The 57671-nt window shown below is 42.9% G+C and carries 51 protein-coding genes and 1 tRNA gene (2 of these 52 cut by a window edge); 23 read left to right on the plus strand and 29 right to left on the minus strand.

The features are described from left to right. The 8 genes from ABKW31_RS15165 to ABKW31_RS15200 form a co-directional block, all read right to left on the minus strand. A protein-coding gene (locus ABKW31_RS15165) for an aldo/keto reductase (protein ID WP_348617400.1) crosses the window boundary here: on the minus strand, positions 1-230 show its 5' end (the start). 766 nt of this gene lie to the left of the window's left edge; the window shows 230 of its 996 coding nt (coding positions 1-230); its start codon is at positions 228-230; its stop codon lies off the left edge, out of view. A gap of 729 nt (positions 231-959) precedes the next feature. Then, on the minus strand, positions 960-1691 hold the full coding sequence (locus tag ABKW31_RS15170) for a HipA domain-containing protein (RefSeq protein WP_348617401.1): 732 nt from the start codon (positions 1689-1691) through the stop codon (positions 960-962). Further along, positions 1672-2271 (minus strand): HipA N-terminal domain-containing protein, encoded by a 600-nt coding sequence (locus tag ABKW31_RS15175; RefSeq protein WP_348617402.1) that lies wholly within the window; start codon positions 2269-2271, stop codon positions 1672-1674. Before ABKW31_RS15175 ends, ABKW31_RS15170 begins: the two co-directional genes overlap by 20 nt. Continuing rightward, positions 2271-2519 (minus strand): helix-turn-helix domain-containing protein, encoded by a 249-nt coding sequence (locus tag ABKW31_RS15180; RefSeq protein ID WP_348617403.1) that lies wholly within the window; start codon positions 2517-2519, stop codon positions 2271-2273. Before ABKW31_RS15180 ends, ABKW31_RS15175 begins: the two co-directional genes overlap by 1 nt. Positions 2520-2639: 120 nt before the next feature. After that, the gene (locus ABKW31_RS15185) at positions 2640-3656 is read right to left on the minus strand and encodes a HipA domain-containing protein (protein WP_348617404.1); all 1017 of its coding nucleotides are present in this window, start codon (positions 3654-3656) and stop codon (positions 2640-2642) included. Beyond that, positions 3653-4009, minus strand: a complete 357-nt coding sequence (locus ABKW31_RS15190; protein ID WP_348617405.1) for a HipA N-terminal domain-containing protein — start codon at positions 4007-4009, stop codon at positions 3653-3655. Before ABKW31_RS15190 ends, ABKW31_RS15185 begins: the two co-directional genes overlap by 4 nt. After that, positions 4002-4331 (minus strand): hypothetical protein, encoded by a 330-nt coding sequence (locus ABKW31_RS15195; RefSeq protein ID WP_348617406.1) that lies wholly within the window; start codon positions 4329-4331, stop codon positions 4002-4004. The genes ABKW31_RS15190 and ABKW31_RS15195 overlap by 8 nt, the downstream gene beginning before the upstream one ends. A gap of 402 nt (positions 4332-4733) precedes the next feature. Next, positions 4734-4810 (minus strand) — tRNA-Arg (locus tag ABKW31_RS15200). A 311-nt stretch (positions 4811-5121) separates the two neighbouring features. Between ABKW31_RS15200 and ABKW31_RS15205 the strand changes: the two genes are divergently transcribed. Continuing rightward, the gene (locus ABKW31_RS15205; protein ID WP_348617408.1) at positions 5122-6489 is read left to right on the plus strand and encodes an alkaline phosphatase PhoX; all 1368 of its coding nucleotides are present in this window, start codon (positions 5122-5124) and stop codon (positions 6487-6489) included. Positions 6490-6554: 65 nt separating this feature from the next. Here ABKW31_RS15205 and ABKW31_RS15210 read toward each other — a convergent pair whose 3' ends face one another. The 11 genes from ABKW31_RS15210 to cyaY form a co-directional block, all read right to left on the minus strand. Beyond that, positions 6555-7586, minus strand: a complete 1032-nt coding sequence (locus ABKW31_RS15210) for a 3',5'-cyclic-nucleotide phosphodiesterase (protein ID WP_348617409.1) — start codon at positions 7584-7586, stop codon at positions 6555-6557. A gap of 16 nt (positions 7587-7602) precedes the next feature. Beyond that, entirely contained in the window at positions 7603-8778 is a 1176-nt protein-coding gene (locus ABKW31_RS15215) for a heme biosynthesis HemY N-terminal domain-containing protein (protein ID WP_348617410.1), read from the minus strand. 1 nt (position 8779) lies between these two features. Continuing rightward, positions 8780-10075 (minus strand): uroporphyrinogen-III C-methyltransferase, encoded by a 1296-nt coding sequence (locus tag ABKW31_RS15220; protein WP_348617411.1) that lies wholly within the window; start codon positions 10073-10075, stop codon positions 8780-8782. Positions 10076-10103: 28 nt separating this feature from the next. Next, a complete protein-coding gene (locus ABKW31_RS15225; RefSeq protein WP_348617412.1) occupies positions 10104-10829 on the minus strand; it encodes a uroporphyrinogen-III synthase in 726 nt (241 codons plus the stop codon). 2 nt (positions 10830-10831) lie between these two features. Next, complete coding sequence (hemC, locus tag ABKW31_RS15230; RefSeq protein WP_348617413.1) at positions 10832-11764, minus strand: hydroxymethylbilane synthase; 933 nt, start codon at positions 11762-11764, stop codon at positions 10832-10834. A gap of 137 nt (positions 11765-11901) precedes the next feature. After that, positions 11902-12642, minus strand: coding sequence for a hypothetical protein (locus ABKW31_RS15235; RefSeq protein WP_348617414.1), 741 nt, complete (start codon positions 12640-12642; stop codon positions 11902-11904). A 145-nt stretch (positions 12643-12787) separates the two neighbouring features. Further along, positions 12788-13267 (minus strand): GNAT family N-acetyltransferase, encoded by a 480-nt coding sequence (locus ABKW31_RS15240; RefSeq protein WP_348617415.1) that lies wholly within the window; start codon positions 13265-13267, stop codon positions 12788-12790. 3 nt (positions 13268-13270) lie between these two features. After that, positions 13271-13666 (minus strand): DUF2914 domain-containing protein, encoded by a 396-nt coding sequence (locus ABKW31_RS15245; protein WP_348617416.1) that lies wholly within the window; start codon positions 13664-13666, stop codon positions 13271-13273. Positions 13667-13808: 142 nt separating this feature from the next. After that, positions 13809-14291 carry a YHS domain-containing (seleno)protein gene (locus ABKW31_RS15250; protein WP_348617417.1) on the minus strand — a complete coding sequence of 161 codons (483 nt, stop codon included), beginning with the start codon at positions 14289-14291 and terminating at the stop codon, positions 13809-13811. 78 nt (positions 14292-14369) lie between these two features. Then, positions 14370-15041, minus strand: coding sequence for a dienelactone hydrolase family protein (locus tag ABKW31_RS15255; RefSeq protein WP_348617418.1), 672 nt, complete (start codon positions 15039-15041; stop codon positions 14370-14372). A 12-nt stretch (positions 15042-15053) separates the two neighbouring features. Beyond that, positions 15054-15374 (minus strand): iron donor protein CyaY, encoded by a 321-nt coding sequence (gene cyaY, locus ABKW31_RS15260; RefSeq protein ID WP_348617419.1) that lies wholly within the window; start codon positions 15372-15374, stop codon positions 15054-15056. A gap of 125 nt (positions 15375-15499) precedes the next feature. Between cyaY and gmk the strand changes: the two genes are divergently transcribed. From gmk to ABKW31_RS15320, 12 genes are all read left to right on the plus strand, one after another. After that, the gene (gene gmk, locus ABKW31_RS15265; RefSeq protein ID WP_348617420.1) at positions 15500-16144 is read left to right on the plus strand and encodes a guanylate kinase; all 645 of its coding nucleotides are present in this window, start codon (positions 15500-15502) and stop codon (positions 16142-16144) included. Positions 16145-16236: 92 nt separating this feature from the next. Continuing rightward, a complete protein-coding gene (gene rpoZ, locus ABKW31_RS15270) occupies positions 16237-16509 on the plus strand; it encodes a DNA-directed RNA polymerase subunit omega (protein WP_348617421.1) in 273 nt (90 codons plus the stop codon). A 107-nt stretch (positions 16510-16616) separates the two neighbouring features. Further along, positions 16617-18746: a bifunctional GTP diphosphokinase/guanosine-3',5'-bis pyrophosphate 3'-pyrophosphohydrolase gene (gene spoT / locus ABKW31_RS15275; RefSeq protein ID WP_348617422.1), complete on the plus strand. Its 2130-nt coding sequence runs from the start codon at positions 16617-16619 to the stop codon at positions 18744-18746. 16 nt (positions 18747-18762) lie between these two features. Next, a complete protein-coding gene (locus ABKW31_RS15280) occupies positions 18763-19149 on the plus strand; it encodes a RidA family protein (protein WP_348617423.1) in 387 nt (128 codons plus the stop codon). A 48-nt stretch (positions 19150-19197) separates the two neighbouring features. Continuing rightward, the gene (trmH, locus tag ABKW31_RS15285) at positions 19198-19881 is read left to right on the plus strand and encodes a tRNA (guanosine(18)-2'-O)-methyltransferase TrmH (RefSeq protein ID WP_348617458.1); all 684 of its coding nucleotides are present in this window, start codon (positions 19198-19200) and stop codon (positions 19879-19881) included. Positions 19882-20160: 279 nt separating this feature from the next. Beyond that, a complete protein-coding gene (locus ABKW31_RS15290; protein ID WP_348617424.1) occupies positions 20161-20664 on the plus strand; it encodes a fasciclin domain-containing protein in 504 nt (167 codons plus the stop codon). Between the two features lie 178 nt (positions 20665-20842). Continuing rightward, positions 20843-21481, plus strand: coding sequence for a peroxiredoxin-like family protein (locus ABKW31_RS15295; RefSeq protein WP_348617425.1), 639 nt, complete (start codon positions 20843-20845; stop codon positions 21479-21481). Positions 21482-21565: 84 nt separating this feature from the next. Further along, positions 21566-22207 carry a peroxiredoxin-like family protein gene (locus ABKW31_RS15300; protein ID WP_348617426.1) on the plus strand — a complete coding sequence of 214 codons (642 nt, stop codon included), beginning with the start codon at positions 21566-21568 and terminating at the stop codon, positions 22205-22207. A 36-nt stretch (positions 22208-22243) separates the two neighbouring features. After that, entirely contained in the window at positions 22244-24319 is a 2076-nt protein-coding gene (recG, locus tag ABKW31_RS15305) for an ATP-dependent DNA helicase RecG (protein ID WP_348617427.1), read from the plus strand. Continuing rightward, positions 24306-25103, plus strand: coding sequence for a class I SAM-dependent methyltransferase (locus ABKW31_RS15310; protein WP_348617428.1), 798 nt, complete (start codon positions 24306-24308; stop codon positions 25101-25103). Before recG ends, ABKW31_RS15310 begins: the two co-directional genes overlap by 14 nt. Before the next feature lie 16 nt (positions 25104-25119). Further along, positions 25120-25542, plus strand: a complete 423-nt coding sequence (locus ABKW31_RS15315) for a VOC family protein (RefSeq protein ID WP_348617429.1) — start codon at positions 25120-25122, stop codon at positions 25540-25542. A 26-nt stretch (positions 25543-25568) separates the two neighbouring features. Continuing rightward, a complete protein-coding gene (locus ABKW31_RS15320; RefSeq protein WP_348617430.1) occupies positions 25569-26042 on the plus strand; it encodes a peroxiredoxin in 474 nt (157 codons plus the stop codon). A gap of 64 nt (positions 26043-26106) precedes the next feature. Here ABKW31_RS15320 and ABKW31_RS15325 read toward each other — a convergent pair whose 3' ends face one another. The 3 genes from ABKW31_RS15325 to ABKW31_RS15335 all read right to left on the minus strand — a co-directional run bounded on the left by ABKW31_RS15325 (position 26107) and on the right by ABKW31_RS15335 (position 32384). Continuing rightward, positions 26107-30159 (minus strand): hypothetical protein, encoded by a 4053-nt coding sequence (locus ABKW31_RS15325; RefSeq protein WP_348617431.1) that lies wholly within the window; start codon positions 30157-30159, stop codon positions 26107-26109. A gap of 135 nt (positions 30160-30294) precedes the next feature. Next, positions 30295-31437 carry a sigma-70 family RNA polymerase sigma factor gene (locus tag ABKW31_RS15330; RefSeq protein WP_348617432.1) on the minus strand — a complete coding sequence of 381 codons (1143 nt, stop codon included), beginning with the start codon at positions 31435-31437 and terminating at the stop codon, positions 30295-30297. Further along, positions 31434-32384 carry an alpha/beta hydrolase gene (locus ABKW31_RS15335; protein ID WP_348617433.1) on the minus strand — a complete coding sequence of 317 codons (951 nt, stop codon included), beginning with the start codon at positions 32382-32384 and terminating at the stop codon, positions 31434-31436. The genes ABKW31_RS15330 and ABKW31_RS15335 overlap by 4 nt, the downstream gene beginning before the upstream one ends. Positions 32385-33413: 1029 nt before the next feature. Here ABKW31_RS15335 and ABKW31_RS15340 point away from each other — a divergent pair. The 7 genes from ABKW31_RS15340 (at position 33414) to ABKW31_RS15370 (ending at position 39786) form a co-directional block, all read left to right on the plus strand. Further along, positions 33414-33692, plus strand: a complete 279-nt coding sequence (locus ABKW31_RS15340; protein WP_348617434.1) for a hypothetical protein — start codon at positions 33414-33416, stop codon at positions 33690-33692. An 86-nt stretch (positions 33693-33778) separates the two neighbouring features. Next, entirely contained in the window at positions 33779-34651 is an 873-nt protein-coding gene (gene htpX / locus ABKW31_RS15345) for a protease HtpX (protein WP_348617435.1), read from the plus strand. Between the two features lie 347 nt (positions 34652-34998). Next, positions 34999-35973: an ABC transporter ATP-binding protein gene (locus ABKW31_RS15350; RefSeq protein WP_348617436.1), complete on the plus strand. Its 975-nt coding sequence runs from the start codon at positions 34999-35001 to the stop codon at positions 35971-35973. Continuing rightward, entirely contained in the window at positions 35960-36760 is an 801-nt protein-coding gene (locus tag ABKW31_RS15355) for an ABC transporter permease (protein WP_348617437.1), read from the plus strand. Before ABKW31_RS15350 ends, ABKW31_RS15355 begins: the two co-directional genes overlap by 14 nt. A gap of 21 nt (positions 36761-36781) precedes the next feature. Then, a complete protein-coding gene (locus ABKW31_RS15360; protein ID WP_348617438.1) occupies positions 36782-37939 on the plus strand; it encodes a histidine kinase in 1158 nt (385 codons plus the stop codon). Between the two features lie 9 nt (positions 37940-37948). Next, entirely contained in the window at positions 37949-38566 is a 618-nt protein-coding gene (locus tag ABKW31_RS15365) for a response regulator transcription factor (protein WP_348617439.1), read from the plus strand. A gap of 32 nt (positions 38567-38598) precedes the next feature. Beyond that, entirely contained in the window at positions 38599-39786 is a 1188-nt protein-coding gene (locus ABKW31_RS15370; protein WP_348617459.1) for an NAD(P)/FAD-dependent oxidoreductase, read from the plus strand. Here ABKW31_RS15370 and ABKW31_RS15375 read toward each other — a convergent pair. Further along, a complete protein-coding gene (locus tag ABKW31_RS15375) occupies positions 39783-40085 on the minus strand; it encodes a hypothetical protein (protein ID WP_348617440.1) in 303 nt (100 codons plus the stop codon). The genes ABKW31_RS15370 and ABKW31_RS15375 overlap by 4 nt on opposite strands. A gap of 404 nt (positions 40086-40489) precedes the next feature. Beyond that, entirely contained in the window at positions 40490-41965 is a 1476-nt protein-coding gene (locus ABKW31_RS15380) for a S41 family peptidase (RefSeq protein ID WP_348617441.1), read from the minus strand. A 253-nt stretch (positions 41966-42218) separates the two neighbouring features. Between ABKW31_RS15380 and ABKW31_RS15385 the strand changes: the two genes are divergently transcribed. From ABKW31_RS15385 to ABKW31_RS15395, 3 genes are all read left to right on the plus strand, one after another. Beyond that, positions 42219-43286: a helix-turn-helix domain-containing protein gene (locus ABKW31_RS15385; RefSeq protein ID WP_348617442.1), complete on the plus strand. Its 1068-nt coding sequence runs from the start codon at positions 42219-42221 to the stop codon at positions 43284-43286. Positions 43287-43545: 259 nt separating this feature from the next. Beyond that, positions 43546-47328: a hypothetical protein gene (locus tag ABKW31_RS15390; protein WP_348617443.1), complete on the plus strand. Its 3783-nt coding sequence runs from the start codon at positions 43546-43548 to the stop codon at positions 47326-47328. Further along, the gene (locus ABKW31_RS15395) at positions 47328-51662 is read left to right on the plus strand and encodes a hypothetical protein (protein WP_348617444.1); all 4335 of its coding nucleotides are present in this window, start codon (positions 47328-47330) and stop codon (positions 51660-51662) included. The genes ABKW31_RS15390 and ABKW31_RS15395 overlap by 1 nt, the downstream gene beginning before the upstream one ends. Before the next feature lie 105 nt (positions 51663-51767). Here ABKW31_RS15395 and ABKW31_RS15400 read toward each other — a convergent pair whose 3' ends face one another. The 5 genes from ABKW31_RS15400 to ABKW31_RS15420 form a co-directional block, all read right to left on the minus strand. Next, positions 51768-51977, minus strand: a complete 210-nt coding sequence (locus ABKW31_RS15400) for a hypothetical protein (protein WP_348617445.1) — start codon at positions 51975-51977, stop codon at positions 51768-51770. 66 nt (positions 51978-52043) lie between these two features. Then, positions 52044-53363, minus strand: a complete 1320-nt coding sequence (locus tag ABKW31_RS15405) for a YhjD/YihY/BrkB family envelope integrity protein (RefSeq protein WP_348617446.1) — start codon at positions 53361-53363, stop codon at positions 52044-52046. A gap of 316 nt (positions 53364-53679) precedes the next feature. Further along, complete coding sequence (locus tag ABKW31_RS15410) at positions 53680-54432, minus strand: ABC transporter substrate-binding protein (RefSeq protein ID WP_348617447.1); 753 nt, start codon at positions 54430-54432, stop codon at positions 53680-53682. A gap of 166 nt (positions 54433-54598) precedes the next feature. Continuing rightward, entirely contained in the window at positions 54599-55798 is a 1200-nt protein-coding gene (locus tag ABKW31_RS15415; RefSeq protein ID WP_348617448.1) for a hypothetical protein, read from the minus strand. 133 nt (positions 55799-55931) lie between these two features. Then, on the minus strand, positions 55932-57671 hold the final stretch of the coding sequence (locus tag ABKW31_RS15420) for a biotin carboxylase N-terminal domain-containing protein (protein WP_348617449.1). 2814 nt of this gene lie beyond the right edge of the window; 1740 of the gene's 4554 nt are visible here — the last part of the coding sequence; its start codon lies beyond the right edge, outside the window; it ends in the stop codon at positions 55932-55934.

The raw sequence follows: 57671 nt of genomic DNA on the forward strand, positions 1-57671 counted from the left end.
TAAGTATCGCGGGCTAAACCCAAAGCAGAAATGGCATCACCCATTATTTTTTCAGACTCGCCAGCTTCATAACCTTCAGCATTATCAAAAAAGTTAATACCGCCATCGTATGCGGTTTTTAATAATGTCTTGGCATCGTTCATATCAACTTGCTTACCAAACGTTACCCAAGACCCGAGTGACAATGCCGACACTTTGAGTCCGGCTTTACCTAAACGACGATATTCCATTTTTTTACCTCTATATAATCTGTTGACCAAGGCAGTAAATGCTGGCCTTGATCGGTGAATGATGAGCAACAGGATACAATGTAGTTTTGTTTCAGGCTTTATTTTCTGCCCGACTATTCGAAGGCTATTGATTCATTGCTCTTCAGAATGCGCCCCTTTAGGACTAAACCACAGTGTCATAGTTCAGAAAAAAAGTGAATGTCTATTGATGACGTGATGGCAAGGGTTTGACGAGCAGTAACTTTTCAGCAAAATCTGAATTAAGTCAATCCAGTTCGATTTCAGTGCTCACTAGGCTCGTCATTTTGCTTCAATGAGCTAGCACGATAATGGCTAACCCGGCGAGATTCGAATTCACGACCTCTGCCTCCGAAGTGATAAGAAAAACAATGTATATTAAATGTGTTTATACGCGTTAGGTCTTTCAGTATCCGTTAATACTTCAATTAACTAACTGTTTCATATGAGGATTAACAATCCCAGTTTTGTGCCATTTCATATCGTGTAGACAAGTCGCAATTTTGAAAGGTAAGGACTTTCACCCACAATTTTAAATCGTTAATCAGCATGTTTGTCACGGTGTGGTCATATAAATCTTAGCAAAACACAAATATTTGCAACCGCTAAATTCATTTTGGAGAAACACTTTCCGGTAAAATACGAGTGGTATGTTATGACTATTTAACGTTCTGATTTGCCGTAATCTGACCTCATGCATAGATAATATAATTAGCGTAGTTTGTCCAAACATTGGCGCGTTTGCTCCGCGATGGTAGTGCCAATTTGTTGATTAAACTCTTGCGGTGCAAGATTAAAGGTGTCGCTCAAAGCTTTTTCTGTTTTAGCAAGCAGGTGGTCAAATATAGACTGAATTGCATCCTCAGGTATACCTAGATACTTGCCATGAGCCAACCAATGACGCTTCTGAATATTATACCAATGATAGTGATGGTTTTTACTGTGGACTTTCATCGCCATTTTGATTTTTTTTTTCTGCAGACTTTTATGAAGTGGGCCTTGTCCAAAATAAGGGTAGGCACTCATTACATCGTAAAAGGGCGTTAGGCGATAACCATCCGCTTTTAAAAATAGACTGAATTTTTTTGCGTGGCCATCAACTGCCCCGAGCAGCCAAAAAACAATTTGGCTCATCAGGAAATTGTATCGGTCTTGTATTGCTGAGCTAGAAAATTTGAGTAAGTCCATGATAGCTAGTGCTCCCGGCCCGCCTTTTTCTTCATATTTACTGCCACTGACCCTACCTAATGCTTGGCACATATCTTCTTGAGGAAGTCTGACTATTTGGCTATCTGTAATACGTCTGTCAAAGCGTTCAACGACCAGCACTCTTTGATCTTCAAAGCTTTGAATAGCTACTTTTGCAACAGGCAATCCTAGATTAGCCAAAAAGGTCAGGCAGAACCATTCATTATCAACACTGCTAGATAGGTCTATATTCATTTGTTGATGGTGAAATATGGGGGGGGTTAAAAATGTGGGTCGTTGCCGTCTGACCTTGTGGCTTATGCCATTGACCTTTCCACAGAGTTAAGGCGGTTTTTTCTTGGGCACCGGCTAACGAAATACGAAAATCATCATCAATGTGCATGCCCAGTACATTGTCTACTCGAGTGTCTCGAATCGTCTGGGCAATATCTGCTTCGTTTATTGGTTTGAGTGAAATGGCTGGCAAGGCCTCAAGTGGTGGTTCGTTGGTTAAAGATATTGCGCCGATGCAATCACCGCCCACTGTCGCGAGTAAATCAAAGGGAGATGTACTTTGAGCTCCTAAGCGGTCAACCATGTGTTTACGGACAACATCATTGTCGGGTAGTAAATTATCAAAATAGGCATGAACTGCATCAGATTTAATTTCACTCGATTGCAGTGGGAGGCTGAGCGATAGCGCTCGGGTGCCTATGGCAGTTAACCATTGCGGATCATACTGAAAACTCATCCGGCCTTTATTCAGTTTAAGCGTTCCAACAAGAACATTATTCATAGAGCAATAAAGCTGTTTGGTATGAGATTTACGTCCCATCAGAAATCCAGCACCTTGCGCAGAGTTAGGTCACTTTTATTATTTGCTGTGGCTGACAATTTAATATCGAGCGCACTGCAAACGCTCAATAGGGTGATTAAACTGACCTTGTCAGGAGTTGTTTCAATACGAGAAATATCTTTTTGAAATAGTCCTACATTTTTTGCTAGCTTAGCCTGCGTCCAACCCTTAGCTTTGCGTGCATCACGTATTATCGGACTGATATCAGCAGGAGTGTTTACTTTCATAAGGTTACTCTCATACTCAAATTGGTATAATGCTAAAATATACCCTTTTTAGTATAAATAAATTTTATACTAAATATGGTTTAAAGTATCTGGAATAAGGTCGATAAGTTGACACTACTCCTATACCGCTTTGACAGGGTATGGGCGTGTTAACCGACCAAGCTTATCTTTTATATGTGATTTCAACACGCGTTTCATATCATCAGGGCATTGAGACGCATTGATGATATATTCATACGCAATTTTTACGTCATTACTAAGCTGTTTAATTATTTTTTTGGCTGCTGAATTAGACAGTCCAATTTGCTGACCAAATTTAATAAAGTCATAGCCAGTATAGTAACCGTATTGTTTGTATGCCTCAGAAAATTCAGCCTCCAATTCACTATTAAGTAAACTTAATGACAGGTCATCACCAAAATACATAGGGTAGGGGGCGACTGATAACACATCGTAAATAGGCGTAAAATTCGTCATGAAACGCGACTGTGAATTTGGTTGTCTAAATAAAGACAGGTTTTTTAGGTGTAAATCATTGTTGCCCACGATATAGGCGAATAATATTTGTTTAAAGCCATTCAATGTCACGCCTCGATTTTGACCACTAACGGTGAACAATGTATTGAGCGTATCTTCATAAGACAATGCATCACTGCCTTTATTGGCAGGGGCAACCAAACATAGACTGGCCGCATCTTCTATGAACAGGCGCTCTGAGTTTTTTAGTATGTCAAAGCGCTTGGTTAAATAAGCCAACTCACCATTTTCAAAGGGCACAAGCGCATTTTGCGCAACATCAAAGCCAACAGCTTTGGCAAGCTGCATAATACAATGTTCGTTTTCGGGCAGATGGGGAAATTTGTCTGGTGCAGGTTTGACAATGAATTGGCCGTTTTTCTTAACTGGTACTAAAAAGCCATTTACCAGAGACATTAATAATTTTTTTTGAGCACCGGACACCGAATTTCCTTCTGTGTATTCAGGCGCTAAATCATTAAATGTTTTTGAGTCACCTTTCACTCGAAGGCCATTCTTAGGAAGCTGGCTAATACCAAACATGCTTTTTAGGAAGTAACTACTATATGGCGACTCATTTCCTTTTGGGCTTAAAGATATTGTACCCAGTCGCTGACTCATTCCTTAATATCCTTGTTTTCAGGTTGGACTGATATTGCGCCAATTAAATCGCCACCGTTGGCCAGTAGCAATCCAAAATCATCGCGTTTATCTAATCTTGCTTTGCTTGCTTGGAAGACTCTTACCCAGCCCTCAGAGGCTAGGTTGGTGAAAAATGGGTGTAGCACATCATACAAATAAGGTTCAGCCTTTAATGGGAAGTGATAGCCTATAGGCGTACCCCCCTGAATGATGTAATCACGGTCATACTCAAACGAATACATCTGTGCGCCGGTTGTTTCTTTGTATTCAGTTAACAGACCTGCCAGCTTACCATTGGTATATACACGACCTTGACGGCTTATTTCACTCATCAGTAGATTTACGTGAAATAGTCAACGTCATACCCATAGCATCTAGTAGTGCAAGCACAGTGGACACCTTTGAGTTAGTTGGGTCGCTGGTCATGGTTGATATCGTATTGGAAGTTACGCCACTAAGTAAGGCTAGCGTCTCATTGCTCGATTTATTAGTTTGTTTGTATTGTTTAACTATTTTACCGAACTGGTGGATATCACCTAAGGTATCACGCTGCTCCATTGCTAAAATTAGCTTACGCTGAAGCTCATACAAGGCGCTAATGGTTCGCGCCTCATGGTTTTTTAGCAAGACTTCAACATTGTTATCGGTTGACATAATTCACCCTGCGCTTGGTAAAAATATTTTAAAAGATAATAATAACCAAATATATTGGGTCTTACAATAGTTAAAAGCAAGTGCGTTTGTTAATTGTTGTACATTGTCCTGCAAAAACAACCTGTGCTTGGTTGTTGGGCGCTTCAAACGCTATTCTTCGGTGTTACTTTCTTTGCTCGGAGCCTTAGCGTTGTGCTTTAGGCCTTTTAGTTTGTATAAATATAGACTCGATACAAATTATCCCTTACATAACTCGATCTGGTGGCCAGAAGAAAAGCCATTAGGCTAAATGGAAGTGTAATCAGGGGGAATTTTGCTACATAACCTGAAATCGTTTGGTCACAATCAGGTCACAGAGTGATTGTTTGTTAGTAATTACTATCGGCATATGTCATGCGTAGATGGCGCACCCGGCGAGATTCGAACTCACGACCTCTGCCTCCGGAGGGCAGCGCTCTATCCGGCTGAGCTACGGGTGCATTTTGATTTTCGGCTTAAATCACTGGGGATTTGAGCGAGGGCTGATTCTAAAGAAATATGTCACATTTTCCAGTGTTATTTGGTTTTATTCTTGTAGATTCTTTTTTGTTTGTCGTTTTAGGTCTTTCCTGTTAGATAAGTCCGCCATCTGCGTGTCATGTTTACCTGCTATTTTTGATGCGGTTGAGCAGCACGTGTCGGGCATTGACTGTATTACGTTGACCGCTGATCGAACTTTTCGTCATGTGATATTGTCGCATTTACCGACTTAGATATTATTTCACAATACCTTAATTCACTAGGATAGCTTATGGTTACCAGAAGACAGTTTACGCTTGGGGCGAGCGCGTTGGCGTTTGGTGGTTTAACAGCAAGTTTTTTTGGTAAGGTGAATGCTACTGCATTTCAGCAAGCTATTGAGGCTTATGGCCCTTTACTGGCCGATGCAAACAAGCTGTTAGATTTACCGGCAGGATTTAGCTACCAGATTATTTCTCAGTTAGGGGATGAGATGGCTGATGGCTTTTCAGTGCCAGATAATGCTGATGGCATGGGTTGTTTTGCTCTGGATGATGAGCGTGTGGTGCTTATGCGCAATCATGAGTTAGTGCCGAAATATTTAGATGAGGCCGCTGCTAGTATCAAACAACATAAAAGCGTCTTGGCCTATGATCATACAAGTGCAGGAGTTGCTCTGCCTGGTGGCACCAGTAAGTTGGTTTACAACCTTAATACACAACAACTTGAAACGCAGTTTTTAACCTTAGTCGGCACTATTCGTAATTGTGCGGGCGGGACTACGCCTTGGAATTCGTGGTTAAGTTGTGAGGAGTCTGTACTAACGCCCAGTTCTGACTTAACTAAATCACACGGTTATATTTTTGAAGTGCCTGCCTCAGCGACTGGTTTAGTTGAGCCTTTGCCGTTAACCGCGATGGGGCGCTTTAATCATGAGGCGGCGGCGGTTGACCCGCGCACCGGCATTGTCTATCTCACAGAAGATCGCGGTGATAGTTTGTTTTACCGTTTTATTCCTCATGAACAGGGCAAATTGCATAAAGGCGGAAGGTTACAAGCCTTAGTAGTGAAAGCTCAAACCCGTTTTGATACACGCAATTGGGGAGAGGGTAAAATGCCCGTGCAACAGTGGCTTGAAACTGAGTGGATTGATTTAAGCGATCCCCAAAGCCCTGAAGATGATTTACGTCAACGGGGTTATAAAGATGGCGCAGCGCTGTTTGCTCGAGGTGAGGGTATACACTGGGGCGAAAACGAGCTGTATTTTTGTTGTACCAATGGTGGTGCTAAGCAGCTTGGCCAAGTCATGCGCTATCAGCCTTCAATTTATGAAGGTCAAGTAGGCGAGAGTAGTGCACCAGGGCGACTACAGTTATTTTTGGAAAGCGCTGACCCAAGCTTATTTAACCTTGGTGACAATTTAACCGTTACGCCTTTTGGTCATCTCATGGTGTGCGAAGATCAATATACTAAAGTGGTGGATAATCATCTGCGTGGCGTAACACCACAAGGACAGCCTTACAACTTCGCGCGTTTACATCTGCAAACAGAATTAGCTGGCGCTTGTTTTTCACCGGATGGCTCAACTTTGTTTGTGAATATTTACTCACCCGCAAAGACCATTGCCATAATTGGGCCATGGGGTAAGTTTAAAGCGTAGTGTGATTTGAAGTTGAATCAAGGCGGGCTTGGTATATGCCATCCCGCCTTTTTTTGTTGAAATAGTTAAAACAGCAGCCTTTGTCCCTGCTGGGGAATAATAATTTGCACACCAAGATCATTGGCTGCATTTAGTTGCTGTTTGATTATAGCTCTTGGATCACTGCCTGTGGCCATAGTGTATTTAATATGGCTGATCACGACTTTTAAGTCTTTTAATGGTGCTTGGCCACCAAGCTTTGTAGCGAAATTGTGTAATTCTTGCATTAAATAATTAGGTGTAAGGTGACCGAACAATAAGTGGTCGGGGCGTTCGTTTTCAAAAGATGTTTCTATGATGATGCCGCGTAATGTTTTGTATTTAAGTTGCATGGCCAAGGCAGTCCAAATCTTATCTAGTTTGCCTTGTTTTTCAACACTATCTGGGCCAGTGTCTCCAAAATACAAAAACAAGTCATTACCATGTTCGATCACAAATGCGCTAGATTCAACGGGGTGGCTTAAGCTAAAAGCGCTGACACTCAGCTCGGTTTTATCGAGTGTTATGTTTTGTCCTAGGGGTAAATCGACCATATGATATTGATTTAAGCGGGGTGCAATACCACGATCGCTAAAATTGGCCCAGGCTTTACCGTTAAAATAGGTGTCGCCAATCATCGTATTGACTGAGGCTAAAGCATAAATATTTTTTGTGCTGTCTTCAGGTGAGGCAACCAGCATACCGTTTACATGATCAAGGTGGGCATGACTGAGCAAATAGCCTTTAATATGATGACGTAAAATCGTGCCAGCTAGGCCCCATTTATCATCTGTCACTAAGGGCAAATTATCAAAAGCGCCATATTGAATACCCTGATTAATGCCGTTTACCACAGTGCCTGCATCTAAGGCGATATAATTGGCTTCTTGCAAGGAACGCAGTAAAAAAGCACTTAAGTTGCCGTCTTCAATGCCGCCACTATCACCGAGAACGACAAGCTCAAATACCGGCTCTGTAATTGCGTTACTTTGATTATCTGCTTGATTGGCTAAGGCTTGTATCGAAAAAACCAGCGAGATGACTAATAGCCAACTCGCTTTTTGTACTATCTGTGGCATAACAATTCGCTTTTAATTATTGGCCAGGTTGCGCCATGCTTTGCTTAAACAGCGCTAAGGCTTGTAAATTATCTTGTTGAGATTCTTTGAGGCTTGCCAATAAACGCAAATCTTGTTGCCTATTGCCCAGTTTGATGGCTTTGCCCAGGGCTTTCTCAGCCAGAATTAGATCATTCGCGTTGTAAGCTAAGTGCCCTAGGGTTGACAGCAATTCAACGTTGTTTTCATCATTTTTAAGCCAGCCTTCAAGTTTTTTAAGCGCTGCACTCGGATTGGGTAATTTAATTTGTTTAAACAAGGGAATAAGTAAAGGCTCTGGGGCAGTTCTTTGATGTTCGACCAAGGCTTGTTCTGCATCGCTGTGCATGCCTTGGTTGATAAGTTGTTGAATGTACGCTGCCTGTTGCCCAGGATCTTTACGCACTGAACGAGGCGATGCCAGCCAACTTTCAATCAGTTTGGCACCGCCTTCTTTGCTGGCGATTTCAGCAAAGTTCCCTTTGCTCGCCTGTTGCATCATGCTGTCGTAATCAGGCCCTAAGGTTTTTTTCCAAGTGGGCAATTTGTCTTTTAATTCCTGCCATCTTCCTGCGTCAGCTAATGCTTGTGCCCATAGTTTAATGATAAGTGCTTGTTTGCTTTGTTTGTCGTTCAAGCCATTAATTAATTCAAGGGCCTTGTCAGCTTGACCTTCTAGCAGAGTATGACGGATAAGGCATAAATTGGCGGCTAATGATGAGCTTTCTATGGCGCTCGCTTTGCGCCATAATACTTTGGCTTTTTGCGGCTCACCCAGTTGGATTTCTACTTTTGCTGCGGCAAGCAAATTGATGCCATCAAAATCTTGGTCTTCTATTTTCGCCAAAGATTCTTTCGCGGCTAAATAGTTATTCTCGGCTAAGGCGAGTAAACCTGCAGTAAAGGCTTTTTGTTTTTTACGTGAACCAAAACTACCAAACCAAGCTCGAGAGCCAGATGTGGCACTAAAGCTCAAGTTAAGTAGCCAATTGAATACTAATAAAGCAATAAAAATGAGGATAAACGAAACGGCTAGAGACATCACATTCATCTCAATGGCATAACCAATGAATTCAATAAAGACGTAGCCTCGATCCTCAAAAATCATCGCGCTGACTACAAGTAAAATTAGCAAAATAACAAAAACCATACAGATTCTAATAAAACTCTTCATATCAGTTATTCCCGTTGCTAAAACGGTTGCCTAGACGGCTAGCTATGGCATCTTGCATGGCATTGCTGGCGGCAAACTGCTGAGGGTAGTTTGTTTCGATGTCACTATTTAGCAGAGTTTGTAGGCTAGTAATAAATTGACTTACGTTTAGGGATTGTCCGTCAAAATGGGTATTAACCAGCACTAAGGCATTGTTAATCGCATCCATGAACACTGGCCATTGTTCTTGTAATGCCGCAGTTTGTGCACTGAGCAGAGAGAATTTAAGTTGTTCTTTGACTAACCATTGTTGTTGCTCTGACATAAAAGGCTTAATGTCAGTGGTAATTTTTTTAACACTAAAAAAGCCTGCTAATACATGGTTAATGCTATTGACTAAATTGTCATACCAGTCAGCGTCATCGGTGGATAATGTCATTTCAGAGTCACTGGTTTCAGGCTTTTTGAAAAAAGTCAGTGGCAAGTTGTCGACTTGTTTGCTCAAGCCGCTGATATCCAGTGCAATTGCCGTGGTAGAAAGAGGATTAAGTTGTTGCAAGGTCGAAATGTCGCTTGCCAATTTTTCACGTACCACTAACAAGCTAGGTTCGGCCATGTCTTGCAAGCGACTATCAGCGGCTTGCAACATCAATATCGCAGTATCAACATCATGCTCTAACCACAATTTACGCCCAGCGATATTCAGTAAATAATTGGCTTCTGCTAGCAACCAATCGGCTGGCCGGCGGCCGGCAATTTCACTTACTTTGCTCAGATTACTGGCGATTTGCTGGTTGTTTTGTTGGATTGCGGCGCTTAAAACCTCTAGGCGTTCTTGTTCGGCTAGGCTTTGTTGCTGCCAATCTTCTTTTACCAGTTGATTAGCCGCTATTGAATTAGCCAAGTCAGCTTGTTGTTTGGCAGCACTTGCCAGTTGCGTTGCTAAGACAGACTCTTGTTGCGCAAAGAAACTTGTTTGTTGCTGTTGTTGGTTTTGCCAAAGCATCCAGCCCCAGTAAGCGCCAGCGATAACAGCCCCCAGCAATAACAAATTGATTACGGTAAAAAACCACAAAAAGCCGGTTTTTGCTTTGCCTGCATGGCGCGCGGGCTCGATTTTATTGGGTTTGGCACTAGTTGATTTTGGCATGTCTTTGTTGCCCATGGTCTTTTCTTGCGCGCCTGAATCAGCGGCTTTGCTGGCAGATCCCGTCGCCCCTGATGGAGCATTCTTGTGAGCCGACTGAGTAAGTTGATTTTCCATGTCTTCCAACATTTTCTGATCTTTTGCACTCAGTTTATCTTGATTATCTGCCATTTATTACTCCAAAAAATTCAGCCACAGCTTAAAAGCCTTCTAATGTCCGTTTTGCACTATGGATAAGCGCTTGATCGCTGGCGTTATCGCTAATGTGTATTTGCGTTATGCCATGTTGTTGTGCAATTTCGGCAGTACGTTGACTGACTACTATCCAAAGTTTAGTCTTTAGCCAGTTAGCTGCATAGTGTTTAAATGCGGCGTCTATTACTTCACCACTCGTGGCGATAATGCATTGTATTTGTTCAGTATGCCATTGGCGAGTACAAAAGGGGTTCGGCAAGCTAACTCTTTTGTACAAAGCCCATTCCCTGACTATGGCTCCGCGCTCGCTTAGTGTTTCAGCCAGTAACTCGCGCCCACCGTAGCCTTTTACAATAATAATCTGTTTGTTTGTTACTTTAGTCAGCTGGGGTAAACTTAGCAGCCCTTCCGAACGCGCCTCACTGGGTACGATGACAGTAAGGCCAGCGTGAGTAAGAATATCAGCGGTGCTTTGTCCAACAGCAAAAAATTGTATCTGCGTTGGCCACAATGCTTGGTAAAGCACACATTGTTCAGCGGCCACAGTGCTGGTTACAATAATTAGGGTCTCAGCCACTACTTGGCTAATTTTCTGCGGTAGTGCTTGTATGGCGAGCTGATCGAGTTGGGTATCAATTAGGCCGCACGCAATAGCATCTATACCAGCTTTTTCAAAGGCTTGAACACTGGCAAGACATTTAGCCTGCGGCCGAAAAATCAAAAAGCTCATATTTAATCTGGTTGATGCAGGGCGTTTAAAATCTCAGCAGCACCTTGATCTAACAAGTGTTGGGCAATCTGATGTCCCAAACTTACCGCATCGCTTAAAGGCCCACTGGCACTGGCTTGTAACATGGTCACACCATCGGCAGAGCCGACTAATCCACGCAGATGCAAAGTATTGTTGATGATTTCAGCAAAACTACCAATCGGCACTTGGCAACCACCATTAAGTTTTGCATTCATCGCTCGCTCAGCCGATACGCGCGTAGCGGTTTCACTGTGATTCAGTGGGGCAAGCAGCGCAATCAATTCATGATCATCATTACGACATTCGATGCCAACGGCACCTTGACCTACCGCCGGTAAACTGATTTCAGCAGGTATCTGTTGTTTGATACGTGCTTGCATATCGAGTCGAATCAAACCCGCCGCGGCTAAAATAATGGCGTCATAGCCACCGGTATCTAATTTGGCCAAACGGGTATTCACATTACCGCGTAAGTCCTTAATAACCAGATCAGGGCGTAATTTACGCAGTTGACATTGGCGGCGTAAACTCGAGGTACCGACAACAGCATTAAGCGGCAGGTCAGCTAGTTGAGCAAAGTGATTGGATACAAAGGCATCAAAGGGATTTTCCCGTTCGCAAATAGCATGTAAGCCAAAACCATCCGGAAATTCAACCGGTACGTCTTTCATTGAATGCACCGCGATATCGGCTCTACCTTCAGCCATGGCAATTTCAAGCTCTTTGATAAATAAGCCTTTCCCACCAATTTTAGCTAGGGGGGTATCCAAAATCCTGTCGCCTTGGGTGCTCATGGGGACTAACTCAATTAGAATTCCACTGTGAGCGGCTTCTAGCTGTGCTTTTACAAACTCAGCTTGCCATAAGGCGAGGGCGCTTTTGCGAGTAGCAATGCGGATAACGCGTTGTGTCATGATTGTCCTTGTTAGCGGTGATAATTAGAGCGACCGCTTTGTCTAGCGCTAAGGCTAATTAAAACTATGCTGTGAAGTTTACCAAAAGCTAGTGCAAAGTTAAGGCTAATTTAGTGTTAGTCGAAATAAGAATTAGCCTACTCGCTTGCTTGTAGCACAGGTTGTTCAATTGGGATGTGAAATTTGTGCAGGCTTGCCTCTAAAAACGCCTTATTTTGGGCTAACCATTGATTGAATTGTTGAATAATTTTGGGATATTTGATGGTGGATAGCTGGTGGCTATATATTTCTTGGGGCAAAGTGTTGCTGTAAGCAAGTTGCTGCTTAATGCCTAAGCTTTCTAGATAATACTTAGCTACGGCGATATCAATATCCACGCCGTCTACTAAACCGTTTACCAAGTGTTTAATCAGGACTTTAGTACTAGAGTCATCCAGAATATTAACTTCACCACTTGCAATCTCAGCTTTCCACAAGGTGGGGTCAAAACCACTTATCATGCCTAAACTTTTAAAAAACGCTTTAGGTCGGTCTTTGTCCTGTAACAGCACCACTGTGCCTGCCCGCAGATAAAATATAGCATCGCTAAAGGACTCGGCTTTGTGGTCTTTGGTTGCGGGATGCCAGCGCTTGTTATCCGGATATTTAAAATCGATATCGTTTTCGTATAACCATTTTGAAAATTGTTTAATGGGAAGGGCAACATAACTAATTGTATAACCTTGGTCAGCGGCAAATCTATCCAGAATAGCTTTACTCAATGAGGCTTCATTGCGGGTGTAATCGAAGTAGGGATAATAAGCGATGTCTTCTACCCCAATCACCAAATGTTTAGTTTGTAGGGCTGTTGCATTTGGCACACCGGCAGCGCTGATCAATAAAAGGCAACACAACCTGCATAAAAACGAGCTAAAATTTTGCAACACATCCCTCCGCAACTTTTATTATTGTTATATGTCTTTACTGTTTAGTGTTTTGAATCACAGCCCATAGTTATAGAACGCTTTGACGAAAAAGTCTGTGTTATTGCAAAGACAAATGAAAAATTGGCAAAAAACGCCCTGAAATACTTCCTGAAGCGCTATTTTTTACCCACTTCGCCTTATGTTTTAAGTAAAATGATTCTGCGTTTGGTTCGCCCTGAATAACCATTGTTGTATAAGCTTGTTGAGACGCTTTCTCACAAGCCGCTTTAAGCAGTAAACTGCCAAAACCATAACCAATAAAACTAGGTTCAATAAATAAGGCTTCAAGCTCTACATATTCAGTTTGAGAATAAGCCAAGGCATAAAAACCGACAATCTGATGCTTGTTTACATCGACTGCTTTAGCAAAAAAATAGTCTTTTGATACCAGTTGTTGAGGTGTGTAGGTGAGTTCGGCTTGGCATTGTTGTAAAAAATCTTGGTCATAGCCCCAGTAGCCTTTTGACCTTAAGGCCAATTGACTTAAACCCTCTGCGTCATCAGCTTGAGCGATTTTAATAACTACCTCAGGAACCATGCCTTAGGGCTCTTGGGTAACTGTAAATTCAGAGCTAAGTAGTAATTTATCTTCTTGCCAAACTTGAACTTGCCACGTGCCTGACCAATAACTTGGGATCATTTTACTGGAATAGGTGCGCCAGTTATCACTACCAATATTCAAGGTCACAACGGCTTTTTCTTGGCCTTGATAGAACCAACGATGGGTAATTTGGGTATTCGCTAAGTCAGTGATTTGGGTAAAGAAAAAAACTTTTTTAAGTTCCCCTGCTTTAACCGTAACGTTAGCGGCATAGTCGCCAATAGGTTCACGTTGCTCAATAGATTGGGCTAATTGATGACGCACCACCTTTGCCACACTGTTACTTGAAAAGAGCAAGATGTTGAGTAATAAACCTAATACGATTATCTTTTTCATTTGTCAGTCCTAATGTTGAAGTGGCAACCTTGTGGAAAAATTAAGCACAATACTTTGCGCTATTTTAAAGCATAAAAAAAGCCTAGTTTACTAGGCTTTTTGTAGCACAAATGAAAAAATATTGTTTGAGCTGGATCGACAGCTACTTATCGCCATATTTTTTAATATCAGTTGTTAGTGGATAATAGTAGTCGGCCTGTTGAACATAATTTACTTTATCGGCTAGCCAATCTTGTTGCACACTCTGGCTATAATTTAGATAAAGTTTACCAGAATCAATTTGCCATGCCTCGGGATCAATTCTCACTGTGCGACCTTCATCAGCCATAGCGTATGCGCACCAACCGCCATATTGCGGTGCATATTGTTGCGGATTAGCTTTAAAAAGTACTAAGTTTTCTTCATTGGAAAAACGCCAGTTTGCAGCATGCCAGGTAAATTGAAATTGTTTTTGGCCTTTCATTGGCTTGCCTTGGGTAAAGTAGGCAACGCTATCATAACCATCAATTGCGGTATCATTAAAGCGTCCGGTATTCACTGCATCATCAAGGGCAAATACCGGAAAAGCAAAGAGAAATAGTAGTAGGGAACTCAAAAAACGCATCAAGTAGGGGCGGGTTAGCATAGTCATTCCTATAGACTCAAGTAGATTCGTTTATATAAACCGTCTAAGCCGCCACAAACTTTCAATTTTTAGGGTTTATTAAGCTAAACAGCGTTGTAACCAGGCAGATATATCCTTGAGTTCTTGCACACAAACATTGTGCTGCATTGGATAGTCATGCCATTCAACGGGGTAGTGGTTACTTTGCAATACTTGGCGCGCAGCATTGCCCATGATTACTGGGACCACATCATCTTGTTGGCCATGAGCAACAAATACAGGTGTGTTTTTATTTGCATCGTGGGCTTCATTTATTAGCTTTTCAGGTTCACTCATGTAACTTGATAGCGACATAATACCGGCTAATTTACGTGCTATGCGCGTACCTAGATGTAAGGCGATAACTCCACCTTGTGAAAATCCGGCGAGTATTATTTTTTCAGCTGGAATACCCTTCGCTATTTCACTTTCAATAAGCTGCTCAACCATGGCTGCAGATTCTAAAACCCCCTTACTATCAGCACGATTATTAAAGTCTAAGCTGGTAATGTCGTACCAAGCCCGCATTTTCATACCGTTATTGATGGTAACGGGTCGCACAGGGGCATGAGGGAAAATAAATCGAATAGCAAGTTCTTCAGGCAGTTTGAGTTCGGGCACAATGGGTGCAAAACCATTGCCTGAGTCACCTAAACCATGCAGCCAAATGACCACCGCTTTGGGCGTGGTTAACGGATTAACTTCGACAAAAGGTAAGGCAGGTAAATTCATCTACAGGTCTCGCTATACTTTGCTAAATGTGACGGTTTGACCCGCTTGTTTACTGGCTGCATCGTTTAAAAATGACCAAAACTCAACACCGGTACGTTCATCAATCCATAGACCATCTTTGAAGTTAAAATGATGACCGTTAAATTTTGTTGCAACCCATAGTTGCAGCAAAGGCGGCTGTTTATTAATAATAATCTTACTGCCATTGGTGAAAATCATCGTCAGAATACTGCTGGCCGATTCATAATCGATATCTGCCCCACAGTCATCTAGCATTTCTTCAATGTCGATCAACAGATCGTCAACCATCTGATGATATTGGCTTTCGTTCATAAGGCTTCCTAGTATTTATAAGAGCGATTGCAGTCCATCAAATGGCTTCAGTCGCTAGGGATTTAACCACATTATGCTAACATTGCTGTTAATCGCCGACACTTATTTATTGAAACTAAAATATTATGGCTCATACCTTAGGTAATTTATTTATTTTGGCTGCCCCTTCTGGCGCAGGAAAATCGAGTTTAATCAAAGCCTTGTTGCAAAAGCATAGCGAAACAGGCTTGCATAATAATGCCATGCAAGTATCGGTTTCACATACTACGCGGGCGCCTAGGCCAGGAGAAGTTAATGGCATCCATTATCATTTTGTCAGCCGCGAGGAATTTCAAGCGCTGATCAAACAGGATGCTTTTTTTGAATGGGCTGAAGTATTCAGTAATTATTATGGCACCTCCAAAATAGTCATCGAACAAACCTTGCGCCAAGGTATAGATGTTTTTTTAGACATTGATTGGCAAGGTGCCCGGCAAGTAAAGGCACAAATTCCTGATACCGCGACGATTTTTGTTGCTCCCCCTTCACAAGAAGAATTGTTGCGCCGCTTAACTGAGCGTGGGCAAGATTCGACAGAAGTAATTACTAAACGCATGAAACAGGCGGTGGCAGAGATTTCTCACTACCATGAATTTGATTATATTGTGGTTAATGATGAGTTTGAAGCTGCCTTAGCTGAGCTTGATAGCATTGTTACGTCGCGTCGTTTACGTAAAGAAAAGCAGATTATTCGCCATCAGCAGCTTTTTATTGATCTTTTACGGGAATAATTGCCCAACAATGATCAAATGACTATTAATGTTTGCCGGAAAAAAGTACACTATGCGACCTTTTTTTCAATCAACACTTAACGGAAATCATCATGGCTCGCGTAACAGTTGAAGATGCTGTAAATAAAATTGGCAATCGATTTGATTTGGTTTTGGTAGCAGCTCGTCGTGCTCGTCAAATCGCAATTGAAGGAAAAGAACCTTTAGTGCCCAGAGGTACTGACAAGCCAACAGTGGTAGCCTTGCGTGAAATCGAACAAGGTTTAGTTAACGCTCAAACGCTTGCAGAGCAGAGTGTACGTGACCAACATGAACAAGACCGTGTAGAATTTGCATCGGTTGCAAACATCCTTTCTGAACATTAATTCAATTTTATTATAGCTAGGCTAAACATCTTCTGTGTTTAGCCGTTGGCTTGTCGACAAAATCCCCGTATTCTTGGTGTATTCGTTACTGACTAAAAGCCTAATCTGTGTATCTGTTTGAGGGTTTAAAACAAAAACTTGAAGCTTATCTGCCTGCTGAGAAAGTGGCGGATATTCAGCGAGCGTTTTTACTAGCCAGAGACGCCCATAGCGGCCAAATGCGCTCTAGTGGCGATCCTTACATTACGCATCCCGTTGCAGTCGCCGGTATTTTGGCAGATATGCGCCTTGATTACGAAACCATCATGGCGGCCTTATTACATGATGTCATCGAAGATACTCATCATAATAAAGATGATTTGAGTGCCCAGTTTGGTCAAACGGTGGGTGAATTAGTCGAGGGTGTCAGTAAACTCGATAAAATTCATTTTAGCAGCACCAAAGAAGCCCAAGCGGAAAACTTTCGCAAAATGATCATGGCTATGGTGCAAGATATACGGGTTATTCTGATTAAATTGGCTGACCGTACCCATAACATGCGCACATTGGGTGCTTTACGTCCTGACAAACGTCGCCGAATTGCGCGCGAAACCCTCGAAATTTATGCACCCATTGCCCATCGACTGGGCATTCACGATATAAAAAATGAGTTAGAAGATTTAGGTTTTGAGGCGATGTACCCCATGCGTTATCGTGCCTTAAAAGGGGCAGTGAAACAGGCTCGTGGTAATCGTAAAGAAGTGATTGAAAATACTCGCAAAGAAGTTGAAACACGACTGGCCGCTGCCGGTTTTGCCGCCAGTGTTAGCGGGCGAGAAAAACATTTGTACTCCATCTACCGAAAGATGAAGAACAAAGAGTTAATGTTTAATGAAGTGATGGATATCTACGCTTTTAGGGTAGTCGTCGACACGGTTGATCATTGTTACCGGGCTCTTGGCGCTATGCATGGTTTGTACAAACCAATTGAAAGTCGCTTTAAAGATTATATTGCGATCCCGCGCACCAATGGTTATCAATCTTTACATACCTCGCTAATTGGTCCTCATGGTATTCCGGTGGAAATTCAAATTCGAACCCGTGCCATGGATCAAATGGCTGATATTGGCGTAGCGGCCCATTGGTTATATAAAGATTCGGATGATGTAAATGATACTACTGCTCAAGTGCGAGCCCGTAAGTGGATGCAATCGTTAATAGAGCTGCAACAAAGTGCCAGTTCGTCTTTTGAATTTATTGAAAACGTTAAAACCGACCTTTTTCCCGATGAGATTTATGTGTTCACGCCAGATGGTCGTATTATTGAGCTCCCCATGGGCGCTACAGCCGTTGACTTCGCTTACGCGGTGCACACTGATGTGGGTAATTCTTGTGTAGGGGTTAAAGTTGAACGGCGCACTTTCTCTTTGAGCAAACCGCTGGAAACAGGCCAAACCGTAGAAATAATTACCTCACCTAGAGCGAAGCCTAATGCTAATTGGCTTAATTTTGTGGTCAGCGCCAGAGCTCGCTCGCATATTCGTCAATATCTTAAGAGCCAGCGTTCAGAAGAAGCACTCGTCATGGGCAATCGTTTATTACGTCATGCCTTGGGCATGGTTAAATTAGACGAAATTCCACAAGCCGACATTGATCGTGTGGTCACCGAAACTAAACACAAAGATTTTGATGCCTTATTAGCTGATATTGGTCTAGGTAATGAGTTAAGCGCCATTGTAGCGCGTCGTTTACTAGGGGATTCCCCGCAGTTATCTGATAAACAACTCAAAGTTGCGATTAGAGGCACTGAAGGTTTATTGGTGTCGTATTCTCGTTGTTGTCATCCTATCCCAGGCGATCAAATTGTCGCCATATTGAGTCCTGGTCGGGGCATGGTTATTCATCAACATGGTTGCAGTAATATTCGCAAGTTAAGTAGAGAGGAGCCTCATCGAGTATTGGTGATGCAATGGGATAGTAATGTAAATGGCGAGTTTAATGCAGCTTTACGCATTGAACTGGTTAATCATCAAGGCACACTTGCAACACTGACCAACACAGTGGCAAGTTGTGGTTCCAATATTGTCGGTTTACAAACCGAAGAAAAAGAAAGCAATATCTATTACATTGATATTGAGCTAACAATCAAAAACCGAGTGCAATTGGCCAATGTCATGCGCAAAATTCGGATCATGCCAGAAGTTCAACGCGTTTCGCGGCATAGTCAAAGTAGACAAAATAAGTCGACGAACGTTTAATTAAATAAGGGTTAACATGTCTAAGTCTGTAATTCATACTGATCAGGCGCCACAAGCTATTGGCACCTACAGTCAAGCGATTAAAAGTGGTACTACCGTGTATTTATCCGGTCAGATTCCTTTGGTACCAGAAACAATGGAGATGGTGTCAGAAGATTTCGCTGAGCAAGCTCACCAAGTGTTTAAGAATATTAAAGCGGTGTGTGTCGCCGCTGGTGGCTCTACAGCTGATCTTGCCAAGGTCAATATTTTCCTTACCGATTTAAGTAAATTTGCCACGGTAAACGAAATTATGAGCCAGTATATTAAGCAGCCATACCCAGCACGTGCTGCTGTGCAAGTGAGTGCTTTACCACGTGGTGCACAAATTGAAATAGATGGTGTAATGGAGTTACCTGAGTAACTATCCATGTCTATCCGTTCTAAAAGGAACGAAGCGGCCTACACCACGATGTCAGCCGAACGTTACCAGCGCATCTCTACTTTTGCAGACCTGCGCCAAGCAGACTTAACTGTTTGTTTAGAGCAAGTACACAAACCCCACAATGTCTCTGCGGTATTACGCAGTTGCGACGCAGTGGGTATTCATACTGTGCATGCTGTTTCACGGGATGAGCATCTTATGCGCAAAGATACGGCCATGGGTGCTGAAGATTGGGTGTTTACCCAAAGACATTCTTCGATTGAAAATGCTGTGGCATATTTTCATCAGCAAAATATGCAAGTACTCGTTACGCATTTAGCCGACGATGCTGTTGATTTTCGTGAAATTGATTATACCAAACCCACTGCCATACTGTTGGGTCAAGAAAAGTTTGGTGCCACGCCCAAAGCGCTTGCTCTAGCCGACAAAAAAGTCATTATTCCTATGGTTGGCATGGTGCAATCCCTCAATGTATCTGTGGCTGCTGCTTTAATACTGTATGAGGCCCAGCGCCAACGTCAGCAAGCTGGGCTGTATGATACTCGGCAACTAAGCCACGAACAGCGTCAGTTATTATTATTCAAAGGTGGCTTCCCGCGGCTATATGCTTTGTGTGAACGTAAGGGAATTAGCAACCCTCCTATTGATGTTGACGGTAAAATAGTGGCTGACGAAAGTTGGTGGCAAAAGGTCCAGTTTACCTCTCAATAATTCAGTCTGCGTGTATAAATAACTTGCCAATAAACGTTTAATAAAGGCGCTAAACTTTTTAAGTCTGGCCTTCGTATAGTGCAACATTGTTTTTTTGGTTCTCTTTTTCTTGATATTTAAGTGGTTGATTTTAATGGATTATTATTTATTTATTTTATGATCAAAGAGTCGTTTTCACCGGTATTAACTAAGGTGCCAATAAATGTAGTTACCACATCGCTTGGATGGGGTAGCGTGCATATCAACGAATTAAATTAAGCTGAATAAATAAGGAATATTATGAAAAATACACTCGTTAAACTTGTATCTGCCGGAGTTATGTCACTGTCATTACTGGCTGCACCAGTATTCGCTAATCATCATGGTGAAGCGAAAATGGACATTGTTGAAACCGCGGCCAGCAACCCAGCTTTTAGTACGCTAGTTGCGGCAGTAAAAGCGGCAGGGTTAGTAGAAACATTGCAAAGCAAAGGGCCATTTACTGTATTTGCACCGACCAACGATGCTTTTGCCAAGTTACCTGCCGGCACAGTAGAGAGCCTATTGAAGCCAGAAAATAAAGACAAATTAGTGGCGATTTTGACTTATCACGTTGTGGCCGGTGAAGTGTATGCCAAAGATGTGGTGAAACTCACTGAAGCTAAATCAGTAGAAGGCAGCAGCATTATGATTAAAGTCACAGATGGCAAGGTCATGGTAAATAATGCCAATGTGGTACAAACAGATTTAAAAACCAAAAATGGCGTCATTCACGTCATAGACACGGTTATAATGCCGAATTAATAGCGCCACAGATTTTAGATTGCAAGAAGGGCTGTCAGCTGTGACAGCCCTTTTTTTAATTTACGCTTAGTGGTTTTGGTTGAATACGCATCAAATACCCTAAGCTAGACAAATTTGAAAGTATTAAACCCAAGCAAAGGTCTAGACTACTGAATTAATTTATCACTGAGAGAAACGTATGAAACAACTATTACTACCCATTTTTATTTTTGTGAGCTTAGGTCTTGTCTCACCGGCCTCTGTAGCCTTTGATCGCACTCAGGTTGTTGATGATGCAGCCAATGTTAGTCCCTTACTTATTGGCCAAAATGCACCTAATACAACCTTACAAACTGTTGATGGCGCGCCCGTAAGTTTTAAAGCATTGACCTTGGAAAAACCAACGGTGGTGATTTTTTATCGCGGTGGCTGGTGCCCTTATTGCAATCGTCAATTGGCAGGCCTGAAAGATATCGAAGGCCAACTAGATGCCTTAGGTTATCAAATACTGGCGATTTCGCCTGAAACACCCGCGCAGTTGCAGGCGCAAAAATTACAAGAAAAATTCACAGTGCGTTTGTTGTCAGATTCAGCTCTAGACACAATCAAAGGTTTTGGCATTGCTTTTTATGTGGATGAGCAAACGACCAGTAAATATAAAACCAGCTGGGACATCGATTTAAATCAACAAGATACCAGTGGTAAAGCGGTGTTACCGGCGCCGGCGGTATTTATATTGGATACCAAGGGTAAAGTGAAATTTAGTTTTGTGAATCCTGATTTTAAAGAACGTTTGTCACCCGAGTTGCTCTTGTCTGCAGCCAAGCTAGTCTTGTAGTCGCTCAATGGTATTACTTGCTTCATAGTCTTATTTCTCTGACTATAGGCTCTCAGATTATCTGAGCTATAGTTGGAGAGTGTGATGAAATTCCTATCTATTAAATTCCTGTTTTTATTTTCTTTGTGTTGCATGGCTGCAAATGCTAAAAACGCAGTAACTGAAAGCATGATCGCCTCATCGGCTGAGCAAGTTAGGCCATTGATGAATGGCCAATTTATACCTGATGTCATATTGCAAACCGATTATGGCAAAGACATTAGTTTGCGCGCTTTGATCGAAAGTAAACCCAGCATCGTGATTTTTTATCGTGGAGGTTGGTGCCCCTATTGTAATCGGCAAATGCAGGGTTTGATTGAAGTTGAACAGCGTATTCGTGACTTAGGTTATCAAATCATTGCTATATCACCCGATACCCCTCAACGTTTACAAGCACAGCGCACTAGCAGTGAATTTGAAGTAATTCGTTTGGCTGATAATACACTGCAGGCTATTAGTGCCTTTGGTTTAGGCTATTTTTTAAGTGATGATGTTGCCAATGACTATCGAGATAAATTGGGAGCCAATTTAACCACTTTGCAGGGCACCAACAAAGTAGTGCTGCCCGTACCCGCTGCCTATGTGTTCGATACCAGTGGTTTGGTACAATTTCAGTATGTTAATCCTAATTTTCGGGTAAGAGTTTCGCCGCAATTGTTGTATTATGCCTCTCAAATTGCTAAATGATCGCTTTTAATAGTGTGTTAATTTTATAAGGAATTCATGCGCGGCCTAGCCTTTACACTGGTATCTGAGCTTAAAGGGGTCGGAGCCAAAGTAGCAGAAAATTTAGCTAAGCTAGGGATAGTGAATGTGCAGGATTTGCTGTTTCATTTGCCGCATCGCTACGAAGACCGCACGCGTATTTATCCTATCGCTGACTTACAGCCCCATTTATCGACCAATGTACAGGGCGAGATCATGTCTTGTGAGGTGCAGTTTGGGCGAAAGCGCATGTTAATTGTACGAGTGAGTGACGGCACGGCTACCTTAACGTTACGGTTTTTTCATTTTAGTGCAGCGCAAAAAAATAACTTAGAAGTAGGCAAGACCCTACGCTGTTTCGGTGAAGTCAAAGCTGGCAAGTTTGGTTTTGAAATCATGCATCCGGAATATAAGCTGGTTAATTTGGATTGTCCTAGCCCTGTGCAAGAATCTCTCACACCAGTTTACCCAGCAACCGATGGCATTAAACAAATCACCTTACGTAATCTTACTGAGCAAGCTTTAAATTTACTGCATAAAGGTGGTCTGGCAGAATTATTTCCTGAGGGTTTGTACGATCAGCAAATCAGCCTAGTGGATGCCCTTCAGTTAGTCCATCGTCCGCCGCCTGATGTCACATTAACTTTACTCGACGAGGGTAAACATCCGGCGCAACAGCGCTTATTGATTGAAGAATTGCTCGCTCATCATCTCAGTGTGTTACAAGTGCGCGCGCAAAGTCAGCAACATCAAAGTTTTGTGATTAAGCCCGGCAAAGCCCTGCTTAAAAAATTCTTGGCCAATTTGCCCTTTACCCCAACGGGGGCGCAAAGTCGGGTATTAAAAGAAATTCAACAAGATATGCAGGTTAATCGCCCAATGATGCGTTTAGTGCAAGGCGATGTTGGCTCAGGTAAAACCTTAGTGGCGGTAATGGCGGCATTATCGGCCATTGATGCAGGTTTTCAGGTGGCGTTAATGGCGCCGACTGAATTGTTGGCTGAACAACATGCCAATAATTTTCGTCAATGGCTCGCACCTTTAGGCATTAAAGTGGGCTGGCTAGCTGGAAAAATGAAGGCAAAAGTACGGGAGCAAGCACTCACTGCCTTGCAATCTGGCGAGATTCAAATGTTAGTCGGCACCCATGCTATTTTTCAAGAAAAGGTTAATTTTGCTAATCTGGCTTTGGTCATCGTGGATGAACAACATCGCTTTGGTGTTCAGCAACGTTTAGCCTTGCGCGAAAAAGGTGAGTCACAGGGGCGTTTTCCGCATCAACTGATTATGACAGCAACTCCTATTCCGCGTACCTTAGCTATGACTGCCTATGCCGACTTAGATACCTCAATTATTGATGAATTACCGCCCGGTCGTACTCCAGTTAAAACCGTAGTGCTACCTGATACCCGTCGTGATGAAGTCATGCTAAGGGTACGTAATGCGGTAGTAGAGCAGAATCGGCAGACCTATTGGGTATGTACCTTAATTGAAGAGTCAGAATTTTTACAAAGTCAGGCGGCAGAAGATACCGCGGTGATCCTAACCACGGCCTTGCCTGAACTCAAGGTAGGCTTAGTGCACGGCCGCTTAAAAGCGGCCGAAAAACAGCAGATTATGGCTGAGTTTAAAGCCGGCAATTTAGACTTATTAGTAGCCACTACGGTTATCGAAGTGGGTGTCGATGTACCAAACGCCAGTTTAATGATCATCGAAAACCCAGAACGTTTAGGCTTAGCCCAGTTACACCAATTGCGCGGCCGCGTGGGACGGGGCTCAGTAGAGAGTCATTGTGTATTAATGTATCAAAGTCCTTTGTCTAAAACGGCCAGTAAACGCTTAGCGGTGCTTCGAGAGTCTAACGACGGCTTTTATATTGCTCAGCAAGACTTAGAAATTCGTGGGCCCGGAGAGTTACTTGGTACCAAACAAACAGGCTTAGCCGATTTGAAAATTGCCGATCTCATTCGCGACGCTGAATTGATCCCGCAAGTGCAATCTATGGCTCAGCACCTTGTACAAAACTATCCCGCTAACGCCCAAGGTATTATTAATCGTTGGTTAGCACACAAAGAACATTATGGTCATGCTTGATTTACCACAATCACCTTATGCTATTCCTCTTACTGTGCCGCCTAATGCCAGTGAAGCCCTGCGCGAAAAGGCAAAACACACTGCTCAGCTATGGGGTTTACCTTTTGTTGAAAGTACTCGCCAAGGTTTAGTGCTGTTACGAAGTGAACAGCACTTGGCCCTAAAACAATTAGATGAGCCGAAAGTGGGCGAAGTCTGTGTCGACTTTGCCTCAGAAGCACTGACATTTCGGCGTTTACATGGTGGTGGTAAAAAAGAAGCCATTGCTAAAGCAGTAGGCTTAAAAGGTCAAACGTCATTGCGCATAGTAGATGCGACAGCAGGCTTAGGTCGTGATGCCTTTGTATTGGCAAGCCTAGGATGCCAAATGCAGCTTATTGAACGCTCACCTGTAGTGGCTGCTCTGCTCGCAGACGGTTTGCAAAGAGCCTCATTCAACCCTGAACTCGCTTCGTGGCTACCACAACGTATGGTTTTAATGCACGGCATTGCTGTTGAAATCATGAGCAATTGGCAAGCTGAACGTCCTGATGTGGTTTACCTCGATCCGATGTTTCCACATCGCAAAAAGTCGGCTGCAGTCAAAAAAGAAATGCGTTTATTTCAGCAATTGCTCGGCCCGGACGAAGATGCCGATGCCCTACTGGCTCCCGCATTAGCATTAGCTGTTAAGCGAGTAGTGGTTAAACGCCCCGCAGGCGCGCCTTATTTAGCCGACCGAAAACCGCAAATTGAAATGCAGGGCAAAGCCAACCGCTTTGATGTCTATCTCACGGCGATTTAACCACAAGGAAAAGCCAATGATGATTAGTAATGTGAGCTTACTGGTTAGCGATTATGACCGTGCTATCGACTTTTATGTCAATAAGTTAGGTTTTATCCTGCTATGTGATGTACCTGTTACTGCGGAGCAACGTTGGATACGTATTGCCCCTAAGGCAACAGTAGAGGGTGCCGTCGCATCGGGTGCCGTCGCATCGGCGAGCGCATTAGTCTTAACCAAGGCGACTGAACAACAAAAAATGTTTGTGGGTCAACAAGCAGGTGAAGGTGTGTTTCTTTTTTTACAAAGCGATGATTTTTGGCAAGATTATCAAAGGATGAAAACCCTAGGGGTAGATTTTTTAGAAGAACCTAGGGAAGAAGTCTATGCAACGGTAGTCATTTTTCGTGATTGCGAAGGCAACAAGTGGGATTTATTACAACCAAAATCAGTGGCCTAGCCACTTAATTATTGATGGAGAATACTATGCTTAAAGTCGGTGATACCTTACCTGAAGTGACCTTCAGTTTGCGCAAAGATGGCATTAGCTCTAACCCCAGTACGGCAGATATTTTTGCGGGTAAAAAAATAGTGTTATTTGCTGTGCCTGGCGCTTTTACCCCAACTTGCTCAGAATCTCATTTACCCGGCTATGTCACTTTGGTGGATAAGTTTAAAGCCAAGGGTGTAGACGCCATTGTATGTACTTCGGTGAATGATGCTTTTGTGATGAGTGCTTGGGGTGATGCACATAATGCAGAGCATTTGGTTATGTTGGCAGACGGCGGTGCTGATTTTGCTAAGGCCACAGGCATGGCAAAAGAAACCGCTACTTTTGGTGGCACGCGTTCTGTTCGTTATGCCATGTTGGTTGATGATGGCGTGGTTAAAGTATTAAATGTAGAAGCACCAGGTAAGTTTGCAGTCAGTGATGCAGAAACCATGTTGGCAGTGTGTTAAACACAAAAACACTTACGTAGTTTGTTAAAGGGCGAGTGTTAACTCCAACACTCGCCTTTATTATTTATTTATTCTTGGTTTGAATCACGCTGGCTTTTTTCCAGTAACCTTGTTCACCGAGTTTTTGCCACGCCCATTTAATCCAATTGATTAAAGCAAAACTTAACCAAATGACCCACACAAACATGAGCGCTTTGTAAATCCAAAGTGGCACACTGAATACGGAAATGTCGGGCAGCACACCTTGGCTCTGATCAGCAAACCACCTGAGGTCATAGTCAGAAGAATAATTACCTTCTATGCCCATACTCGGAGAGCCAAGTAAACTCATTGGTACGATGGCAATCAGCGATATAACGGTGATGATAGACCACGTATAAAGTCCGACTTGGATTAAATTATAGTTGCCAACGCTCATCTTACTACTGCGATATTGACTGGCGGTAATTGCCGCAAACCATACCACCATCATCATTAAAATTGTCCAGTTATTTAAACTTAAACCAAGGCCTAATATGATCCAGCTAACAGCGCTTAAAGGTGAAAAGGTGAGGCGCGACAACATCAAGGCAACTAAAATAAACGTGAATAACTCGCCCCAATACAATACAGCGGGACCGAGGGTAGGGCCACTTGTCCATAGTACCCAGCGTTGCCTGTCGACATTGATATTGGTCGTTATATTGCTGACTGGCGCATTTAACTCAAATACAGGAGAGTGCATATAACTTGTTGTCTCAGCATTAGCACGCATCGCTAGCCTGATATTATGCAGACCCGGATAAATGGGTATGCTCAAGGTATTTGCTGAAGGGGTTAAGTTAATCACTTTATTATCAATCATCACTTCATTAAGTTGAAAATCAGCTGGCAGGGTAATTTGATGTTCGCCACCTCGTGTGCTGCGATATTGCATATCAAGTTGCACTGTAGAAGTTCGACTACCTTGTTCAATATTTAATTCTACCCGATCAAAGGCAATCACTTGCCCTTCAGCTGCGGTTGGCCGTTCCAGTTCCACTTGCAAGGTTTCACCAGGATAGGGGTAAAAGTGAAAGGCATAATAATCATCAGCCGATTGTTGCTCCAATACTAGGGGCACACCTTGCATAGTGGCATGCCAAGCTGGGCTGACAGTTAACGACCAATGTTCAATGATAGGAGGCTCGTCACTGGCTTGCATATTTAAAGAGGCACTTCGTTGTAACGTTGAGCGCCATTGCATGCTTTGCTCACCAGCAGGAATGGTTACCTGAACGCTATTATCTTTAACGTTTATGGCTGAACTGATAATTGCCTCACCTGGTAGGGTGGGTATCGACAAAGAAATAGAACCTTGCGCGGGAGCGATACGCTCAACTAAGGTGGTAATCCGCCAGCTCTGGTCAAAAGAAATCTCTCTGAATACCTTGACTAGAGGTTGTTGGTTATAACGAGACCTTGCCTGACTTTCTTCTTCTGGCTGTATTTGCGTATTCAAAAAAGTGAGGGCATTGCCACTTAATTGATTACCTTGTAGACCTATTACTTGCCAATCTTCATTAGGCGATACCTCGACATATTTAGGGAGCTCTTTAAATTCTAGCTGGAGTTCATCTGCCCCAATAAGCTGCCCGATAACACTCAGTTCAGAGACGCCTTTTTCAATGGGTACGTATATCCAATTATCGACTTTAAATAAACCTGGTAAGGCTTTCTCGTTTAGTTGAATCTTTTCCGCCCGCCAAAACTCAGAGCGAGGTAAAGCTACTGCGGTGGCGCTGACAGCATGCAGGGTGAAGGTTAATTCGAGTTTGTTATTGGCCGCTATTACGTTTAAACGACTAATAGTGGCACATTGTGGGGCACAATCAGGCGCCTTTAACATTCTATTACTGAGTTCTTTCAACAAAGATTGATCGGGAAAGTCGGCTGCGTGTAAATCCGGTGTATAACTTGGTGTCAGTAATACAGCGGCTAAGATGGCAAGCACAGTGCGCGTAGGAATTTGTCCTATCAAGCTTTTAACGGTAGTGCTGAGTAATACATAAAGCCAAAGTAAGGTTAATACGATACCGACACTCTTAAATATTCGGTTAGTGGTTTTGTTTAATATCCACAAATCAAATTGTTGTCCTTTAGCCACCGGGCTCTGCCAATTAAGGGTGTAAGATTTCCAGTGCCAAGTGGGGATGCCAGAGCCAGCTTGCATCAATGCATCTGTTTGATAACGCTCAATAAAGAGGTCTTTTTCACGCACTTTAGCACCGGTCACGGTAATCATGTCTACAGTCCTGTTCTTTACCAAACTTTGGCTACTATAGTACTCAGTATCTTCTACCGCACTTTCCTCTGGTACGGCTAAGTAACTATCTTCATTCATCATTTGTTGGTTAAAAGTCTCGACAGCATTCTGTGCATAATTTCCTTCTAATTGGGGGTAAATAACTGTTCGCAGTTGGCTGACCGCAAAAAATAGCACTGCGCCAAGCGCTAGGGTGACACTCAGGCCCCAATACACACCTACTAGGGTTTTTAATGCGGCAAAATTTAAATGTTTACGCACAGCAAAAGCGACGAGTAGATTCAACATAATAACCACGGGTGCGCCACTTTGTTGGTAGACAAACAGTAGGGTAAAAGCCGTTATTGTTCCTGCCATTATGCCGATTAGGCGTGTGGTGGCTATAGTGGCTAATAACACAATGAAGCTCGACCAAATTGACCAGTTACTCCACCAACTACTTGATACAGAGTCAGCACCAAATACGGCAAAAAGATCATGGCCTGGGGGCAAGTTCACGGTGGTAAATACGTTGTCGAAATCATGGTCGTAACCACTAACCGGCAAGGTTGTTGAACTTGCTATTGAGCCTCTGGTTTCAATTTTAACGCCTGAGTATCGAGTTTCTAGACCTCTTTCATCGTCTTTCATGCTTGTAATCAGGACAGCACCATCAGCGTCTTCTGCAGACTCTAAAATAAACGGGGGAGTCATACTAATTCGCCAGTCTTTGTTCATGGTTCCGCTAATTTGGTCGACAAAATTGAGATTTTTTTGATCGAAAGCCAACCATAGTTGGCGTTCTAAACGAAGGCGATTTTCCAACTGCAAAGGCATACCTCTATGATTAATCTCATAACTGAGGCTGTCATTTGGCTTAAGCAGATAGCTGGGCAAGGCATACCAAGATTCGGGCATTGTGGCCTGTGAACTGTCAATGGATGTACCACCATTTACTTTGCCGCTTCGCAGCTTTTCATCATTAGCCATAACCCAAATTTCGTCGCTAGGCCAAAGATGACTGACTTCAGGCCGTTGCCAAATTAATAAGGTCGGCAAGGCAGAGGCAGTTATATTGATATCCCAATCCCCTGGTTTAAGTTTTACGTAAAGTATGCCATCAGCATCCAAAAATGCGGGTAGTTGCGATTGAATACCGATTAATGAAAATCCCTCGGGTAGTACCTTGCCCAAGGCTACTTCACGCATTTTTCCTGCCACACTGAGGCTGATAAATGTATCTAGCTTTAAGTAGGCTTCGTCACTAATTTTTCGGGCAACACTGAGCTCGACTTCGTCATGTTGGGTCTGAATAATTTGATTTTGTTGTAGCCACAATTCATCTGCTTCGATTTTTGGGTAATTTATTTTTTGTTGATTAACATTCAGGTTAATAAGCGCAGTTTGTGGAGGCAAATGAATATTGCTGGGTATTTGTGACCACAAAAATTGGCCTTGTATTTTGTATTCACCGGCTTCGACTTCTATGACAGGTTGCCCTTGAAGTTCAACCACTGCTATCACTTTTTGATTAAGCAAAACGTTTTGTGGCCAACTTAATTTGTCACCAGGCAAGGGAATAAAAGTAGGACTTAATACATGCCACTTTTGTTCAAACGAAGCACCGCTCTCATTTGCATTAATAGTAAGTTCGCCTGCCCAAGCACACACATGGTTTTTAGGGTTAAGGAAGTCACTCTGATTAATAAACGGGCATTGAAGATGTTCATTACCGCTCAGTACCCAAGGAACCCAAGCTTGTAATGAGTCAGGTATAGCTTGTTTGGCTAAGACAGAATGAGGTAAAAGAATAAACAAAAATATCAGAGCAAAAATGTGTCGAGTTATTTTCATGGTCACGCTGCTTCCTTGTGAACTAAGTAATTAGTGTGCACTGAAAGTCAAAAAACTCAATAGTGAATTAATTATTAACTCGACCCTACATTCTGTTTGTCAGTTAGCGTTGTTAAATTTATCTATTGAGCACGATTAAATAAGTAAACGCCCGCTGTTTAGTAAACCAATGATTAAGCCAGCAAACCCTGTGCTCATGCCCAGTACCAATCCCCAAAAGCCACAAAAACTTTGAATTTTTCTACTGCGTAATTCTTTAGGATCTGCACTTGGAATCGAAAATATTTCTATTTCAATTAATTTATGCATTCTTCTGACTAAAACAATAACCCCAAAGGCAAACAGTGAATAAGCACAAACGGGGCCCCACCAACCTGTCGTTAGCTCATAGGCGCAGGTGAGTAATATGCCGCCAAACACAAGCCAGATAGTCATGTGTTTGCGGTAATTCAGCACTTGTTGTCTGGCTTCTTCACGGCTTATTTTTTTGAGTAATAATACTGTGCTCAGACGTACGGCTATAATACCAAAAAGTGCCCCTAGCATTGAGCCACCAAGCAAGGCTGCAAATTTAGTAAAAAAGCCTGATTTGCCGCTGGCCGCGCTACTGGCAAGAGTGGCAGCAGCCACCGGACTGCTGGTGGTCAGTGCACCTAAGACTAAGCTGCTAAAACCAAGGGCTGGAGCGGTAGACAACAATAAGCGCCCATGTTTTGCCAATATTTGTTCTTGCAGTAATTTTCTAACTCGCGACAGCTTCTGGCGAATATTTGCTTCGCTTTGCTCCAATAATCGCGCGACTTGCTGGCTAGATTGGTCTTCACGGTAATATAACAAGACAATCTCGCGACTCTCTTGCGGTAGTTGCTGAATAAAATCGCCAATGATCACACTTTGTTGTTGGCGCTCAAGCACAATATCGACGTCTTCTTTAGGATCGCAAAACTGTGATAGCAGTAGATCAGCTTGTTCACCATCCAGTTTTTGTTTTACTTTGTTGTCACGTAAAAAATTTAAGGCTTTGTAGCGTGTCATTTGGCGCAGCCAAGGCAAAATACTGGCGCTGTTTTGCAAACTAGCAAGTTGTTGCCACGCGCCAATGTATACTTGTTGCGCCACATCTTCACTACTGTCTAAATCTTTCACTATTGATAAGGCAATGCTGCTGACCATCTTACTGGTTTGTTGAATCAGTCGAGTAAAGGCGTGTGTGTCACCTTGTTGGGCTAATTCAACATCGGCAAACAGCGTATCGTTTATGTTGTCAGCGATATTCATAATGATGCCTCTAAAAACGCAATAACTTGCTTATTAAGCCATTGTGGATCATCAAACATAATAAAGTGACGTGATTGGGTATTCATTTTAAGCTTGGCGCTTGGCAGTGCGACTAATTGGCCTTGATAAAGTCGCTCTGCCGCTGCGTGTTGCGCCAAATCATCAAAACCACCAGAGGCACCCAGCAGTAAAGTAGGCGCTTTAATATTCGCAATGTCTTGGCGCAAGTCATTACTGAGTAGGGTATACAATGCTTGGCCTACGGTCGCAGGATCAGAGTGTTCAATCATGGTCATGACGGCGTTTTGCGCTTCCGTACTTGTTGCTTGACGAGACAAGCCATAACGACCTTGCATGCTGAGTTGTTGTTGGGTCATCGCCTGATACATACCTTTTATTTGCATTGCTTGTGCGGCCAAACTCTCTACCGTCGATTCATTTGATTGAGTGAATATTGGGCCAATAAAGGGTAAGCCGTCAACGGATATGACAGCACCAATTGAGTCTGGCGCGCTAGATGCCAGCCAAAATGCCATAAAACCGCCTAAACTATGGCCAATTACAACGGGCTTATCCAATTGATTTTCTTCAATATAGGCCAGCAGTTGTTGTTTTACTGCATCCAGTGATGGCTCAGTAATAGCAGGTGTATCAGCAAAGCCGGCGAGGTTGATAAGATGCAATTGATATTTTGAGCTTAGTTCAGCGCTAAGTGCATGCCAAACCCGTTGATCAGACATCAAACCTGGGATAAGGATTACAGGTTTGCCTTGGCCTTTAAGGGTAACGGTGAATTGAGCAGGTTCTTGCGCATCGTTATTATCTTCTGCGAAGACCAGGCCATTGGCCAATGCTTGAAAAATTAGTGTGACGATAAAAACCGCCATAAAAGTAAGTTTGAATTTCAGTGACCGTTGCACGCATATTGTCTTGATTAGTGCTTTCATTTTTCTGCTTCCTGTAAAGTTGTAGTGTGATGTACAACTTAAAGGCACGGCCAGGTTAGAAAGTGTGACAAGGTTTATGAAAGAAAGTAGATAGTTTTGAGCGACGAGCAAAAACAAAAGCAAAAAGCAAAAAGCGATCTGACCACAGAGGGCACAGAGTTCACGGAGGTTTCTTTTGTAGGAGCTCCTTTAGGGGCGAAGGATGAGTAGATAGTTGCTAGTAAATAGTAGATAGAAAAGGCAACTGCAAAAGCCAAAGCCAAAGCAAATGCAAAAGCAATCTCACCACAGAGCCTGTCGGGAACCGAGCAAAGAGTTCACGGAGGAAAAACAAAGCAGTTAGACTGTTGTAGGAGCTGCTTTAGCTGCGAACATTAAGTGTATAGATTTAGTATGCACAATAATACGAGCAAAAATCAAAGCAAAAGCAATCTCACCACAGAGCCTGTCGGGAACCGGGCACAGAATTCACGAAGGAAAAACAAAGCAGTTAGACTGTTGTAGGAGCTGCTTTAGCTGCGAACATTAAGTGTATAGATTTAGTATGTCACAATAATACGAGCAAAAATCAAAACAAAAGCAATCTCACCACAGAGGACACAGAGAAAGTCAAAGCACTATCACCCTTGGGCCAAAAGCTCTATTTGTAAGAGTCGCTGGTAACCGGGGTCATTTAGATGCGACAAAGCCGAAGAGAATTTAACCACAGAGCGCTGCGCTGCACAGCGGACACGGAGAAAATCAAAGCACTACCAACTTATTCTTTATATACCGGTAGGCGCTTTTATTCTGCTGACGATAATATTGCCAATTATGGGTAACTAACTTAGTGATATAAACATTCAGAAAAAGAACAATAAACGCTAAGATAGCTAGCAGCTTTAATCACAAACTTACCAAGTAAATATTTAACAGCATGCAATAGTTGACTTCGCTGCTCGAATTTAGCCAAGCAATACTTGGTTTTTTATTTGAGCTTTAGATGCGGGTATCGGCCCAGTGTTGTTGATTACTGCGAGAAGAGGTTTTATGAAAAATATATTCACAAAAATATTTTGGCCAATACTGAGGTTTTTCGAAACAGGCGAAGATTCAGTTAATTATAAAAAGTCTCACAGAGTCGCGCTAAATATTGTAGGGGCTTTATTTATATTCCTATCATTTGTCTCCGGCGCAGCGGCCAATTCGGTGGGTGGCATAAGCTCACTAATACCTGTGATAATTTTTTTGTGTGTGGGTATCGTTGCGGTTGTTATTGGATGGCTTGGTTCAAACGGAGCTGTCTCAAAAATATGGGGGACTAAATAGTATCGCCATAAATTAATTTTTTATTCTAGGTACTTGTGCATTTCATCACCCAACACCATATCGGCGCCATTAACGGAGGATAATTTATGTTTCGCATATTTATGTTTTTAGCCACCAATATTGCGGTGATGGCTTTGATCAGTTTGGTGTTTAGTTTATTTGGCTTTCAAGGTTTGTTAGCGCAAAACGGGGTTGATTTAGACTTGCAAGCCCTGCTGGTTTATTCAGCGGTGATTGGCTTCAGTGGCTCAATTATTTCTTTGCTGCTGTCTAAGTTTATGGCTAAGCGCACTATGGGCGTGCATGTCATTAAACAAGCCAGCAATGAAATGGAGCGCTGGTTAGTGCAAACCGTCACATTGCAAGCCGAACGTGCCAATATCGGCATGCCTGAAGTGGGGATTTTTGAGCATCCCAGTCCCAATGCCTTTGCAACGGGTTGGAATAAAAACGATGCATTGGTAGCGGTAAGTACCGGCCTTTTGCAAAGCATGACAAAAAACGAAATTGAAGCGGTGTTGGCCCATGAAGTCAGTCACGTGTCTAACGGCGATATGGTGACTTTGACCCTGATCCAAGGCGTAGTAAATACCTTTGTGGTGTTTTTGTCGCGCGTGATAGGTCATGTGGTTGACCGAGTGGTGTTTAAGGTCGAACGCGGCCATGGTCCGGCATTTTGGATTGTGTCGATCATCGCGCAGATAATCTTGGGCATTTTTGCCTCTATGATTGTGATGTGGTTTTCTCGCTACCGAGAATTTAAGGCTGATGCAGGCGGGGCAAAACTCGCTGGGCGCAACAATATGATTGCCGCATTAAAGCGTTTAAAACAAATGCAAGATGCACCGCCCATGCCTGATGAAATGGCCGCTTTTGCTATCAGCGCGGGTAAGGTACAAAAACTGTTTTCAAGCCACCCACCTTTAGATGCGCGGATTAAGCAGTTACAAGATTATTAAAAATTTACACTGCTTTTAAATAATTGATTAAGGGCGTCAAAACTATCAAGACGCCCTTTTATTTTTGCCGAATTTTGCTCTTACAGTATTAATCCTATTGTTTTTTCCCTTTAGCAATCTATGCACTTTCCATTTTTAAAGGACGGCCTTTAGGGTAAAAACTAACCGAAAGATCATTGATTTCAGTAAACGAATTATCCTAGCAAACTAAACTCTTAGCGTCGTGACTTCGCTCATGGCCCTATTTAAATTCATGACATTTGTCATCCCACATTGATGACACTTGTTTCTAACTTAATTTGAAAATTAATACCATGATAGTGCTATCAGCAGTCATCAAGGACACTATGATGTTAGCCCAATCAACTATTCAACCTTTAACTGAAGCCGGGCCGGTTAGCTCAGTAGTGGCAAGCGTTAATAATGTACATAAGGCATTTAAAGGCAAAGCAGCACTTAAAGCGGTAAATTTAGATATTATGGCTGGTCAAGTGGTGGCTATATTAGGTGCCAATGGTGCCGGTAAAACCACCTTAATCAATATTTTGCTGGGGCGCTTAGCTTTTGACCAAGGTGAGGTAAGTGTTTTTGGCCAGTCGCCTGGCAGTTTGGCGGTTAAGCGTCAAACTGGTGTTATGTTGCAGGTGGCAAACTTACCAGAAACCCTCAAAATAAAAGAGCATATCAAGCTATTTCAAAGCTATTACCCTGCGGCCATGGATTATCAGCAAGTGCTCAATTATGCCGGTCTTAACGGCATGCAAAATCGCTATTCGCGTAAATTGTCGGGGGGTGAAAAACAGCGTTTATTATTTGCCTTAAGTATTTGCGGTAACCCAAAATTACTGTTTTTAGACGAACCTAGCGTGGGCATGGATGTTGAGGCCCGCCACGGTCTGTGGCAAGCCATTCGCGATCTAAAAGCGCAAGGTACGGCCATTGTATTGACCACGCATTATTTGCCCGAAGCAGAAAGTTTGGCTGATCAAATTGTTTTCCTCAAACAGGGTAAAATATTAAAACAGGGTAATAGCGATGAGTTTAAAGCGAGCGTGAGTAATAAGTTAGTGCGTTTTTGTAGTCCTCATTTTCAACCGGAGTTTCTTGCCTTACCGGCTGTTGTTTCAGTCAAACAAAGTGGTAAATACACCTGTATGCAAAGCAATAATGTCAATAACACCTTGCAGGCCTTGCTGAGTCGATTCCCACAGATTGAAGATTTAAGCGTAACAGGTGCCGGACTTGAAGAAGCCTTTTTACAGCTTAACCATCAAATTACTGGCGATAGTGACAACAAGGAGGCAAGTGATGAAAACGCTTAATCTTGCAGACACTTTTAAACAGGTATCTAGCCATCGTTTGAATATAGGCCAACTGTTAAAAATTTATCGCGTTGAAGCCTATTACGAATGGTTAAAAACCGTCCGTAATCCGTCGTTCTCTTTACCGGCTATTCTATTTCCGGTGGTGTTTTACATCTTTTTTGGCGTACTGCTTAATCACGGCAATGCGCAAGCCGCGAGTTATTTATTGTGTACTTACGGCGTGTTTGGGGTGATGGGGCCAGCACTGTTCTCATTTGGCGCGGGTCTTGCCATTGAGCGTGGCCAGGGTTGGTTAGATATAAAACAAGCGTCGCCAATGCCTGCAGGGGCGCAAATTTTTGCGCGACTTTGGTTGGCCATGTCTTTTTCAGTCTTGATTGTATTGAGTCTTTCGCTGGTGGCTGTGAGTCTTGCTGGGGTAAGCTTAAGCCTTTTACAGTGGTTAAGCTTAATAGTGATTTGGGTGCTTGGCGGCATTCCGTTTTGTTTACTGGGCTTATCGCTAGGCTTAGTACTCAAAGCCCAGAGTGCTCCAGCGGTAATTAACTTGGTGTACTTGCCCTTAGCGTTTATGTCAGGTTTGTGGATGCCAATTACGATTTTACCCAGTTTTTTGCAAGATTTTGCGCAATTTTTACCGCCTTATCACCTAGCACAACTTGCCTTAAAAGTGGTTGAACTGGACCAAGGTCAAGCACTTTGGCAGCATGTGATTGTATTACTGGTTTATACGTTTTTGTTTGCACTACTGAGTTTGATGGCACATCGTCGTCGCCATGATTAAACCTTTATCTTAGTTGGATCAATGATGAACTTAGCCTTATTAAAAAGAATTGACTTCTATTTGTTGCCGCGTAATTTGAGCGAGCCTTTTTCGCCTTATGTGTGGTTGATATATTTACCTTTCTTTTTTGTGCCCGTTATTTTATTTCACGAGAGTATGGCCCAACTTGGCTGGATGATACTCATCTGTCTGGCCTTTTTATTCCTGTATTTTGCTAGCTATTGGCTGAATGCCCAGCAGGTAATTTGGACAATCGCCGGCATGGTTTTATTGTCTATAGGAGGAGGATTTTTAACGCCAAGCGCCAGTACGATTATGGTTTATGCGGCTGCGATGTGCTGTCTTCTAAAAAGTCGTCAACACAGCTTTATTGGTTTAGGCAGTGTATTAACTATAACGATTATCGCCAGTTGGTTACTTGGCTTTGGTTTTTCTTTTTATATGCCGGCCTTGGTTTTTTCGTTGATTATTGGTTTATTAACGATCTATCAACATGCCTTACAAGAAAAAAAACAAGAGTTGATACTTTCTCGCCAAGAAACCCAGCGGCTGACCAAAGTCGCAGAGCGCGAGCGGATTGCCCGCGATTTACACGACTTAATTGGCCATACTTTTTCAGTGATCACCTTAAAAGCCGATTTAGCCGGCAGATTACTGGATAAGGGCACAGATAAAGACTTAGCTAAAGCGCGACAAGAAATCAAACAGCTTGAAACTATCTCCCGAGATGCCCTAAGCCAAGTGCGCGAGGTAGTATCGGGCTATCGCAGTAGCGATTTGTTAAGTGAGTTAGCCAATGCTAAAAACGTATTTTCGAGTTTAAACATTGAGTTTGACTATCAATTGCAGGAACTCACTGAAGTAGAATTAGAAAGCGCCCTGACTATCAACAAAGAGCTAGCCATAGTATTGCGTGAATTAGTCACTAATATTATTAAACACGCTAAGGCCAGCAAGGTCAGTGTGATAGTCAAAAAGCACCAACAGGGCTTGGTGTTATTGGTGCAAGACGATGGCCAAGGTATGGCAAGTGAACAAACCGCTGTAATGGGTTTTGGCCTACTCGGAATACATGAACGCATCAACAAACTAAAAGGTTGGGTAAAATTAACCAAACCCGAAGGTACTAAGGGTACACTCAGTGAAATTTATGTGCCCTTAAACCCCATAAGTATATGAAGGTAAAATATGGCCTGTATTAATATTCTCATCGCTGAAGACCAAACCATGTTGCTCGACGCACTGGCCACCATTCTTGAGCTTGAAGACAATTTCCATGTTGTAGCTCGATGTGCAAACGGTAAGCAGGCGCTTACTTACTTAATGGCTCAAGGCAGTGAAAGAGTCGATGTAGTACTCACTGATATCGAAATGCCGGATTTAACTGGACTTGAATTAGCCCAAACGATATTCGATAGCAAATTAGCCAGTAAAACCATAATCCTCACCACCTTTGCACGCAGCGGTTATTTGCGCCGTGCGATGGATGCTGGGGTCAAAGGCTATTTACTTAAAGATTCACCATCAGATGAACTAATAAAAGCCATTCAAAAGGTGTATGACGGAGGTACGGCAATTGCGCCTGAGCTCATGGTTGAATCATGGATGGAAAAAGATCCACTGAGTGATAAAGAACGTGCAGCCCTGCGCCTAGCCAAAGAAGGGCTCAGTACTGAACAAATCAGTGAAAAGTTATTTTTATCACCGGGCACAGTACGTAACTATTTATCGTCAGCCGCCAGTAAACTCAATGCCAAAAATCGCGTAGAAGCTGCTAGAATTGCTCATCAAAATGGTTGGCTGTAAAAACTTAGTAAATTGCTGAAGAAAGAGAGTAGATTCTGAAAAAACAACTTGATGTGATTGTAATTGGTGCGGGTGCAGCTGGTTTATTTTGTGCGGCGCAAGCGGCTAAGCGCGGGCGTTCGGTAGCGGTGCTTGATCACGCCAAACGCATTGGCGGTAAGATTCTAATGTCGGGCGGCGGGCGCTGTAATTTCACCAACATGTATGCCACCCATGAAAATTTTTTGTCGAGTAACAAACACTTTTGTAAATCAGCTTTAAGTCGTTACACCCAGTGGGATTTTATCGGTTTGGTCGCTGAGTATGGCATTGCCTACCATGAGAAAACCCTAGGCCAATTGTTTTGCGACGACAGCGCTAAAGATATTCTCAATATGTTATTTGCCGAATGCGAAAAAGCCGGTGCGAGCGTGACCAGTCAATGCGAAATACTCAGCATCGAAAAAACTGAAGCGGGGTTTGCACTTGAGACCAGCCAAGGACAATATCAGTGTGAGTCTTTAGTTATTGCGACAGGTGGCTTGTCTATGCCCAAACTGGGGGCCAGCCCATTTGGTTACAAGGTTGCTGAGCAATTTGGTTTAAAAGTCTTGCCCACGCGCGCTGGATTAGTACCTTTTACCCTGCACGAGCAAGACAAAGTTGTTCTAGCCGAGCTCAGCGGGATATCGCTAGATGCTCGCGCCAGTTGCAACGACACCAGCTTTAACGAAAGTATATTGTTTACCCACCGTGGTTTAAGTGGCCCAGCAGTGCTGCAGATATCGTCTTTTTGGCAGCCAGGGGAAGCGGTAGAGTTTGACTTATTCCCGCATGGTGATTTACACAGCGAGCTTATAAAACAGCAACAACAGCAACCCGACATATTGCTCAGTACCGCCTTAGCAGCACAGTATGCTAAGCGCTATGTGCAAACTGTTTTGCCCTATTTAGGCTTGGATAACAAACCCCTCAAACAATACCAAGGCAAACAACTGCAACAAGTGGCAGAGGCCTTTCATCAGTGGCAACTTAAACCCAATGGCACCGAAGGCTATCGTACCGCAGAAGTGACATTAGGAGGCGTAGACACCGACGAACTTTCCTCAAAAACCATGGAAGCCAAAAAGGTCAAAGGTTTGTATTTTGTCGGTGAAGTGATGGATGTGACTGGTTGGCTCGGGGGCTACAATTTTCAGTGGGCGTGGAGCTCTGGCTGGGTGGCGGGGCAGGTTTGTTAGTTCTCGGCAACCAACTCACTTGGCACCTGTTTAAATAAGGCTTCAAAAATAGGGTCTTTTAAGGTGGTATGTACATCCCGCATTATACATTGGCGCTCAGAATCGCTCCATCCTTCTACCTTGCTTATGGTGGACATCAAGGCGTGCCCCTCTATACTACTAATAATTTTGCTAATATCGATCTGCTGATACAACTCCACCAACATATGCTTTTTGACCTGTGAAGATGCGTTATCTTCATATGCATTCGCCACACTACTTAAAAAAATAAAAGCAACGAACCATTTTGTTTGTTTCATTTATTCATCTCCAGTTTTTTTAATATCGCCTTCAAACCAATTGCCACTTAACGCCGCAAGAAAAGGCGAGCGATAGCGAATCCATCCCACGCCTTTTGTGGACGGTTTTGATGGTCTTTTTGAACGAAGCCGCTAAGCGGCAGAAAAAGCAAATTTCGTCTGTACTTCTTATGCCCTTCAATGTTGAAGGCCGCTGAGCCTATAACTAAAAGCGATCCGCTCGTTTTATTGAATTATAATCCGCTTCAAAAACTTATAAAACTTGCCAGTTGTTCAACTCCCATTGATTCAAACGGGCCACTCTTCAATTCAACACCCTTAGCCATTAAATGTGTTCGATTAGGTTAATCGGAGTAGAACTGCGATTAACTAAAAATACTTTGATGCTTTAAGGTTTAAGGCGATCAATAAATATTACATGGGGTGTTCTGGTTCGTGCGCATAGACGGGGTGCAGGGTAAAATCGGTTTTAGGCTATCAATTAATAGCATGGCTTGCTTAGCAGTGCTGATATTCAAGATCATTTCCAGTTCGGTGTCATTTTTTACGGTGAGCGTAATATTCTTGCTGTTGGCTTGTTTAATTAGTTTAGTATCATTGCCTATATACGCTGCCTCTGATCCTTTTTTAGCACCGTAGTCAAATGACCAATTCATAGGTGCAATTTTAAATTCCCAAGTGCCTTGCTTAAGTTGGATTTTTGCAACGTAGTGGCCATTCCCTCGATAATCAAACTTTGGTGTATCGCTCCAGTTTTTCCCCCAATTATTCATACTGCCAAACAGATATAATGGCGTATTGTCAGTAATTTTATCGATGTTTTCTTCAATATTTACTGTTGTGGGATCGGCACCATTCGCTATCGCCATTGCCATTTCCATTGCTGCATTAGCTGGCACCGCAATATCAGGCGCGATGCCTTTGCCTTCTATTCGTCCGACACGAGTTGAGTAGTAATCGGCTATTGGTAACGAAAGTAGCAAACTACCTGTCACATCAAACATCTTTTGTGACAACATTTTACCTGCACTGCGTTCGCCAATGATCGTTACCTGCGGCAGGTTTGCTAAGGCATCAATAGCAAATTCGGTGGCACTGGCCGATTTTTGACTAGTTAATAAATAAACTGGCCCACCAAAGTGAGGCGCCATTGGTACAAATTGAATACGAGTAAGAGGTACGGCTTGCACATCTCGCCAAAAAGATTTGATTGACCAACCCGACCAGGGTTTCAACGCCAATATATCCTGCTTAGTGGGCGGTTTTTGATGCGCGCTATTCCATTGTCGTGAGACAAACATGCCCGAATCAAGGGCTTGAGTTAGCAGATGGCTAACTAGAGGCACTATCGCAAATGCGCCCCCCTCATTTTGGCGTAAATCTATAATGAGTGCCTTTGCCCCTTTACTCGCAATATCACGGTATGCCATCGCTATTTCTTCTATGGTATCTGAGCCCATCATCGTATTGACTGTTAATACTGCAATATCTGCTTGCCAAGTTAGTTTTGCACCACCTCCACCAATCTTAAAGGAGTCATAAAAGTCAGCTGTCGCTGCAGCATTACGTTCTGACACTGCTAAATTAACATGGGAAAAAGGGCCTTCTTTCCACAGAGTGTTAAAATTCGAAATAAACTCATTTTGTGACTGAGCAGCCCTTGCAGCATGTTTTACATCTTCTTGTAATTGCAAGTATTGAGGCCCTAAAAGCTCGGTCGGATTGTAATGATTACTCGCAATAATTTGTGAAATATCGTCAGCGACCCTAACTAAATCAGTTTGAGTTTGATTATTCGCTAAACAAGCGAAACTAGCTGATAGTATTGCCAGTAATAGCAGAAGATGTGCGGGTAAATTGTAGCGATAGTAAGCTTGCATGGAGTCAATCTCTAAAGTTGAAGTGAGCCACACAATAATTAAAAAAAGCTCGCGAAGAGACCTCATACGCGATTTTGAACGTCCTATATCGCGATTTTGGACCTTGGAAACTTTAGTTTGTGTATTAAGCCTACTATTTATGTTTTAACCTTTCGGCCCATCAATATATTTAGCTTTGTACTTTTAGTATGTTGCGTTTAGCATAATTAGGCTTATTCCAAAATGCATCGGCAATAAAAAGGAAGTAAATACAGTGTCATTAATTTTGCCTATATTGCAGGCCTTTATCAGTTTTCAGTGTCTGTTTGCCATCATGTATCTCGTTGCCAGTAAAAAACTGGATAGGATGCCGAATAAACTCGTTTTGACCTTATTTATTGTTTTGGCCGTGCAAATGTCGTTTAACCTCGGCAATCAGTTTTTTTGGCCCGATAGCTTACCGCCATTTTCTTTTGGCTTAGCCTTGTTTTATGGCCCGGTATTTTATCTTTATTTATTAAGTTTAATTTACCAAGATTTTCAATGGACGCAGCGCTGTTGGTGGCACTTAGCACCAGGTATAGCTTGCACACTGTCGATAGCCGTATATAAGCCTGATGCTTTGGCCAATGCATTGGCAATCCTGTCCAGTCTGTCTATTTATACGGCATTATCGTTTCAACGCATGCTTCGCTATCAACAGGTTATTAGAGCAACTCAGTCTGAATTTGATCGCATTGCATTAGGATGGGTAATGTATCTGCTAGTGGTAATGACGATTGCATTGGTATTCAATATCGCAACAGTAGTCTTGTCTTTTTACTACGTTAATCAAAAGCTGGCTATTCTATCTGAAGCCAGTGTGTTGTTTACCTTGCTGATCATGGTCAATTCATTTTTGCTAAAGGGGCTTTTACATCCAGAAATATTTGCTGGAATTAACCATGAAGATGAAACATTAGTTGATGATCAGGCGACTAAATATCAAGCATCAGCATTGGACGTAAAGCGTCAGCAAGTCTTGCAAAAGCGACTACTCGAACATATGGATTTGGTGCAACCTTATTTGAACCCCATGTTCAACATTAAGCTATTGAGTCGGCAACTTGGAGAGCCTGTTCGCCATGTATCTCAAGTAATTAATACTTGTCTGAACGAGAACTTTTCAGACTTTGTTAGCCGTTATCGCATTGAGCATATAAAAACCAGATTACTCGACCAAGATGAAACCCGCTCAATCACTGACCTTTATCAAGACTTTGGTTTTAGTACCAAATCTAACTTTAATCGCGCGTTTAAAAAACATACGGGTGTTACACCAAGTGATTTTCGCAAAAGCTAGAAAATCAATGACCCAACTTCTGCATGCTCTTGCTTTGTTATCCTGTAAGTTGTTTTGGGAAGAGAAAAAATAAACCAGTTTTATGCAACAGGCTGCTAGCCTGTGATGAAAACATTAAATTAATATACATATAAACTGCGCCAGTCTCTCGGTTCTGTAGTGCACAATTGTCGCTTTTTTGCTGCACTTGTGAAGTTAAAATTCCTCAACTACACTGCATCATCTTTCACTCATACCTGTCGGCCGACAGGAGTTCATTATGCCAGATAAAAAAACTGGTGTAGTAACGCGATCAAGCAGTTCACGTATATCAAAAACCAGCAAAATTAAAGTTGTCCTATCTAAACCTGATGCAGCAAAACCGGCGACGGTTGTGCCTGCAACAAAGCCTGTAAAAGTTAAGGTTTCGCGGTCAAGCAAGGCAAGTACAAACAGTGCTAACCAACCTACCAAGACCGATAAAGTTGTTGCCGGTACTACCGAAAAAACGGCAGTATCTGCGGCCAGTGATAATTCGCTGGCAGCAAGCATTGTAGATATACGCTATTTACTCAGTCGTTTTGCTGGTAATACCCAATCTATATTTAAGCTGCAAGCTAGACGGCCAGACGATTTACTGTTGTTTGAATTACTTGGCAGCAATTTAAAAATAGCGCCTAGCGGCTCACCACGCCTAGTGCGTATTGTGAGTAACAAACCCAGCGGTATAATCATCAAATTGCCAGCTCAACATTTTGGTGAGCAAGCATTTTTAGATGCCACAGGGCCAGAAGTGGTGGCCGGACAAGAAGATGTTGATTTTCCCGAGTCATCCGAAGTAAAAAAAAATCACGCTACGTCTAATGCAGAAACTTACGGTAACCTGCCAGCCAGTAAAATACGCATGGCGGGCCCCAGTCGTTTAGCGTTTTTAATGCCCACTAATGTCAGCTCGTTACCCTTAACCTATGACGCTGTTTTGGAAGCGTGTCAAAATTGGCCGCCGCGTCTCAGTCCACTAGCCGTGCCAGTGCCCGATGATTTTACCTTTGGTACGGTACAAGATTCTTCGGTAATGGACGTTATACAATCTGAAGGTTGGCAAACTACACTGAACCTAACTGAGCAAGCATTCAGTTCAGTGATTTCGCCAACGGCAACCACTGCGCTGAAAAATGCGGCCACTAGCATCGCTAAGCAATTAAGCACAAACTATACGGGAGGTTTGACCAGTCGTAGTCGAGTTCAAATTCAAAACTTGTTCAAGACTGAATTAAGTAGCCTGCAACGTCGCTTTACTGCTTTAAAACAAGCGGAGAACAGTGATTTAGCAAAAGCCTTGTTGGCAATGCACAGCACAGAGATTGTTGTGCAAGCCAAGCCAGAACTTGCAGCTTTGTTAGTGGAAATCGTCACCGGCATGTTTGCAATTATGCAGCCCCATGCCCCGCACTGGGCGAACACCGCAATTGAACTACCGTATCGCTTAATTATCAGCCCGCTAGAAAATTCTCGCTGGCGACACCTAACTCAACCGAGCGTACATCATCAGCATACTGAATTGTGGCATACCCGTTTAACTCGGAAGATCAACCTAGGTAAAAACAAGGCCAGCCCAATTCGCGCCATTTGGTCGCCAGACTATAAATTGCCAGACATACTCGCTGCCGCTAACAATAATCCGCCTTTACCCTTCCGTATGAGTTTGGACGGTATTGACCGAGAAATGTTAGTAAAGTTAATGGCGGGTTTTACCGAAAAACAAGCCTCAGACAAGGCCAATCCACCAGATTATAAACCCACACCGAGCTCTGCTGAACGTTTAATTTTATCCTCTATGGGCGGTTTGTTAGATGCCGAAGGTAATTGGGACTACCGGACGTTACCGGCGGCAGTGGGCTTAGAGCAATGGCGTTATTTGACCTCACTGGGGCGTGATCAATATGTCAGAGTGGTTTACCGCGGCTATTTGTACCCCTTTGGCCACTCGGCTTCTTTGATTAAGGTGACCGAACGTAAATTTGAAAGTTATCAAAATGACCTTAATAAAAGGGTCGCAGTACTACGTCAGCGTTTTTTTATTGTGGTGCGTGAATCGGTACGCGAATTTAACGGTCATGGACATACATTTAAGGGGCGCAACTTCCCCTTTACTGCCATTCATATTAAAACCCGAACCACGCCAAACTTGCGTGCCCCAGAACAAAGTGCAGCAGTACCAGGCCCTTACCCATTAGAAAAACTATTCACCGACCCCGAAAATCCAGTACCTAAACGTGCCTGTTTTTGGCCAATGCTCAGTGCCAATAGCGATTTTGAATTTGATTGTCGTGGTGTAGATTTGGCCGGTCGGATGAGTAGCTTTTCTATGCCCTTGTTGTTTGTAGGCTTGGAAGCCAATCAACTCAAACCTGATCATGTGCGCAGTGCCTATAACAACACGACAGAAAATCGCCGAAATACCGATTTTTCTGGTAGCGCTATTTGTTATGCGCCGTTGTCGAGTAAGCCTGAAGTACAAGGCGATCCGCGCTTACCAACCACCATAATGGTGTTTCGTGCCGCCAGCAATGCTGCCGCGACCATTATTGAACCCCATGTTTATCCAGAAATGGTTAAAGCGGATATTGGTATTCGCTCGGTGCAGCGCATTTTAAATGATCCTAGTGCTACTCTAACGGTCAAGTATCCACAGATTTACAAAGAGCATGGATTTCCAACCGCAGATAACGGCCCCAATAGCGGTGAATTATTTCTGGAAGCGCTAACGCCTTTTAGTATGTTATTTTCGGAAGGTAAAAAGAAAACCGACGCCCTTGGCGCAATTGCCTCGCCATCGATGGAAATTGGCGGTTTATCGCGCATTATTGGTACTGCGGCAGACGTGCAAAAAGTAGCCAATCAGGCCTTTGACCCTCTCGCGTTTTTTAAAGATGCCAAGATCCTTGGTGGTATCAGTATTGCTGATTTACTCGACCCAATATGTGCCTTGGTTGACGCACCCAAGATGCTAAGCAAGGAGCTGCCGGATAAATTGCAGGCCAATTTTGATTGGCAAATGACGATTAAAAAGTCTGATCCCGCTGGTATTTTTGTGCATACCCCTAAAGAGGGTAGTGCCACATTGTTTAGTATGCAGGCCACGGTAACTGCGCCGATTAATCAAGCCAATGCGACCAGTACCGATGTACTAGCGAGTATTGAACATTTTAAAATCAACCTCTTTGGCTTCATTACCATTTGGTTTGACCGCCTGCAATTTGCCGCAAAGTCTGGTTCTAAGCCCGATGTGATGGTGGAACTTCACCCCTTATCTGAACACGAAGCACCAGTGGAATTTGGTGGCCCACTAGAATTTATCAATCAATTAAGTGACATTATTCCAATGGACGGATTTAGCGACCCGCCCAACATTGAGGTGTCTCCCAGCGGTATTAGCGCCAGTTACTCTTTGGCCATTCCAAATGTGCAAGTGGGTATTTTTGCTCTAACTAATCTGTCCATCGGAGCGGGATTCTCGCTGCCTTTTAACAATGAACCAATGCAAGTGCGTTTTAATTTTTCTGAACGCGAAAATCCCTTCAGTTTGACTGTATCTCTGTTTGGCGGTGGTGGCTTTTTTGCGTTAGGAATTGGTAGCGAAGGGGTTAATGAAATTGAGGCCGCTTTGGAATTTGGTGCAGCAATTCAAATTGATCTTGGCGTGGCCAGTGGCGGCATCGAAGTGAAAGGTGGGGTCTATTTTCACTGGTTACAGGAGTCGGTTGAATTATCGGGTTATGTGCGACTGCACGGCGAATTGTCAATTCTAGGCCTTATATCCGCATCGTTAACCTTCAACCTCAGTTTGTCATACTTAAAAGATAATGGTGGCTCAATTGTGTGGGGTGAAGCCAGCCTAATCATTGAAGTGGACGTACTGTTGTTCAGTGGCAGTGTAGAAGTACATTGTCGAAGAGAATTTGCTGGTTCTGAGTCAGACCCTACATTCCTGGATTTGATGCCAGAAGCCAATAATTGGACGGATTACTGCGCCGCATTTGCGATTGAGGAGGCTGCCTAATGGCCACACAAAGTTTACTCTGGACTGCCATGCCCAATGGTTTGAATCAAAATAAAGAGTTAAAAGTGTCAGTGTTGCTCTCGCCTCGATTGGATGCAGAATCGGCCACCCAAGTATTGAGCAGCTTTCCTGATTTTGTTGATTGGCCACAAACCTTAGCTGCGTGTAAATTCACCCTACATTTTGCAAGTAACAGTGTCAGTATCAAAGGTGACCAATTGGTAGGACTTAATCGGGTTGATAACAGTATTGGCCTAGCAGACAGTCAAATTTGGGCTCAGATGTTGCCGGCCAATACAAAAGTAAAAGGTTTTGCGTTTAAGGATATGACAGCTAAAAAAGTCCTGTCTTATTCAACGGTAAAAATGGCCTTAAGACAGGCACTGTTATATCGCAGCCTAGCAATTAAGGCCGATGATCAACTTCCGCAAATTGCTTCATTATTAAGTGAACCTACATGGGCAAAATTGATTGAGGATGTCGCCAGTCTCGACCGTGCTTTTGGCAGTGACAACAACAAAAAATTAGGGCGAGATATTTCACGTCAATTTAGCGAATTTCGCGATGACTTTAAATCAAGCGGTCTGAAACAAGATCAACTTGAACTGGCTTATTTTCAGCTGTTTCACACACCACTTGGTGCACAGACTACGCAAGATTATCAGGGCTTAAGTGATAAACCAGAAAAAAGTAAAACCCAGTGGCGTGCCACTAAACGTCATCCTCTACCCACACAGCTGGAATTAGCGACCTTATACGATTTTCATGAGGTAGTGGCGTCGATGAACCAGTACCCAAGTTTGTTGCGACGAATGGGCTTAGTGATTGATTTTGTGATTGAAGCTAATAAGTTTAGTCAAAGCCTAGATAGTATTTTGCATGTTGAGGTTGAACTACCGGTCTCTAAAAGTCGTAAAGCGGTCACTCGTCAAAATAGTGTGTCGCCCAAAGTGCATTGTGTTTATCAAGCAAAGGATTTTTATATCTTGTCTAGCCAACAAGCGCAACTGCATCAAGTGTTTATCAAACAGGGTTTGCTGGAAATTAATACCGAGCATTTTGCGCTTTTACAACATGATGTAGACGGGACTGGCCTTAAAGTTATGAATACCGCGCGCACCTTAGCACGGCAAAAACTCGACAAAGTGCGGCTCGATCCCACCTCGCGTCGCGAGCGCAATATGGGTCTACCTGCTATGCGCAATGCAGGCTTAATACTAGTGCAAAAAGACCGGGCACACGATCTTGAGCAACGTTTTAAACATGCACAGACACTTAACAACCATTTTATCAGCGCCCAACATGCCCCCCTCTCGCAAAAACTAAATAAACTGCCCCATGCTTATTCTGAAGATCTGTGTCGTGGTTTTCGTTTCGACATTTGGGACGATCAGAGTAAAATATGGCATTCACTTTGTCGTCGCAGTAGCGAATTTTTGCTTGGTGGGCAAATTAATATCAACGTCGCAGATGAAGAAGGGGTGGTGCGCATGGCCGCTACCCAGTCTGCCGATAGGCTTACTAATCCTAACATTGTGAGCTTACACGAGATGTTACTCGCGTGGACAGGCTGGAGTCTGTGCGCCCCTATGCCGGGCAAAATTGTTGACATCAAAGACCAAGTGAACGAACAACCAGCGACTGTGCCAGATGGCTTGCCACTTAAATCCACATTTAAAGTTGTACCAGGCTCGTTGCCCCGTTTGCGTTTTGGTCGCCGATATTGGTTGCGAGCTCGTGCGGTTGATCTCGCTTGCAATTCGTTGGCACCAAAGGCAGCAGATTATGCAGCCGAAAACGCCGCACAAAATGCTAAGCGCTATTTGCGTTTTGAGCCAATCAAGGCGCCAGTATTAGCATTATTTTTACCTAAGGCTGGGCAAGTGGAAGGGCCGCTAGAGGGTGAGTCAATGCAGCGCTTGGCAATTCGTACCTTTAACCAAACACCAGATTTAAACAAAGTAGATACGCAATTTCGCACTCGACGTTATGTCTTACCCGCAGGCAGTTCAGTTAAAGATGCTGAGGTACATGGCATGTTGGACAAGTTGGGCAGCATGGAGCCTTCTAACTATGCAATGTTAGTTGAACAGGATAAACCCTTAGAGGAAGTAAAAATCCCCTCAATTGCTGCTGCCATTCCTGATCCTTTGCGTCCACTGGGTGAGACCGCATACGCACAATTGAGTGAGGGTAGTAAATTACCTTATTTGCCTGACCCTCTCTGTGTCAATCTAGCAGCGCGCTTATTCGAACACCCTGACATCAGCGATGCACTTATTATCCCCATAGCCCTTTACCTTAAAAATATTAGTTGGCCCCACGCCCTGCCATTTAAAATTGAGTTATTTGAGGAAAAAGGCAAATTACCTTACTTTGACGCTGATTTACGCACCTTGTATGTGCCCTTGGCTAAAGGTCATCGGGCGACATTGCGCCTCAGTGTTAAACCCACTCCAGAGTCTTTGGATTTGTTAGGTTTGTGGCATTGGTTAACTACCCTCGAAAAGCGCAAAGTTAAAAAACGTGTTTTCGATGGTCAACATTGGATGTTTACGCCTTGGATTGAAATTGAGTTAGTCCATGCTGTGCAAAAGCCCCTGATAACCCCACAACTGAGCTTGCAACTTTATCGCGAGGCCAAACGCACTTGGGCATTACCGCAGTTTAGTTCACCGATGAGTTTAAAAACTACCAACCATGCAGACCTGATGTCACGCTGGAATGAGCCTTCTTTGCTGCATAAAAATGCGCCAGAAAACCTGACAAAAACCGATCGAGCGTTTTCAATTAAGATCAGTGAAGCAGACAAATATTTAGGTAAACCAGAGCACGAAATACTTAAACCAGATCTTATCCGCGCTGGCAGCCAAGGCTTAAAAGAACTGGTAGACAAAGTACATGAATTTGAAGACACCCGTTATCGACGCATTGAATATTGGCTGGAGGCGACCACGCGTTTTCGCGAATATATGCCTGCCGAAATTCTTACTGAAATGGTTAACAATAAACGGCAACTGACTGACAAAAATATCAAAGTGCAAAGTGATCCCGTGGTTAATTGGGTGCCAAGCTCAGCACCTCCGCCAGCTCCCGAGGTATTGTATACTGTACCTACGTTTAGGTGGGTGCGATCTCATACGGTAACTAAGCAACAAAGTTTGCGCCGCGGTTGGGGTTTACGTGTGTATTTGGATGGCCCTTGGAACAGCACTGGCTATGGTGAAATGCTCGCCGTGGTCTTACCAAGTGATGCCGCCGTCAATGATGATCCGAATAAAAGTCCTAGCTCCCAACCTTTAAAGAATTTTGTCACGCAGTGGGGTAACGATCCCATTTGGTTAAGTGCTTTTGTGCCTGGCCCCAGCCCCAAAACCACTGATTTTCCTTATGCACGACTTTCAGACGATCCTACTGGTGCTTGGTTGCCCAATTTTGCACCGGCTACTGAAGCAGACCAACCCAAAGGAAATTTTGTCATTAAAAACCTGCGTCACCCCCAAATTAGAGATCCTCAAGGTAGCAGCGCTAGCAGCCAGCTGAAGAAATTAGTTAATATTGCTCCCCACGATGTGTTTTTTGATGCTGAGCGTAAATTGTGGTTTTGCGATATCGATTTTGCGCCAAAGCCAGCCTATTACCCTTTTGTAAGATTAGCGCTAGCCCGCTATCAACCGGTATCTGTGATGGATAATCATTTATCCAATATTGTACTGGCCGATTTTATGACTTTGGCTAACGATCGTTCGCTTACGGTTACCAAAGACAGCAGCCACTCATTGCAGCGCAACATCGAAGTCTTTGGCCTAAGTTACAGTGACTCTAGTGGTCATCAAGAAGCCTTACATGCGCCACAATTCACTATTACTACGCCCGATGGCACACGCATTGTGAAAGCGGCTGATGTTGCGGCTAATACCGTGATCGAAGTGTGGGTTGAAAAACTCGACGACAAACTTGGCGAGGATTTCGGTTGGCAAATAGATAGTACAGCCAAGATTAACCAAAGACTAAACATTTCAGTAACGGCATCAGTACTCACTGCCAGTGCTAAAGTTAAATTGCGCAGCGATACCAAACGTGCTTTGCAATTGCAGGAAAGCAATGATTATCAAGCCTTGCTGCAAGAAAATCTCTTGGAATATGTGATGGAAGCCACCAGTTTATGGAAGGGCAGTATTACCCTGCCACGAGCAGCTACAAACAGTAATCAACGTCGTCGTTTGGTGGTAGCGGAATACGAAGAGTATTTTATCGACGATGATGCCCCGTATAATAATATACCCACGAAGAAAGGTCGGAGAATGGTCTTTGTTGAACATATTGCACTTTAAAAAAGCATTGCAAAGTTAGATTTGGTGGAATACTAATGTACTAAATTATCTAAGAGAAACAATGGCCATGCATATATCGCCTAGGATTATTTTGAACCCAGTGCGCTAAAAAAGCCGTTTACCCGTTATGGCAATATAAAGTGCAACGGCTCCGACCAAAGAATAGACAACTTCAAATGCACTAATACCCGCTATGCCTTCACGCATAAAAGTTAATACAAGCATATAAGCCAGCACTATTGAGGGGATGCCTGCTATACCCACTAGAATTCGAATAGTTAAGGGCAGTTTTGCTTTGTTTTCAGAGCTATGCATTCATCGTTTCCGTTTTTTTCAACCATTAAAAAGTAAGGTGCTACTCGCTTACAACATAAAAAAGACTCATTTTTGTTGCTGATTAATCAGATCCCGTAGCAAAATCTGGCCAAATTGATTATCGATATTACTTTGATAATCTTCAGACAAACGCTCTAAAGACGGGGCAAAATTGAGCTTCTTGTAAAGATGAGATTGATCATGTCTTAAAGCATTGAGTATATCGGCTACGGTTATCTGGTCTGTGGATTTTCCGGGTACAAGGCAGTCGGAATCGGCGCCAGCAACGATAACTAAGCCCGCTTCCAAGAGTTTATTAATAACTTGCCGAGTTAAGGCCGGAGGAAGGAATTTTCTTTGCTCTAATCTTGTTTGGGAAATGGGTCCTGCGCCTTGTTCAAAACACTCTGCCACTCGCACCATAACCTCGAGCCCAACTTTTTCCAACAGCACCGGTGAGGCCTCGAAATTAGCGTTTCTGGTAATGTTATTGCCATGTTGATGATAAAAGGCAATGCTTGAACCCATCAATAGGATCAGCCAGTTCATGTACAACCAAATCAGTAATAAAATCCCCACGGCAAAGCCAGAATAAATGGCGTCATAGTTGGTGGAATTCACCACGAAAGCAGTAAAAATTAGACTACTGGCCTGCCAAGCGCTGCCTCCTACAATTCCACCCCAAAGTGCGCTGGTAAACTTTACTTTGGTATTAGGCATCATGGCGTAGAAAAAGGTAAAGGCGATAATAATCATTAGAAAGGGCATAAGCTTGGTTAGCATTATGATCAAGCTACCGAATGGTTCAATTTCAGCCAGTGTTTGAATCAATGACGAATTCATCGTTGAAGCCGTAACGCTTATTGCCGCCACAATTAATACTGGTCCAACCAAAATAACACTTAAATACTGGCTAAAACGATTACCAATTGACCGAAGTTGCGGCGCTAACCAGATGGTATTAAAAGCACGTTCAATTTTCTGTACAAGAGAAATTGCGGTATAAAATAACAGTACAAAGCCGACTATGCCCAGCACCCCAACCTTCACATTGTCTACAAAGCTCAGTATGTTTAGCTGAATCTCTAAGCCCTTTTCCCCCATAGGTTCGAGAAAGCTGGCCAGCATTGGGGTAAATTTATCTTGAACATTAAATGCTTTTAAAACAGAAAAACTTAATGCCAGTAAGGGAACGATAGACAGGATAGTTGTATAAACTAGGCTCATTGCATGCAAGGATATTTGGCCATTGGCCAAATCGCGCACAACCGCATACATAATGCGCAGAATACGACGAGAAATGAGCTCTGGTTTTGATAGTGCCTTCAGGGGAGGGTCTAATAACCAAGACTCAAATTTTGACCAACTATCTTGTAATTTTTGCAAACCCTGACTCCAGTTATTTATGATCTGTGTATCAAGTGATACGAACTACCCTGACCCCAGTTTATACTATATCTGTTTTTACAATTACAAGAATTAACAAGACAGTTATCTTAACGAACTTACCTGATGTTCTTTAAATTCCTGCTGAGTCTGCAGATGGCTTATGCCATTGGCATAGAGCATTAACGTTAACCGATAAGGCTTTTATCTATCGTTTTTAAGGGGCCGCTCAAGGTTAAAAATACCTTTATGGTGCAGGATTAAACAATTAACACTCATTTCGACATTACAATTAAGCTTGGCAATTAATCAATAATCACTGCATCAGGAGTCGGGTGTATTCAGCTGTTTTTTCAAACTTGCGAGCAGCTTGTTGTAAGCGATTAACTATCGCTACATCTGTTGCTTTGCTGATTGCTATATAGCTACTACGCTCGTTTTCTGGCCCTATTTCTTTGTACCTGATAGCGACCTTTGTCTCACCACGTTTATTTAGGATATTTTGAATATTCACGGGGTCACCGTACACTAAGTCCACTCGACCATTTTCTAGTAAAGTAACCATCAGTTCCCCGTCAGAGACGACATACAAGTTCTTTTTCTCTGAGAAACCTTGTTCGGTAAGTTCGCTGTAACCTGCAGAGCCTATAACTACAGCAGTCAACTTTTGCTTCGCTTGCTGCAGATTGTCTACATAATTTTCTGGCTTGTTTTCTAAAGAGATAAATACTCTGGCTAGATTACTGACTTTAATAAGCCAATGAAAATCCGATTCACGTTCAGGCGTTTTTATCATGCTTAAAATCAAGGTGTTTGGTTTGTTGCTCGCGATTGAAAAAGCGCGTACCCATGGCATAAACTCAACTTTGGCATCAAGTTGAGCTTCTTTTAGAATGGCTTGTAAAATCTCAATCGAAGGACCTTTGTTTTCACCATTTTCATAATATTGCAGTAGCTGGTTGTTATTGGCTACAGCCAGTAAATTAGCCTCTATGCCTTCCTTTGCAAAAGTGCAAATAGATAGGCTAATACATAACAAGAATATGAGTGAATGAATGATTAAACGCATCAAAATCGCCTTTTGTGAATGCCTAGGAGCTTAAACGCTATGCTTGATCTAATCAACGTATGGCAGGCAGACTTGCACTGCATTTATGATAACAAACCAAAGTATCAATTTTTTACAGGTAATACTGTTAACTATTGGACTAAAGTTTACTCTACTCGCAGATTTATTATCTGAACAGGTCGAATAGGTCAATTGATGAATCGTCAACCCAGCCACAGTTTGCATCGACTCTTTCTTGGAGTAATTTTTTCATTTTTGCTACGGTTTGATTTTGTTGCATGATGCTTTTCTGTTCGCGATATTCGCGTTTAAGGGCCGAAATATGGGCGTTAAAGTTTTGTTCTGTCTGCTTATTACTGCGTTCAAAAAATTTACGCCATACCAAAGTAGACACATCGCTGTTCGACTTTTCAGCATGTAGTTCATCATCTAAACGGTGTGATTTTGCCCTGAGTAGGGTGAGCATTGGCGTCAGTGTATCGGTATCGAAGAGAAATGCACCGTCATTAATATGAGTCTGGTAAAGTTGAATCAGGGTGAAAGCATCTTTATTTTTACGGGCTGCTGATAGGGTTTGCATGATGACATGTTTCTGTGCTTTTTTTACTGGGTCTTGCTCTTTATCAGGGTGTAACAGCGAGGCTAAGCGTTTGTATATTTTGTTTAGCTGGCCACCTTTAAACAGTTTATCTAAGTCTCTTTGCCTCTCATCCTGTGGTGCATGATACTGATCATCCTCGTTTTCTGTTTGCTGACCAAATAGATCTTCGAAAGGTTTATGTTGGTCGGTTTTGTCTTCTGATTGCTGCTCTTCATCCACGTTTTGTTGCATTTGTTCAATATAGATATCGATTAGACTAGGGTCTTTAATCAGTGCAACAATTTCATCGTCGGTAAGTTGCATTTTTCCGCAGAAAATAGTTTCAAGGCTGTAGCGTACCCGTTCAATTTCGTCTGGGTCGATGTCAGCGGACTCAGATTGGCTAAATTCTGAAAGGGCTTCATTAAACTTATTTTGTAAGGCATCAAGGTTAACCTCACCTACAAAAGGATGTGTGCGCAGGTATTCTAGGTCGTTGGCAATCCATTCAAGTAACTCTTCGTGCTGGTAATCTGAAAAGGACTTACGGCCAACGAAGCTTATTAAAAATTCAATAAATTCATAAGCTTGTCTAGTGTTTTGATGCTCTAAAGGTAATACCTTTGTTTTGAACTCTGCAAATATCTTTTCTTTTTTGTCTAAAAAGGTTTGATTACGCTTTTGTTGTTTCTCGATTTTTGACCAAATATTGATTAGAGATTGTTGCAAAGGATCACTGTGAGTGTCTGATGCTGTGCTATTGAAAAGTGGCTTTAACGCTGTCATTTAAATAAACCAAAATTGCAGATAAACGAAAAACTATAAGGATATAATAAAGCCTCTTTGGTAGTAATCAATTTAAAAAAGCCCAGTTACAAAAACACCCACAAAAGGGTGGGTGTTTGTTTTTAAGCTTTACTTAGTTTTCGACGGGCGATACCACAAACAGTAAGTCGCCCTGTGAAACCTGCTGGCCGTTACTGTTAAGGATACGCTCAATGCGGTATTTTTGGTCTTCAGGATACAACACACCTGTTTGACGATTAAAGCCCGCTAAAGTGACTTGCGAGAACATTTTCATGGCTTCCATCAAGGCCAATGTTTGTTCAACAGTGACGATGTCGCCTTCTTTCACAAACTCTGCTTCACCTTGAGCTGGTGTGGTATAGAAAATTCCCGCCCCTTGCGCGAGTACTTTCAATTCGTTACTTTCACCTACTCGCAATGATTCAGTGTCGACTTCCATTGCTTCTGCGGCTGCTTCCATTTCGGCTATCAAAGCAACGGGGTCTAATTCGGCCATCAACCGCGGTAAGTAGTTGGTATCATATACACCGTTTTTGAAGGTTTCATCGTTAAGGATACGCTTCAATAAAGGAATGTTGGTGGCAATGCCTTTAATTACAACACTATCAAGGTAGGCATACATTTTAGCTACAACGTCAGCCCGGTCTTTACCTCGAATGATCAACTGAGCAATTAAACTGTCGTAGTAAGGAGATATTTCTTTACCGGCCTGTGCAATGGATATTATTTCTACATCATCCCGTTGCGGCATTGTGCATTCAATGATCTTACCTGGATTAGGGATAAGTTGCAGAATGCCATGGCTATCAAGTGCGGCTTTTTCGGCAGTGACGCGCACTTCCATGGCGTAACCTTGGTCGACCGGCTCGAGTTTTTCAATGGAACGGCCTGCGGCAATGTCAAATTGCGCGCTCACGATATCGATACCTGATGTTGCTTCAGTAACCGGATGCTCAACTTGTAAACGTGTATTCATTTCCATGAAATACACTTCATTAGCATCGAGGTTGTAGATAAATTCTACGGTACCTGCACCCATGTAATCGGTAGCTTCACCTAAGGCACGGGTATACTCCATAACCCGTTGTTTAAGCTCTTCGGGCAACATGGTTGAACCTGATTCTTCAATGACCTTTTGATTGTTACGCTGCACGGAACAGTCACGAATACCCAATACTTTGGTATTACCAAACTTGTCACGTAACAATTGCACTTCAATGTGACGTAGTGAAGTGACATATTTTTCTAAGTATAAATCACCATTACCAAAAGCAGCAGCCGCTTCTTGGGCGGTTTTTTGGAATAAACCAATCATGTCTTCCGCACGTTTAACGACTTGGATGCCCTTACCACCACCGCCTTGTACTGCTTTTAGTAGTACCGGGTAACCAATCTCTATGGCCACATTCACAGCTTGTTCGGCGTTAGTTAAAATCCCATGGCTGCCTGGTACAACAGGCACATTTTGCGCCTGAGAGGTGTGGATTGCATTGGATTTATTACCCATAGTTGTCATTGAGTGAACGCTTGGACCAACAAAGTTAACCCCATTGTTGACACACAATGCCGCAAATTGAGGGCTTTCTGACAAAAATCCAATACCAGGATGCAGGGCATCGACTTTTTCGTATTCAGCTACTTTTAATACCGAATAGGCGTTTAAGTAACTTTCGTCAGAGGTATTACCACCAATACACACTAATTTATCTGTGCTTCTAAGCATCTCTGCAGGTACTGAATTCATATCAGGATCTGATGCCACTAAAACAACATTAATGTTGTTATCATGGGCTTTACGGATCAATTTCACTGCGGTACAGCCGCGAGCATGCACCAATACTTTTTCAATGGG

Origin of the sequence: Paraglaciecola sp. 25GB23A, assembly GCF_040012495.1 — a bacterium.
Classification (GTDB): Bacteria; Pseudomonadota; Gammaproteobacteria; order Enterobacterales; family Alteromonadaceae; genus Paraglaciecola.

Bases quoted from the DNA above. Each gene is read 5' to 3' on its own strand.
- ABKW31_RS15170 (WP_348617401.1), bottom strand. From the start codon at position 1,691: ATGAATATAGACCTATCTAGCAGTGTTGATAATGAATGGTTCTGCCTG.
- ABKW31_RS15175 (WP_348617402.1), bottom strand. From the start codon at position 2,271: ATGGGACGTAAATCTCATACCAAACAGCTTTATTGCTCTATGAATAAT.
- ABKW31_RS15180 (WP_348617403.1), bottom strand. From the start codon at position 2,519: ATGAAAGTAAACACTCCTGCTGATATCAGTCCGATAATACGTGATGCA.
- ABKW31_RS15185 (WP_348617404.1), bottom strand. From the start codon at position 3,656: ATGAGTCAGCGACTGGGTACAATATCTTTAAGCCCAAAAGGAAATGAG.
- ABKW31_RS15190 (WP_348617405.1), bottom strand. From the start codon at position 4,009: ATGAGTGAAATAAGCCGTCAAGGTCGTGTATATACCAATGGTAAGCTG.
- ABKW31_RS15195 (WP_348617406.1), bottom strand. From the start codon at position 4,331: ATGTCAACCGATAACAATGTTGAAGTCTTGCTAAAAAACCATGAGGCG.
- ABKW31_RS15205 (WP_348617408.1), top strand. From the start codon at position 5,122: ATGGTTACCAGAAGACAGTTTACGCTTGGGGCGAGCGCGTTGGCGTTT.
- ABKW31_RS15210 (WP_348617409.1), bottom strand. From the start codon at position 7,586: ATGCCACAGATAGTACAAAAAGCGAGTTGGCTATTAGTCATCTCGCTG.
- ABKW31_RS15215 (WP_348617410.1), bottom strand. From the start codon at position 8,778: ATGAAGAGTTTTATTAGAATCTGTATGGTTTTTGTTATTTTGCTAATT.
- ABKW31_RS15220 (WP_348617411.1), bottom strand. From the start codon at position 10,075: ATGGCAGATAATCAAGATAAACTGAGTGCAAAAGATCAGAAAATGTTG.
- ABKW31_RS15225 (WP_348617412.1), bottom strand. From the start codon at position 10,829: ATGAGCTTTTTGATTTTTCGGCCGCAGGCTAAATGTCTTGCCAGTGTT.
- hemC (WP_348617413.1), bottom strand. From the start codon at position 11,764: ATGACACAACGCGTTATCCGCATTGCTACTCGCAAAAGCGCCCTCGCC.
- ABKW31_RS15240 (WP_348617415.1), bottom strand. From the start codon at position 13,267: ATGGTTCCTGAGGTAGTTATTAAAATCGCTCAAGCTGATGACGCAGAG.
- ABKW31_RS15245 (WP_348617416.1), bottom strand. From the start codon at position 13,666: ATGAAAAAGATAATCGTATTAGGTTTATTACTCAACATCTTGCTCTTT.
- ABKW31_RS15250 (WP_348617417.1), bottom strand. From the start codon at position 14,291: ATGCTAACCCGCCCCTACTTGATGCGTTTTTTGAGTTCCCTACTACTA.
- ABKW31_RS15255 (WP_348617418.1), bottom strand. From the start codon at position 15,041: ATGAATTTACCTGCCTTACCTTTTGTCGAAGTTAATCCGTTAACCACG.
- cyaY (WP_348617419.1), bottom strand. From the start codon at position 15,374: ATGAACGAAAGCCAATATCATCAGATGGTTGACGATCTGTTGATCGAC.
- gmk (WP_348617420.1), top strand. From the start codon at position 15,500: ATGGCTCATACCTTAGGTAATTTATTTATTTTGGCTGCCCCTTCTGGC.
- rpoZ (WP_348617421.1), top strand. From the start codon at position 16,237: ATGGCTCGCGTAACAGTTGAAGATGCTGTAAATAAAATTGGCAATCGA.
- ABKW31_RS15280 (WP_348617423.1), top strand. From the start codon at position 18,763: ATGTCTAAGTCTGTAATTCATACTGATCAGGCGCCACAAGCTATTGGC.
- trmH (WP_348617458.1), top strand. From the start codon at position 19,198: ATGTCAGCCGAACGTTACCAGCGCATCTCTACTTTTGCAGACCTGCGC.
- ABKW31_RS15290 (WP_348617424.1), top strand. From the start codon at position 20,161: ATGAAAAATACACTCGTTAAACTTGTATCTGCCGGAGTTATGTCACTG.
- ABKW31_RS15295 (WP_348617425.1), top strand. From the start codon at position 20,843: ATGAAACAACTATTACTACCCATTTTTATTTTTGTGAGCTTAGGTCTT.
- ABKW31_RS15300 (WP_348617426.1), top strand. From the start codon at position 21,566: ATGAAATTCCTATCTATTAAATTCCTGTTTTTATTTTCTTTGTGTTGC.
- recG (WP_348617427.1), top strand. From the start codon at position 22,244: ATGCGCGGCCTAGCCTTTACACTGGTATCTGAGCTTAAAGGGGTCGGA.
- ABKW31_RS15310 (WP_348617428.1), top strand. From the start codon at position 24,306: ATGGTCATGCTTGATTTACCACAATCACCTTATGCTATTCCTCTTACT.
- ABKW31_RS15315 (WP_348617429.1), top strand. From the start codon at position 25,120: ATGATGATTAGTAATGTGAGCTTACTGGTTAGCGATTATGACCGTGCT.
- ABKW31_RS15320 (WP_348617430.1), top strand. From the start codon at position 25,569: ATGCTTAAAGTCGGTGATACCTTACCTGAAGTGACCTTCAGTTTGCGC.
- ABKW31_RS15325 (WP_348617431.1), bottom strand. From the start codon at position 30,159: ATGAAAATAACTCGACACATTTTTGCTCTGATATTTTTGTTTATTCTT.
- ABKW31_RS15330 (WP_348617432.1), bottom strand. From the start codon at position 31,437: ATGAATATCGCTGACAACATAAACGATACGCTGTTTGCCGATGTTGAA.
- ABKW31_RS15335 (WP_348617433.1), bottom strand. From the start codon at position 32,384: ATGAAAGCACTAATCAAGACAATATGCGTGCAACGGTCACTGAAATTC.
- ABKW31_RS15340 (WP_348617434.1), top strand. From the start codon at position 33,414: ATGAAAAATATATTCACAAAAATATTTTGGCCAATACTGAGGTTTTTC.
- htpX (WP_348617435.1), top strand. From the start codon at position 33,779: ATGTTTCGCATATTTATGTTTTTAGCCACCAATATTGCGGTGATGGCT.
- ABKW31_RS15350 (WP_348617436.1), top strand. From the start codon at position 34,999: ATGATGTTAGCCCAATCAACTATTCAACCTTTAACTGAAGCCGGGCCG.
- ABKW31_RS15355 (WP_348617437.1), top strand. From the start codon at position 35,960: ATGAAAACGCTTAATCTTGCAGACACTTTTAAACAGGTATCTAGCCAT.
- ABKW31_RS15360 (WP_348617438.1), top strand. From the start codon at position 36,782: ATGATGAACTTAGCCTTATTAAAAAGAATTGACTTCTATTTGTTGCCG.
- ABKW31_RS15365 (WP_348617439.1), top strand. From the start codon at position 37,949: ATGGCCTGTATTAATATTCTCATCGCTGAAGACCAAACCATGTTGCTC.
- ABKW31_RS15375 (WP_348617440.1), bottom strand. From the start codon at position 40,085: ATGAAACAAACAAAATGGTTCGTTGCTTTTATTTTTTTAAGTAGTGTG.
- ABKW31_RS15380 (WP_348617441.1), bottom strand. From the start codon at position 41,965: ATGCAAGCTTACTATCGCTACAATTTACCCGCACATCTTCTGCTATTA.
- ABKW31_RS15390 (WP_348617443.1), top strand. From the start codon at position 43,546: ATGCCAGATAAAAAAACTGGTGTAGTAACGCGATCAAGCAGTTCACGT.
- ABKW31_RS15395 (WP_348617444.1), top strand. From the start codon at position 47,328: ATGGCCACACAAAGTTTACTCTGGACTGCCATGCCCAATGGTTTGAAT.
- ABKW31_RS15400 (WP_348617445.1), bottom strand. From the start codon at position 51,977: ATGCATAGCTCTGAAAACAAAGCAAAACTGCCCTTAACTATTCGAATT.
- ABKW31_RS15410 (WP_348617447.1), bottom strand. From the start codon at position 54,432: ATGCGTTTAATCATTCATTCACTCATATTCTTGTTATGTATTAGCCTA.
- ABKW31_RS15415 (WP_348617448.1), bottom strand. From the start codon at position 55,798: ATGACAGCGTTAAAGCCACTTTTCAATAGCACAGCATCAGACACTCAC.